The sequence below is a fragment of the Acidovorax lacteus genome (genome assembly GCF_039540375.1).
Lineage (GTDB): Bacteria > Pseudomonadota > Gammaproteobacteria > Burkholderiales > Burkholderiaceae_C > Acidovorax_G > Acidovorax_G lacteus.
The window spans coordinates 170559-217224 of sequence record NZ_BAABEX010000013.1 but is presented as its reverse complement, the minus strand read 5'-3'; the positions used below and the strand labels follow the sequence as shown (position 1 = coordinate 217224).

Genomic DNA, 46666 nt, shown 5'->3' with positions numbered 1-46666 from the left:
CAGCGCCCGATAAGGCGCCACCACGGTTTCGACCGAGCGCAGCACCAGGGTTTCCACCTCGCCGCCCAGACTGGGCTGCTGCACCACCCGTGCCAGCAAACTGCCCTCTGGGGTGCTCATCTCCTGCACCGCATCGGCCTGACGCCCGACCGCGCCCAGCAGCTGTGCAGGCAGCGTCGAAACCGGCACCGCCCAAGGCTGCTCGGCCGTTCGCACGCGCAGCGCCACATGCACGCCAAGCAACTGGCGCATTTCGTCGGCCAGCCGCTGGTCCACAGGAAATCCCATCAGCACCCAGCCGATGACCACCGGCGCACGCATGGGCACCATCACAAACTGGTAGGGCAGCCCCGATATCACGACCATCTCGCTGGCTTGCGGCGCTGCTGCCAGCCGTGCGGCAAGCGGCGCCGCCAGGGCACGGAAGGCCGCCTCGTCCAGCTGAACGCTGACCGCCTGCAACGCCAGCTGCGTGTCGAGCACTGCGGTAACGGCAGCGCCAATGCGACTGCCGTGGTTCTCGAGAACCGACTGTATGGTTTCGCGGTCGTCCGAATTGATGGCTGAACGAAAGCCGTAGTCCGCTGCAAGCAAGGCCGAGCTTTGCCGGAGCTGCTCGGCGTTCTGTGCCAGCAACCGTTTCCACACGTTCTCATCGATGTCCAGCTCGCGCGCGATCTGGGTTCGGGCATTGCGCTCAATAGAGGCCCGCACCACGGTGAAGCCTGCGGCCTGCACGAGCAGCAGCAGCAGCAGCGAAATCCCGATCAGACGCAGAATCAGGCTGCGCTGGACAAGACGCCACATCAAGGCGCGAGCCCCGCCATGCGCACGACCGCCTTCACGTCACCAGAGGGAGGCACCACCAGGCTCTGCTCCTGCGCAGGCGCCCCCACTGGAAGCCGGGCGTGCCAGCTGCGCAGCTTGTAGGTGCCAGGCGAAACACCTGTCAGGGATGCTTGACCACTGGCAGACGACTGGCCCAAGTAGGGCGTGTCGACTACCACCACCCAGCCGACCATCTGGTCATGGATGTTGCATCCCAGTACCACCACGCCAGGTTGATCAAAGACCACCGGGTTGGCCGGGCGTCCGGTGTAGAGCTTGAGTTCGAATTTCTTCGCAGGCGAAAAGGAGTAGACGTGGTGGCGAATGGAGTCCCGGTTGGGAAACTGCACCTCAGTGCCGACCGTGATCGCAAGCACACCCGGGAGGAACTGGCGCTTTTCTTGCGCAATCTCTTGCGCCGGCATGGGCCGCACCAGCTTGCGCGCATCGGACGACTCGAGAAACACCACGGCATCCGACAGGGGCTTTCCCGTGGCATCCGCCACCTCAACCGTGACGGTGCCAGCGAACGCCGACGTCCCAGCCCAGGCCGCCAATGCCGCGAGCCAACGCTTACGCCCCCGGGGACCTCGTTTCGGAAGCCCCTCGGACACATCGGGCTCGGCATGCTGCGTGGCTGGGCCGCATCGCCCCCAAGTTGTAGTGTTTTGTGTCGCCATATGGGCTCCTCTTACCGGATGGGCGTGTGGTTTTATACCGCAAGCGCCGCCTCTGGGATGCAGGAAGTCTGGTCATCGTGCCGCCTTGTGACGGTGCAAGCTGTCGCGGCCACGCAAAAGCCCCAAGCACGATGAGAAATATTTGGTAACAATAGGTCATGTGACCTGTGCATGACCCCATGGCAAAGCCACATGCCGCACCAAGGCGTTTGTCCCTACACTGCCCCAGCGATTGCGCAGACCAGCGGCTTATGAGAGAGCAGTACGGCCCGATTCTTGCAGCACACGCCTGTCCATATTTCCAGAGGAACGCCCATGGCCCTCACCGCAGCACTGCATTCGATGTCGATCTCCACCCGCCTGCGCCTGGGCTTTGGCTGCATGCTGGTCTTGCTCATGGCGGTGGCCGCGGTCGGGCTAGTGGCCAACAACCGGGTGCAAGCCCAGATGCAGGAAATCGCTGTACAGGGTGCCGCGAAAGCCAAGCTGGTCAACCAGATGTTGGAAACGGTCAGCGCCATGGGGCTACAGGGCCGCTCTGCGGCGATGCTCAACGACATTGACTCCAAGCAGGCACGGGTGCAGATCGAGGCTGTCGGCAAGACGCTGCAGCAGTACGCTCAACAGGAAACAGCCCTGGCCGACCTCCTGTCACGCGGTGAGGCGACGGCAGCGCAAACACAGCTGTTCAGCGAGATCCAGGCGTTGGCCCGCAAAACACGCCCCGAGCTGGAAACGGCCATCAAGGCCGCAGACGACGGAGACACGGTCAGCGCGACCCTCGCACTGATGACCCGGGTAGCGCCCATTGAGGCATCGTGGCGTGGCAAGCTTTCTGAACTGATCGACCTGCAGAACAGTCTCAACGCAGAGGCAGTGGCCAGCGCCGAGCGTACCCAGTCGCGGGCCCGGTGGACCAGCGGGACGCTGGTGGCTTTGGCCTTGGGCCTGGGCATGCTGATTGCCTGGCGCATCACCGCCAGCATCACGCAGCCAATCGGCCGCGCCGTGGTGGTGGCCGAGCGCATCGCGCGCGGCGACCTGACGTCACAGATTGAGGTGCGCATTCACGACGAGACAGGGCGCCTGCTCGACGCCATTGCCGCCATGCAGGAACGGCTGCGCTCGTTGGTGGGTGAGATCAGCGAAACGTCCGACTCGATCCTGGTGGCCAGCTCTGAGGTGGCGTCTGGCAACTTCGACCTGAGCCAGCGAACCGAGACCACCTCGCACAACCTGCAGGGTGCGGCTTCGGCGCTGGCCGACCTCACCAGCACCGTGGTGCAGAGCGCCGAATCCGCGCAACAGGCCAATCGGTTGGCTGCCAGCGCCTCGCAGGCCGCGACGCGCGGCGGTGAAGTGGTGCACCAGGTGGTGCAGACCATGGACACCATCAGCGGCAGCTCGCGCAAGATCGCTGACATCATCGGCGTGATCGACGGAATCGCTTTCCAGACCAACATTCTCGCGCTCAACGCGGCTGTTGAAGCGGCCCGCGCGGGCGAACAAGGACGTGGTTTTGCAGTCGTGGCGGGCGAGGTGCGCAACCTGGCCGGTCGAGCCGCCACCGCCGCACGCGAGATCAAGGCACTGATCCAGGCCAGCGTGGAGCAGGTCGAACAAGGCGGAACGCTGGTACAGCATGCCGGCAAGACCATCGAGGACCTGGTAGGTTCGGTGCGCCACGTGTCTCAGATCATGGGCGAAATCACGGCGGCTACGCAGGAACAAAGCCAGCGCATTGGCGAGGTCAGTCGCTCGGTGAACACGCTGGAAGAGATGACCCAACAGAATGCCGCACTGGTGGAAGAAGGCGCTGCCGCGGCAGAGAGCCTGAAAGACCAAGCAGGTCGGCTCACGCAGATCGTGGGGAACTTCAGACTGACCCGAAATCACGAAGACGACCGCGACTGGACGCCACCAGACACACAGGCGCCATCGCCTGCCGTGTCGGCCGCCATGGCGCCCCGAGCCCTGGGCAGCGCTCCTCGCGCCCTGCCCCGCTCCTGACCCACCTACGCCAGGGCGGCTTCAGGCCGCCTGCGACGGCAGTTGCAGCCGGGCCAGTTGAAAGCCGCTCGATCGCAATGCAGCAAGATCAAGCACTCTCAGCCCTCCATATTCCACGCGGATGGCGCCCTGCTCTTGAAGCGCTGCCAGCGCTTCGTTCACCCGCTGCCGGGACAGCCCCACCAAATAGGCCAGCTCCTGCTGTGTAATGCGCAGCACCTCACCCACGCCAGGATAGAGCACAGGGTTGAACAGCGCCGCCAGACTGCGAGCGACCCGCACATCCGGATTGCCCAGGCGGTCGATCTCTCGGGCTGCGATGAACTGTCCCAGGCGCTCGTTGAGCTGATTCATCACGAAGCGGTTGAATCCGAGCGAGTGATCGAGCAGCCAGTGGAATGTGTCAATGGGCAAACCGGCTACGACACTCCTGCGCAAGGCCTGAATGTTGTAGCGATAGGGCTCGCGCTTGAGCGCCGTGCCTTCGCCAAACCAGCCTCCGGGAGGAACACCGGTGAAGGTCATGGTCTGGCCTTGGGCGTTGTCACTGCTCATCTTGAGCAAGCCCTCCACCACCCCGAACCAATACGTCACGGAGCGCCCTACGCGGCACACATAGTCGCCGGCCAGCGCATCTCCGACCACCAGCGAGGCCAAGGCCCGCTCGCGCTCGACAGGCTGTAACAGCGGTAGCCAAGGAATGCCCTGCAATTCCTCGACAGAGGGAGGACGGCGGCGCTGGTGCAAGGAGAGATCCTGGGTCATGGCGCGTGACCTTATCGCCGCCCGCGAAGGGCGCCGATGCGGGAATACCACGATTCCAATTGTCGGCGCAAAGACAGATTGCTTCCATTTCTCGCCGGAAGATGCGACCCGACAGAGCGATCACGCTCGCGCATCGGAGACCGTGTCATGCCTTTTCAACGCCCGCCCTCGTACCGATCCACCGAACACAGCCTGCCGTCCCAACAAGCCTTGGTATCGCGCCGCAGGGTGCTGACGGCTGGCGCGGCATTGCCCCTGTGGGCGGCGGGACGCGCAATCGCACAGGACGCCCCGCTGCGCATCGGTCAGTCGATCGCGCTCACAGGCCCGCTGGCCGACCTGGGCACGGCCATGCACCTGGGCGCCAAGGCGGCATTTGCCGCGCTGAATGCACGCGCGGGTGTCTACGGGCGTCCGATCGAGCTGGTCACGCTCGATGACGCCTACGAAGTGCCCAAGGCCGTGGCGAACGTCGACCGCCTGATGGCAGACAAGGACATCTTTGCGCTATTCAACTGCATGGGCACCCCCATGATCGCGGCCATGCTGCCCAAGGTACTGGACAGCGGATTGCCGTTCTTCGCGCCCTTTACCGGCGCGCTGGTCAGCCGTGTGCCCAACGCGCGCAATGTATTCAACATCCGAGCCAGCTACCCAGACGAAGCCGAAAAGATCGTGCAGCACTTGGACACCATCGGCACACGCCGCATCGGCATCGTCTACCAAAACAATGCCTTCGGCAAAGAGGTGTTCACCGCCGCGCAGCAATTGATGGCGCGCCTGAAATTGCCAGAAGCCACGACCGCAACGGTCGAGAGCGACGCATCCGACGCCGCAGCCGCAGCCAGCCGGCTGGCCAGCGCCGACCCTGAGGCCGTGATCGTGGGGCTCGCTGGCAAACCCACCCTCGACTTTGTGAGAGCCTTTCGGGCGCAACGTCGCGGGGTCACGCTCTACGCGCTTTCGGTGATGGGCACCCAAGCGACGGTGAAGGCGCTCGGAGCAGACGCCACCGGCATGGCGATCTCGCAGGTCGTGCCCCTGCCCACCAATGCGGTGACTCCGGTCGTGCGCGAGTTCCAGCAGGCCTGGAAGGCCCTGGGCACCAACGTGGAGGCCTCCCACCTCGCACTTGAGGGCTACATCAACGCGCGGGTCTTCGCCGAAGCCCTGCAACGAGCAGGCCGCAACCCTAGCCGCTCCGCATTCATTGATGCCACATGGAGCCTGCGCAAGTGGGACCTTGGCGGCTTCGAAATCCAGGCCACCACGCCAGAGCGCAACGCTTCACGCTTTGTGGAACTCACGCTCGTCGGGCGTGAGGGGCGATTCCTGCGCTAACGCGGCTTACACACCGCTTGCACGTACCCACACGACAGCACAGGGTTTTACCTGACGAGGACTAACCCGGAAATTGTCGTCGCAAAGACAGATCGACGTCAAAGTCACCCCTAGCATTCAATGAACGCGTGGCTGGTATGCCGCGTGCCGGGCTGCCACCCGATTGTCCCTCTCACTTCACTAGGAACCGGAATGAAGACCACGTTCCCGCAACTGCTGCTCAAGCACGCTGCCGAGCGCCCGACCGCGGCAGCCTTGCGCGAAAAAGAATATGGCATCTGGCAGACACATACCTGGGCCGAACTGGCGCTGCTCGTCGAGCACGTAGCCGCGGGCCTTCACCAGGCCGGCCTGAAGCGGCATGAGCACATGGTCGTGATCGGTGCGAACCGCCCGCGCCTGTACGCCACCATGCTCGCCGCACAGGCCTTGGGGGCCATTCCCGTTCCGCTGTACCAAGATGCCGTAGCAGCCGAATGCATCTTCCCGCTCAACAACGCAGAGGTGCGCTTTTGCCTGGTGGAAGACCAGGAGCAAGTGGACAAAATGCTCGAAATCCGCGAGCAATGCCCGCAGGTCTCGAATATCTACTTTGATGACCCGCGTGGACTGCGCAACTACAACGAACAGGGACTTGCGTCCTTGGACGCGCTCATCGCAAACGGACAGGCCTTCGTCCGCCAGCATCCCCAGTGGTTCCGAGACGAGGTGGGCAAGGCAGCCCCTGGCGATGTGGCGGCCATGTTCTTCACGTCTGGCACTACAGGCAATCCCAAAGGCGTGGTGCATACCCATGCCACGCTGCTAGACCGGGCGGCAGCAGGGGCCGAGTTCGACCGCTTGACCAGCGGCGAAGAAGTGCTTGCCTATCTGCCGCCGGCATGGATCGGCCAGAACATCTTCTCGTACGCACAGTGGCTGGCATGTGGCTATGTCGTGAACTGCCCCGAATCGGCCAGCACGGTCACTATCGACCTCAAGGAGGTGGGCCCCACCTACTACTTTGCGCCACCACGGGTTTTCGAAGGCCTGCTGACCAGCGTGATGATTCGAATGGAAGACGCAGGTCTGCTCAAACGCAAGATGTTCCATGCCTGCATGGCCGTGGCACGGCGGGTGGGCCCGGCGCTGATGGATGGTCAGTCGGTGGGTCTTCTAGACCGCATGAAGTACGCGCTGGGAGACCTGCTGGTGTATGGCCCGCTGCGCAACACCCTCGGGTTCTCACGGGTGCGCGTGGCCTACACGGCAGGCGAGGCCATCGGTCCCGATCTGTTCACGTTCTACCGCTCCATCGGCATCAACCTCAAGCAGCTCTACGGCTCCACCGAAACCGCGGTGTTCGTATGCCTGCAGCCTGATCACGAAGCACGCGCCGATACGGTGGGCGTGCCTTGCAAGGGTGTGGAGATCAAGCTCGCCGACAACGGCGAGATCCTGGTCAAGTCGCCCGGGCTGCTCAAGGAGTATTACAAGAACCCCAAGGCCACGGCAGAGGTGCTCACCGCCGATGGCTGGTATCACACCAGCGATGCTGGCTTCCTGGATGCACACGGACACCTCAAGATCATCGACCGCGTGAAAGACGTAGGCCGACTCAAGGGAGGCGCCAACGATGGTGCGATGTTCGCTCCGAAGTACGTGGAGAACAAGCTGAAGTTCTTCCCGCACATCAAGGAAGCGGTGGCCCTGGGCGATGGCCGTGACCGCGTGTGCGTGATGCTCAACATCGACTTCGACGCAGTGGGCAACTGGGCCGAGCGCCGCAACCTGCCCTATGCCGGTTACACCGACCTGGCCGGAAAGCCTGAGGTCTACGAACTCATCCGCGACTGCGTGGAGAAGGTCAATGCCGACCTTGCAGCGGACGCGATGCTCGCTGGCAGCCAGATCCATCGCTTCCTGGTGCTGCACAAGGAGTTGGATGCCGACGACGGCGAACTCACGCGCACCAACAAGGTCCGCCGAGGCTTCATTGCTGAAAAGTATGGCGTGCTCGTCGAGGCCTTGTACGCAGGCCGCAGCGAGCAGTACATCGAGACACAGGTCAAGTTCGAGGACGGCCGCACTGGCAGCGTGAGCGCCACGCTGAAGCTGTCGGACGCCAAGACCTTCGCGCCGGTGCAGAACGCCGCCTGACCACCCCCGGGGACCCGCATCCATGACCTCCAAGAAGATCGGTGACGTCATCCTCGACGTCAAGAACATCAGCCTCAGGTTCGGCGGCGTCAAGGCGCTCACCGACATCAGCTTCAACGTTCGCGAGCACGAGATCCGCGCGATCATCGGCCCCAATGGCGCAGGCAAGAGTTCCATGCTCAACTGCATCAACGGCGTGTACACGCCGTCTGAAGGCTCGATCATGTTCCGTGGCAAGACCTTTGCACACATGAACTCGCGCCAGGTGGCCGAGATGGGCGTGGCGCGCACCTTCCAGAACCTGGCGCTGTTCAAGGGCATGAGCGTGATCGACAACATCATGACCGGCCGCAACCTCAAGATCAAAAGCAACCTGTTCCTGCAGGCGCTTCGCTGGGGGCCGGCAGAACGGGAAGAGATCGCGCACCGCGAAAAAGTCGAACGCATCATCGACTTCCTTGAAATCCAGGCCTTCCGCAAGACGCCTGTGGGCCAGTTGCCCTACGGTCTTCAAAAGCGTGTGGACCTCGGCCGGGCGCTGGCCATGGAGCCGCAGGTGCTGCTGCTGGACGAGCCGATGGCGGGCATGAACGTCGAAGAAAAGCAGGACATGTGCCGCTTCATCCTCGACGTGAACGACGAGTTCGGCACCACCATCGTGCTGATCGAGCACGACATGGGCGTGGTGATGGACATCTCCGATCGCGTCGTGGTGCTCGACTACGGCAAGAAGATCGGCGACGGCACCCCCGACGAGGTGCGCAGCAATGAAGACGTGATCCGGGCCTACCTGGGCACCTCGCACTGACCGCACGGAGAACCCCATGGCATTCTTTCTCGAAACCCTCATCGGCGGCCTCATGGCGGGCATGCTGTATTCGCTGGTCGCGCTGGGCTTTGTGCTGATTTACAAGGCTTCTGGCGTGTTCAACTTCGCCCAGGGCGCGATGGTGCTGTTCGCGGCTCTGGCCATGGCCCGCTTCGCCGAATGGGTGCCAGGTTGGATCGGCATCGACAACAAGATCGTCGCCAACCTGATCGCATTCGTGCTGGCCGGGGCCGTGATGTTTGTCGTGGCCTGGCTGATTGAGCGGCTGGTGCTGCGCCATCTGGTGAACCAGGAAGGCGCCACGCTGCTCATGGCCACGCTGGGCATCACCTACTTCCTCGAAGGTGTGGGCCAGACGATCTTCGGCAGCGACATCTACAAGATCGACATCGGTATGCCCAAGGATCCGATGTTCGCGTTCGAGAACGTCTTTCAGGGCGGCATCCTGATCAACAAGGAAGACGTGATCGCCGCCGCGATTGCCGCCACGCTGGTGGTGGCCCTGTCCATCTTCTTCCAGAAGACCAGCACCGGCCGCGCGCTGCGCGCCGTGGCCGACGACCACCAGGCGGCCCAGTCCATCGGGATCCCGCTCAACCGCATCTGGGTCATCGTTTGGTGCGTGGCGGGTGTCGTGGCGTTGGTGGCCGGGATGATCTGGGGCAGCAAGCTGGGGGTGCAGTTCTCACTGGCCACGGTGGCGCTGCGGGCACTGCCGGTGGTCATTCTGGGTGGTCTGACCTCGGTACCCGGCGCCATCATCGGCGGACTGATCATCGGCGTGGGCGAAAAGCTCTCCGAGGTGTACCTCGGCCCCTACGTCGGCGGTGGCATTGAAATCTGGTTTGCCTACGCACTGGCGCTGGTGTTCCTGCTGTTCAGACCCCAAGGTCTCTTCGGGGAAAAGATCATCGATCGCGTCTAACGCAGAACAAGAACACAGGAGACTTTCATGATCTACCGCGAAAACGGCCAGTTCAAGACCAGCTACCGGGCCGACCAGCAGATCTTTCCGATCGCACAGGACCGCATCGCCATTGCGCTGCTGCTGGCCGTGGCGTTCATCGCTGTGCCCATGCTGGCCAGCGACTACCTCTTCCGCGCCATCCTGATCCCGCTGGTGATCATGTCGCTGGCAGCCCTCGGAGTGAACATCCTCGTGGGCTACTGCGGCCAGATCTCGCTGGGCTCGGGCGCCTTCATGGCTGTCGGCGCATACGGGGCCTACAACTTCTTCGTGCGCCTGGATGGCTTGCCCCTGATTCCTGCTTTGCTGCTGGGTGGGCTGTGCGCCACGTTCTTCGGCATCCTGTTCGGGTTGCCCAGCCTGCGCGTCAAGGGGCTGTACCTGGCCGTGGCCACACTGGCCGCACAGTTCTTCGCCGACTGGATGTTTCTGCGCATCAAGTGGTTCACGCTGGACACGCCATCGGGGTCGGTCTCGGTTGCCAACCTGCAGGTGTTTGGTCTGCCGATCGACACCGCCACCAGCAAGTATCTGTTCTGCTTGTCCGTGCTGGTGGTGATGGCTCTGCTGGCCAAGAACCTGGTGCGCGGCGCGATCGGCCGTGAGTGGATGGCCATCCGCGACATGGACGTGGCCGCGTCAGTGATCGGCATTCGCCCCATGTACGCCAAGCTCAGCGCGTTTGCCGTGAGCTCCTTCATCATCGGTGTGGCAGGCGCGCTCTGGGCCTTCGTGTACCTGGGCTCCTGGGAGCCGGGCGCGTTCTCGGTGGACATGTCCTTCCGCCTGCTGTTCATGGTGATCATCGGCGGACTGGGCTCCATCATGGGCAGCTTCTTTGGCGCTGCGTTCATCGTGGTGCTGCCGATTGCGCTCAACCAGTTCCTGCCGGCGCTGGCCGGGCTGTTCGGCCTGACCATCTCCACGGCCGCCATCGTGCACGCCGAATTCATGATCTTTGGCGCGCTGATCGTGTGGTTCCTGATTGTTGAGCCGCATGGCCTTGCCAAGCTCTGGTCCATCGCCAAGCAGAAGCTGCGCCTGTGGCCCTTCCCGCACTGATTCCCTCCACACGCGCACACCCCGCGATACCCACAGAGGCTTGCTCGCTTACACCGATGCGCTGCGCACCGTTTGTACGTTGAATGAAAAGCCCAAAGCCCCTCACGCTTCAACTTTTAACCCACCGGAGACAACCATGAAGCTTCGCAATGTTGTGATCGCCGTGGCCGCCCTGGCCGCCGGCATGTCCGTGCTGTCCACCAGCGCCCACGCCCAGGCCAAGGAGCAGTACATCCCCGTGCTGTCCTACCGCACCGGGCCATTCGCGCCCAACGGTGCGCCCTGGGCCAATGGCTTCGTGGACTACCTCAAGCTCGTCAACGCCCGCGGCGGCATCAACGGCGTGAAGCTGTCGTTCGAAGAGTGCGAAACCGGCTACGACACGGCCCGCAGCGTGGAGTGCTACGAGCGCCTGAAGGGCAAGGGTGCGTCTTTCGTGCAGCCGCTGTCCACGGGCGCTACATTCGCCATTACCGAAAAGGCCCCGGCCGACAAGATTCCGGTGGTGACCATCGGTTACGGCCGTTCGGAAAGCGCCGACGGCTCGGTGTTCAAGTGGAACTTCCCGATCGCCGGCACCTACTGGGTGGCCAGCGACGTGATCATCCAGGCCATTGCCAAGAAGGAAGGCGGCCTGGACAAGCTCAAGGGCAAGAAGATCGCCCTGATCTACCACGACAGCCCGTTTGGCAAGGAGCCGATCCCGCTGCTGCAGGAACGCTCGAAGATGCACGGCTTTGACCTGCAGATGCTGCCCGTCACGTCGCCCGGTGTGGAGCAGAAGGCGACCTGGCTGCAGATTCGCCAAGCGCGCCCCGACTACGTGGTGCTGTGGGGCTGGGGCGTGATGAACTCCACCGCCATCAAGGAAGCCCAGGCCACCGGCTACCCGCGCGAGAAGATGTACGGCGTGTGGTGGGCCGGCGCAGAGCCCGATGTGAAGGATGTGGCCGATGGCGCCAAGGGCTACAACGCCGTGACCATGCAGCACGGTGCCGAGCCGCAGTCGAAGGTGGTCAAGGACATTCTGGCCATGGTGCACGACAAGGGCCAGGGCACGGGTCCGAAGGACGAAGTGGGCCAAGTGCTCTACATGCGCGGCGCCATGAGCGCCATGCTGGGCGTTGAAGGCATCCGCGCAGCACAAGAGCGCTTTGGCAAGGGCAAGGTCATGACCGGCGAGCAGGTGCGCTGGGGCCTGGAGAACCTGAACCTCACGCAACCCAAGCTGGATGCGCTGGGCTTCGCAGGTGTGATGCGCCCGATCAGCACCTCGTGCACCGACCACATGGGCGCCGCCTGGGCCCGTATCCACACCTGGGACGGCAAGGGCTGGAAGTTCACCTCCGACTGGCTGCAGGCCGACGAGCAGATCATCAAGCCGCTCGTGAAGGCCACCGCGGCCAAGTACGCCGCCGAGAAGAAGCTCACGCCGCGCACGCCGGAAGACTGCCAGTCGTGATTCGGTACATCCCCCTGAGGCGCTGACGCGCCTTCCCCCTTCTCTCGAATCGCTGCGCGATTCGGGAAGGGGGACGCCACCGGTGCGGCGGGGCGGCCCTTGCACGGTGGCCCAGGCATTGGGCGGCGACCGTATCAACGGCCGGTGACGAAGCGGTTGCTCCATTTTTGTGAGCAGCCGCCAATCCAAAGAGTTGCCTCTGCAGCAACTTTTTGGATTGGCACAGCGAAGGCAACACCATGGACTCTCAAAAAATCGTTCTGAACGTCAACGGCATCGAGGTCATCTACAACCACGTGATCCTCGTGCTCAAGGGTGTCTCGCTGCAGGTGCCCGAGGGCGGCATCGTCGCCATCCTGGGCGGCAACGGCGCGGGCAAGACGACCACGCTGCGGGCGGTGTCCAACCTGCTCAAGGGCGAACGTGGCGAAGTCACCAAGGGCAGCATTGAGCTGCGCGGCGAGCGCATTGAAAACCTCTCCCCCGCCGACCTGGTGAAGCGCGGGGTGGTGCAGGTGATGGAAGGACGCCACTGCTTCGCCCACCTGACCATTGAAGAGAACCTGATGACCGGCTCCTACACGCGCAGCGACAAGGGGGAGATCGCGGCCAATCTGGAGAAGGTCTACAACTACTTTCCGCGCCTCAAGACGCGCCGCACCAGCCAGGCGGCCTACACCTCGGGCGGCGAGCAGCAGATGTGCGCCATCGGCCGCGCGCTCATGGCCAACCCCAGCATGGTGCTGCTCGACGAGCCCTCGATGGGCCTGGCGCCCCAGATCGTCGAGGAGGTGTTCAACATCGTGAAAGACCTCAACACCAAGGAGAAGGTCACCTTCCTGCTGGCCGAGCAGAACACCAACATGGCCTTGAAGTACGCCGACTACGGCTACATCATGGAAAGCGGTCGCATCGTGATGGACGGCGCGGCTTCGGACCTGGCCAGCAACGAGGACGTCAAGGAGTTCTACCTCGGTATGGGCGGCAGCGAGCGCAAGAGCTTCCGCGACGTCAAGAGCTACAAGCGCCGCAAGCGCTGGCTGGCCTGAGATGGCCAGCGCGCGCATCGAGCGCACCGCGCACCGTCTCTCCTGAACCCACCGCCTGGCCGCCCGTTCGTACGGGCGCCCCGGGCCCACTCCATCCGACAACCGCAGAGGAACCCCGGGCATGACCACGTTCTACGACGACCTGGAAACGCGCAGCCCCGACCAGCGTGAAGCCGAACTCCTGGCAGCCCTACCCGCCCAGGTGGCGCACGCCCGCGCGGCGTCTCCGGCATTTGCCGAAATCCTCGCCAGCGTGGACCCGACCGCGGTCAGCAGCCGCGAGGCCCTGGCACGCCTGCCCGTCACCCGCAAGTACGAACTGCTGGAGCGGCAGCAGGCCCACCGCGCGACCAGCCCCTTCGGCGGCTTCAGCGCCATTGGATTCGGCGCCGCGATGCCTCGCGTGTTCGCCAGCCCGGGCACGATCTACGAGCCCGAGGGAACGCGCCGCGATTACTGGCGCATGGCCCGTGCCATCTATGCGGCGGGCTTCCGGCCGGGGGAGCTGATCCACAACAGCTTTTCCTACCACTTCGTGCCCGCTGGCTCGATGATGGAAACCGGAGCGCATGCCATCGGCTGCTCGGTGTTCCCCGGCGGCACGGGCCAAAGCGAGCAGCAGGTACAGGCCATGGCCGAACTGCGGCCCGCGGGCTACATCGGCACCCCCAGCTTCCTCAAGATCCTGGTGGAAAAGGCGGCCGAACTCGGCGTGGCCCTGCCCAGCCTGACCAAGGCGCTGGTCTCGGGCGAGGCCTTTCCGCCATCGCTGCGCGACTGGTTTGCCGAGCGCGGCATCGCGGGCTACCAGTGCTATGCAACGGCCGATCTGGGGCTGATCGCCTACGAAACCAGCGCCCGCGAAGGCCTGGTGCTGGACGAGGGCGTGATCGTCGAGATCGTCCGCCCGGGCACCGGCGACCCGGTGCCCGAGGGGGAAGTGGGCGAACTCGTGGTGACCACGCTGAACCGCGACTACCCGCTGATCCGCTTTGGCACGGGCGACCTGTCGGCCGTGCTGCCGGGCACCTGCCCCACCGGCCGCAGCAACACCCGCATCAAGGGCTGGATGGGCCGGGCCGACCAGACCACCAAGGTGCGCGGCATGTTTGTGCACCCGGGCCAGGTGGCCACGATTGCGCGGCGCTTTCCGCAGGTGCTGCGGGCCCGCCTGGTGGTGAGCGGCGAGATGGCCAATGACCAGATGGTGCTGCGCGTCGAAACCCGCGAAACCGCCGAAGGCCTGGCGCTGCAAATCGCCGATGCGATCCGCGATGTGACCAAACTGCGCGGCGAGGTGGAGATGGTCCTGCCCGGCACGCTGCCCAACGACGGCAAGGTGATCGAGGACGCGCGCAGCTACCGCTGATTGCGCAGCCGCCACAGACCGTGGCACCCCACTGACAACGCCCCTCCGCGGGGCGTTTTACCTGGAAAAGGCACGGCCGGAGGGTGCAGGGACTTACCCTAGGTTTGCTATTATTTTCATAGCTGCTTGTGCTTGCTTGATAAGCACGAGCAAGGCAAACCATTAAAACCACCTTGTCCGTATTGCTACGTAATACCCGCAATGCACCCCCCACCCCCCGTGGCTATCATGGCCCGACTTTTACAGGAGCTTCTCCCATGAAAACACTGCTGAAACTCGGAACCGTTGCGGCCGCGGTCGCTTTCTCTCTGGGCGCACAGGCCGCCGAGGAATTCCCGGCCAAGGACAAGACGATCACCATCGTCGTGCCCTTCGCCGCAGGCGGCCCGACCGACCGCGTGGCACGCGACCTGGCCGAAGCCCTGCGCAAGCCTCTGGGCGCAACCGTGGTGGTGGACAACACCGCGGGTGCCGGCAGTTCCATCGGTGCGGCCCGCGTGGCCCGTGCAGCACCCGATGGCTACACCATCCTGCTGAACCACATCGCCATGTCGACGATGCCGGCCCTCTACCGCAAGCTGGCCTTCAGCGTGCCCAATGATTTCGAGTACCTGGGCATGATCAACGACGTGCCGATGACGCTGATCGGTCGCCCCACGCTGCCGGCCAACAACTACAAGGAGCTGGTGACCTGGATCAACCAGAACAAGGGCAAAATCAATCTGGGCAATGCGGGCCTGGGTGCCGCGTCGCACCTGTGCGGCCTGATGTTCCAGTCGGCCCTGCAGGTGGACATGACGGCTGTTCCGTACAAGGGCACAGCGCCTGCCATCACCGACCTGATTGGCGGCCAGATCGACCTGCTGTGTGACCAGACCACCAACACCACGCCGCAGATCGAAGGCAAGAAGGTCAAGGCCTTCGCCGTGACCACGCCCAAGCGCCTGACCACGCCGGCCCTCAAGGATCTGCCCACGCTGGCCGAATCGGGCCTCAAGGACTTCAACGTGAGCATCTGGCATGGCCTGTACGCGCCCAAGGGCACGCCCGCAGCTGTGGTCACCAAGATCAACGAAGCCCTGAAGGTCGCTCTGAAGGACCCCGAGTTCATCAAGAAGCAGGAAGGCCTGGGTGCGGTGGTGATCACCGACAAGCGCGTCGAGCCCGCAGAGCACAAGAAGTTTGTGCAGGCCGAAATCGACAAGTGGGGCGCCGTCATCAAGGCCGCTGGCCAGTACGCCGACTGAGCTAGGAACACCCCCCTGAGGCGCTGCGCGCCTTCCCCCCGCTCTCGCAACGCTACGCGTTGCGGGCAAGGGGACGCAGCCAGCGCGGCGGGGCGGCCCTTGCGCGGCTGCCTGCGCTGGGCGCGGCCCCCTTGAAGAAGCTCCGCCAAAGATGACGCCGCTGTACCCACCGGGTGCAGCGGCTTTTTCGTTGTTGGGGTTATCCATCTGCAGCGATCGGCGCGGGGCGCGTAGAACGGGGCGACGCACCCAACGACGAAAGGACCTTTGCATGAAGCCGTTTCCCCGCAGTCGCCGCGCCGCGCTCGCTGCCCTGGCCTTGTCGGCCCTGATTCCTGCCGCGCATGCGCAGCAGACCGGCACTTGGCCCAGCAAACCCGTGCGCATCGTGGTGCCCTTTGCCCCCGGTGGCACCACCGACATCCTGGCGCGCGCGACGGCGCCCGAGCTCAGCCGCGTGTTCGGCCAGAGCTTTGTGGTGGAAAACCGCGCGGGCGCTGGTGGCAACGTGGGCGCCGAGCTGGTGGCCAAGGCCGCGCCCGACGGCTACACGCTGCTGATGGGCACCGTGGGCACGCATGGCATCAACCGCGCGCTGTACCCCCGCCTGCCCTACGACCCGATCAAGGACTTTGCTCCCATCACGCTGGTGGCCGCTGTGCCCAATGTGATGGTGGTCAATGCCGATAAAGCGCGCAGCCTGGGCATCGCTAATGTGGCCGACTTCATCCGGGTGGCCAAGGCACAGCCCGGGCGCTTGAACATGGCCTCCAGCGGCAATGGCACGTCCATCCACCTGGCCGGCGAGTTGTTCAAGAGCATGACCGGCACTTACATGGTCCACATGCCCTACCGCGGCTCGGCCCCGGCGCTCATGGACATGGTGGGTGGCAATGCCGACGTGATGTTCGACAACCTGCCCTCGGCGCTGCCGCAGATCAAGTCGGGCAAGCTGGTGGCTCTAGCCGTGACCAGCGCCCAGCGATCGGCCGCACTGCCCGATGTGCCCACCATCGAACAGGCCGGGGGCCCGGGCCTCAAGGGCTACGAAGCCAGTTCGTGGTTCGGTCTGCTGGCCCCGGCTGGCACCCCTGCAGACATCGTGCTGCGCATCCAGCAGGAATCGGCCAAGGCACTGGCCACGCCGGCCCTGCGCGAGCGGTTGGAGGCCCAGGGCGCACTGCCGGGCGGCAACACCCCGGCCGAATTTGCGCGGCACATTGAGGCCGAACACCGCAAATGGGCCGAAGTGGTCAAAGTGTCGGGCGCGAAAGTGGACTGATCACACGCCCCAGACCACGTCGTACCCCTCAGCGGCGCTGCGCCGCAACAGGTCGATGAAGGGCACCACGCGCTGTCGCAGATGCACGGCATCGACCGGCTCGGTCTCGACCTCGTCAGCGTCTTCCTGGGCGGCGTCGGCCGCTTGCTGGGCACGACGCGCTTCTTCGGCGGCAACGGCCGACTCCAGCGCCGCGATCGCTTCGGGAATCTGTGCCACGGTCACGATGCCAGTCGCGCCGGGCGTCTTGCCAATGATTTCAAGAATTTGCCGACCCTGCGGCTCCAGCATGATGAGATCGGCGACGGCGCGGGATTTGAACTTGTAGAGCATGGCGCTTCCTGAGGTGTGACGGACCGCCGGCATCACGCATTCGTAGCGAATGAGGAGCCCGGCTGATCCATCAAGCTTAGCGCGCCACAGCCGACGCCTCGGCCGCGCCGTGCGCAATGCGCCGTGCCTGCCAGGCCCGCACCACCTGGGGGCCGTACAGAATGCACGCCAACGCTGCGGCAATCAGTGGCAGCGCCAGATACACCCAGCCCGTCAGCACCTCACCGCCCAGGGCCACACCCACCACCAGGGCCACAGCTGGGTTCACAAACGAATAGCTGCCCGCCACGGCTGCGCTGGTGTTCTGCAACAGCCACAGGTAGCTGTTGAGTGCGATCAGCGTGCCAAACACCAGCAGGTAGCCCCATGCCAGCCAGGCTCGCGGCTCCACCTGGCCCAACAGCGCCACGGGCTCGCGCCACAGTGCCACCAGCACGGCCAGCACGCCGCCCACCAGCCACTGCGCCCCGGCCGCCATGGCAGGCGCAGGCAAATCCATGCGCCGCGAGGCGTAGGAGCCCACGCTCCAGCACAGCGGTGCGGCAAAGGCCAGCAGGGCCCCCATCCATGTGGCAGAAAAGTCGCCCTCCAGCGACAGCAACAAGGCCCCCATCACGCCCAGCACCACGCCCAGCCAGCCTGTGCGTGGCACCCGCTCGCCGCCCCAGTGCGTCCACAGCGCCAGCCACATGGGCATGGTGGTCACCACGGTGGCCATCAGCCCCGACCCAATGCCCATCTTCTGCGCCATGCTGATCAGGTTCATGGCCAGAAACACCATGAGCCCGCCCACCACGGCCGCATTGCGCCACTGCCGCAGCGTGGGCAAGGCCTGGCCCTGCGCCAGCGCCAGGCCCACCATCACCAGCCCGGCGAGCACGAAGCGCAGACCATTCATCCACCAGGGCGGCATGCTGTGAAGCACTACGCTGGTCGCAAAATAGGTGGTGCCCCAGACGACATACACCAGCAGCAGCGCGGCCGCGAGCTTCCAACGCGGCGCGGCATGGGTTGGCTTTTGAACAAACATCGGCGTATCCTCCATCCAGCCGAATAAAAATCGGCCATCGACATTGAAACCGAATTTTCACCAGAATCAGGCACCAATGCAAGCAAATATCCAGCTTGACGACACAGACGCCAGAATTATTTCGGCGCTCAGCCGTGATGGCCGACGGTCTTATGCCGAGGTCGGGGCAGAAGTGGGTTTATCCACCGCTGCCGTGCACGAACGGGTGCGCAAACTGGTCGAGCGCGGTGTGATTGAGCGCTTCTCGATTGCCGTGGCTCCCGAGCGGGTCGGCCTACAGTTCGTGGCCTTTGTCGCCATCCGCAACGACGGCGGCATCCACTGCCGTGACGTGGCGCCACGGCTCAAGGCCATGCCCCAGGTGGTGGAGCTGCACAGCGTCGCCGGCGAATACGACTTTCTGGCCAAGGTACGCACCACCCATGCGCGCGCCCTGGAAGACATCCTGTACGAGATCAAATCGATTGCGGGCGTGGCCCGCACCACCAGCACCGTGGTGCTCAACACCGAATTCGAGGACCGCCCGCTCGACCTGAGCTGGATCGGGTGCGACAAGCCTGCGGCCTGAGCGGCCTCAGCCGCCACGTTCCCTATCGACTCCCACCGCCTGCCCCGCACACCCCCATGGCACGCATCACGATCTATCACAACCCGCGCTGCGGCACCTCGCGCAACACCCTGGCCCTGATCCGCAACAGCGGTGAGGAACCAGCGGTTATCGAATATCTCAAGACCCCACCCGACCGGGCCACCCTCATGGCGCTGATCGACGCCATGGGTCGGCCGGTGATCGAGGCGGTGCGCACCAAGGAGGCGCTCTTCCAGGAATTGGGCCTGGATGCGCCCGGCGTCACCGACGCGCAGCTCATCAACGCCATGCTCGCCCACCCCATCCTGATCAACCGGCCCATCGTGACAACGCCCCTGGGCACCCGACTGTGCAGACCGTCCGAGCAGGTGCTCGACCTGCTGCCTGCGCCACAACGCGCAGCCTTTGCCAAGGAAGACGGCCAGCCCGTCGTCGATGCCCAAGGGCGTCGTGTCGGTGCCAACTGAGCATCCCCATGCGCAAGCGCATCCCCCTCTGGCGGGCCGCCGCACTGCTGTGCGGCGGCCTGGTGCTGTCGGGGTGCAGCGGCACCATGGGCGCGGCGGGCTACTACTGGCAGTCGGTGCAAGGGCACCTGCAGATCATGGAGGCCGCCCGGCCGCTGGACGACTGGATCGCCCGGCCCGACATCAGCCCGGCGCTGCGGGCGCGACTGGCGCTCGCCCAGCGCGCACGCCACTTTGCCAGCCAGGAACTCAGACTGCCCGACAACCCCAGCTACCGCCGCTATGCCGACCTGCAACGGACCGCAGCGGTCTGGAACGTCGTGGCCGCGCCACCGCTGGCGCTCACGCTGCACACCTGGTGCTTTCCGGTCACCGGGTGCATTGGCTACCGCGGCTACTTCTCTGAGGCCGATGCACAAGCCGAAGCCGCGCGCCTGCAGCGCGAGGGGCTGGAAGTCGAGGTGTACGGAGTGCCCGCCTACTCGACGCTGGGCTACATGAACTGGCTGGGCGGGGACCCGCTGCTGTCCACCTTCATCGGCTGGCCCGAAGGCGACTTTGTGCGCCTGCTGTTTCATGAGCTTGCGCACCAGGTGGTGTACGCCCAGGGCGACACGCCCTTCAACGAATCGTTTGCCACCGCGGTCGAACGCCTGGGCGTGCAGCGCTGGCTGGACACCCAGGCCAGCCCCGAAACGCGCGCCGCCCATGCGGCCAGCGAGGCGCGGCGGGAAGCCTGGCGACAGCTCACCCGCCGCACACGCACAGCGCTGGCGGAGGTGTATGCCGACCACGCGCAAGGCCGTGTGGACGACACCACCGCGCGCGAGCGCAAGCACAGCGTCATGGCCCGTTTCCGGGCGGACTACGCAGCCCTGCGCACGCAGTGGCTGAACACCCCGGGCACGGCTGTCACCCCAGCGCTGCTGGGCGCTTACGACCGCTGGGTCGCAGCGGCCAACAACGCGAGCTTTGCCGCCCAGGGTGCCTACAACGACTGGGTGCCCGCGTTCGTGGCACTGCATGCGCAGCACCGCGGCGACTGGGCTGCGTTTTATGATGCCGTACGACAACTCGCCCGCCAGCCGCAGGCGCAGCGCCACGAGGCCCTGCGCGCGCTGATGCCCGACAAGGAGACCCCCGGTGCCTGACATCCACATCCATCGCGACCACCACCTCGGCTTTGCCAAGGCCCGCAAGATTGCCTTCACCTGGGCCGAGCAGGCTGAGCAGAAGTTCGACATGGAATGCGAGTACGAAGAAGGCGACCACGAGGACACGCTGCACTTCAGCCGTACCGGGGTCAAAGGCACACTGCTGGTGGATGCCCACCGCTTTGAAATGCACGCGCAGCTTGGCTTTCTGCTGGGTGCGTTCAAAGACCGCATTGAAGCCGAGATCAGCGAGCAGCTCGACGCCCTGCTGGGCCCAGCCGAAGCCAAGGCGCAGGCGGCCCACCATGCGCACGCTGCCCATGCCCCGGCGGCGCCGCGCAAAGCTGCCGCCAAACCGGCTGCCGACGCCACCCCGGCCCGCAAACCCAGCGCCCGCAGCAAGCCCGCCAAAGGCTGAGTCCGACGGCTGCGCACGCGCGGCCCCGCACGGCACAGCCCTCCCCAGGAGCCGCCATGACCGCCCTCACTGCCGAGCACGGCGTGCTCGACGCCCTGGCCCACGGCCGCTACAGCTGCCGCGCCTTCCGCCCCGACCCCGTGCCGCGCGAGCAACTGGAGGCCGTGTTCCGCACCGCGCAGCGCGCGGCTTCCTGGTGCAACGCTCAGCCCTGGCAGGTGACGGTGGCCAGCGGCGAGACGCTCGCGCGCCTGCGCGCAGCCCTGGCCGAGCGCCTGGTCGACCCTGCGCCCCCGCAGCCCGACCTGCCCTGGCCCGCGGCCTACGAGGGTGTGTACCAGCAGCGCCGGCGCGAATGCGGCCTGGGCCTGTACGACGCCGTGGGCATCGCCCGCGGCGACCGCGAGGCCTCTGCACGGCAGGCGGCCCTCAACTACACCATGTTCGGCGCGCCGCATGTGGCCGTGATCACGAGCGATGCCGCCTTGGGCGTGTACGGCGCGGTGGACTGCGGCGCCTTCGTATCGCAGTGCCTGCTGGCTGCGCATAGCCTGGGGCTGGGCAGCATCGCGCAGGCGGCCCTGGCCGCTTACCCCGAGGTGCTGCGCAGCGTGCTCGACCTGCCGTCCGGGCGGCCCGTGGTATGCGCCCTCTCGCTGGGCTGGCCCGATCTGGACCACCCGGCCAACCGCTTTCGCACCGGCCGCGCTGCGCTGGACGAAGCCGTGCAGTGGCGCGACTGAGCCCGCGCCCACGGCGGCAGCGCGCAGGCGCAAAACCCTGCCGCCGCAAGGCCTGCGGGCTCTGCCTACACTGCGGCGCTCAGTGGCCTGCAGACCGCATGCCATGTACGCATGCCTTGTAGATTGTCATGACCGCCTTGAATGTGCTGGGCGCACCGCTGGTGCCCTGTTCGTACGACCCGCTCACGGGTTTTTTCCGCGACGGCTGCTGCAACACCAGTGCCGAAGACCACGGCACGCATGTGATCTGCGCCAAGGTCACGCAGGCCTTCCTCGACTATTCGGTGGCGCAGGGCAATGACCTGGTCACGCCGCGGCCCGAGTACCGGTTTCGCGGGCTGAAGCCCGGAGACCGCTGGTGCCTGTGCGCACTGCGCTGGAAGCAGGCGCTGGAGGCCGGTGTGGCACCGCCTGTGGTGCTGGCCAGCTGCCACGCCAAGGCGCTGGAATACGTGACGCTCGCCCAGCTGCAGGCCCACGCGCTCTGAGGCCCAGCTGGTGGGCCAGGCGTGGCATCATGGCCCGCGCCCGATTCACTCTCGCCCCACCACCATGCGCCCAGCCGACACCACCGCCCGCCCCTCTGTGGATGTGCTCATCAGCGAGGTCGGCCCGCGCGACGGCCTGCAGTCGGTGCAGGCCCACATGCCCACCGCGCTCAAGTGCGCCTGGATCGACGCCCTGGCCACCAGCGGCCTGCGCGAGATCGAGGTGGGCTCCTTCGTGCCACCCCGCCTGCTGCCGCAGATGGCCGACGCGGCCCAGGTGGTGCGCCATGCGGTGGCCCGGCACCCGGGCATCACCGTAATGGCCCTGGTGCCCAACCTGCGCGGGGCCGAGGCGGCGCTGGCAGCGGGTACGCCCAAACTCACACTGCCGGTGTCGGCCAGCCCGGCGCATTCGCTGGCCAACGTGCGCAAAACGCCCGCCGCCATGGTCGACGAGGTGCGCGCCGTGGTGGCGATGTGCCGCGACACCGCCCCGGACACGGTGGTGGAGGTGGGCCTGTCCACCGCGTTTGGCTGCACGCTGCAGGGCCCGGTGCCGGAGGACGACGTGATCGCCCTGGCCGTGGCCTGCGCCGAAGCGGGGGTGCACGAGGTGGGCCTGTCGGACACCACGGGCATGGCCCAGCCCGCGCAGGTGCGGCGCCTGTTCCGGCGGCTGCAGCAGGAGCTGGGCCCGCGCGCCGGGGCCGCCCACCTGCACAACACGCGCGGCCTGGGCCTGGCCAACTGCCTGGCCGCCTACGACGTGGGAGTGCGCACCTTCGACAGTTCGCTCGCCGGTCTCGGCGGCTGCCCCTACGCGCCCGGCGCATCGGGCAACGTGGTCACCGAAGACCTGGTGTACCTGTTCGAATCGATGGGCGTGCGCACCGGCGTGGACTGGCAGGCACTGGTGGCCGCACGCGAGGTGTTGGCCCAGGGCCTGCCCGGCGAGCCGCTGTACGGCATGAGCCCACTGGCCGGGCTGCCCAAGGGCTGGGCACCAGCCGCGTGAAAGCACGCCCCCCAAAAGCGCAAAGCCCCGGCAGCCGGGGCTTTGCAGAGGCGGGCGGGCTGGGCCCGCAGGCGCCTGATCAGCTCAGCGACTGGATCAGGTCGATGTACTGCTGCTTGGCCTCGTCGGCCGACGTGCCCTTGAGCTTTTCCCAGGCGTCCCACTTGGCGCGGCCCACCATGTCGGAGAAGCTGGGCTTCTTCTCGCTGTTGTCGCCTGCGGTGGCCTGCTTGTACAGCGCATAGATCTTGAGCAGCGTGGCGTTGTCGGGACGCTCGCTGAGGTTCTTGGAGTTGGCCACGGCGGCTTCGAAGGTGGCGTTCAGGTCAGACATGCAAGGTCTCCTAGAGGGGCGTGTCGGGGTGGGGTAACAACGGTGTCCGCAGGCTGCGGTCGCGTTGTATCTTACGGTGGCCACAACAAGCGCGGTGCGCCGTGGCGTAGAGGCGCCCCCCCAAAAAACACAACCGGTTGACGTCTGATGGTGACCCGCATTCCCGCCCCCTCCCATACCCCGCCCCAGGCCGCTGCGCCCGCTCCTGGCGGGCTGCCACAGGCCCAGGGCCTGCTCGACGCGCCGGTGCGCGCTGCACGCAGCGCGGTGCGGGCCGTGCCCAAACCTGTGCGCCGCGCGGCCACGGGCATGCTGGGCCTGTCGGGCGACCGCATGAGCAAGGTGGACACCGCCTGGCTGCGCATGGACAACGCGCACAACCTGATGATGATCAACGGGGTGTGGACGCTGTCGCCCGGCATCACCTGGGAGGTGCTGGCCGAGCGCGTACAGGCGCGGCTGCTGCAGTACCCGCGCTTTCGCCAGCGCGTGGTGGAAGACGCGGCCGGTGCCACCTGGGTCGAAGACCGGCATTTCGACATCCACGCCCACCTGCTGCGCGAAACCCTGCCCCGCAAGCGCGGCCAGAGCATGCAAAAGGCGCTGCAGGACCGCGTGGGCCAGCTCGCCATGGAGCCGCTCGACCCCAAGCGGCCGCTGTGGCAGATGCACCTGATCGAAGACTTCGTGGGCGATGACGGGCAGCCGGGCAGCGCGCTCATCGTGCGCATCCACCACTGCATTGCCGACGGCATTGCGCTGATCTCGGTGACCATGTCGCTGGTCGATGGTGGCTCCGAGCCGCCCAAGCGCCGCCGCCGCTCCCCGGCGTCGGCCGAAGACTGGATCGCCGATGCGCTGATCCGCCCGTTCACCGGCTTTACCGTCAAAGCACTGGACATGGCAGGCGACAGCGCCGTCAAATCGCTGCACCTGCTGCGCGAGCCGGAAAAGGCGATGCAGCACGCCATGCTGGGCGGCCTGCACGGCACCGCCGATGCGGCCCGCGTGGCCTACCAGATCCTGAACGACGCCGCCGCCCTGGCGCTGATGCCCGACGACTCGCCCACGCGCCTGAAGGGCACGCCCGGGCACGCCAAGCGCGTGGCCTGGTGCCCGCCGCTGCCGCTCGATGAGGTCAAAGCCATCGGACGTGCGCTCAACTGCTCCATCAACGACGTGCTGCTGTCGTGCGTGGCCGGGGCCATTGGCGGCTATCTGCGCCGCCAGGGCGACGACCCGAGCGGCCAGGAGATCCGGGCGATGATCCCGGTGAACCTGCGACCGATGGAAGAAGCCTGGAAGCTCGGCAACCGCTTCGGCCTGGTGCCACTGGTGCTGCCGATCGGCATGGAAAACCCGGTGGAGCGCGTGTACGAAGTGCGCAAACGCATGCGCGCGCTCAAGGGCAGCACGCAGCCGCTGCTGGCCTTTGCCATGCTGTCGGTGGCGGGGCTGCTGATCAAGCCCGCGCAAGAAGCGCTGCTCAATCTGTTTGCGCGCAAGACCACAGCGGTGATGACCAACGTGCCCGGGCCCAGCCAGCCGCTGTCGCTGTGCGGCTCGCGCGTCACGCAGTGCATGTTCTGGGTGCCGCAGTCGGGGCCCATCGGGCTGGGCGTGTCGATCCTGAGCTACGGCGGGGGCGTGCAGTTCGGCGTGATCAGCGACACCACGCTGTGCCCCGAGCCGCAGCAGATCATCGACGCCTTCGCGCCCGAGTTTGCGCAGCTCTCGCTGCTCACGCTGATGCTGCCCTGGGGCGAGGAGCAGGGACAGACCTGAAGACCCTGCACCGGCTTTGCTATCAAAATATGAGCTGCTCGTGCTTGATTAATAAGCACGAGCAGCCAATTTGACCTTCACCCACCGAAGCGCTGACCGCACTCAGCCGGCCTTGCCCGCCAGCCCGTCCACGGCCTGCAACATCGACTCGCGCGCCTGGCGCACGATCTGCGCCTTCCACTCGGGCGTGTCGGTGTAGAAGGCGTCGAGCATCTGCTGCTTGATCTGCGCCGCCAGCGCGGCCGGGGCCTCGGGGTGCAGTTGCAGCCACTGCTCGGCGCGCAGCGCGTTCATCACGTCCAGCACCGGCACCGTGCCGTACTCCATCGCAATGCCGGTGTACTCGGCCTGCGGGCATTCGTCGTAGATGGCGGTCCACATGAGCCCCGTGAGGAAGGCCGAGGTGGACGAGCCGTCGTAGATCGAGGTGACCGGCGTGGCCCCACCGCCCGCCCACCAGGCGCGCGCCCGGGCCACGGCCACGTCGTCGTCGCCCCCGGCATAGATGCGTTCGCCGTGGCCGCTCGGGCCCAGGCCGGTGTGCAGGTCGATCCAGGCGATGGAGCGCGCGCGCTGGCCGTGCTCGCGCAACACCTGGCGCAGCGTGACGTTGCTCCAGGTCGGGGCGGTGCCGCCAAAGAATAGGCCGTCGGCAAACTCATGCTGCCCGCGCGAGATGGCGGCCTGCCAGGCGGCTTCGCCGCGCTCGGCGATGAAGCGGTTGACCGCGGCCACGTTGTCCTCGCCCGGCGGCCAAGTGGCGGGCAGCAGCAGCGGCTGCACCTCGCGGTAGGCCTCGTTCACGGGCAGCGGGCGGCTGAAGTCCTGGAAGTTGCGGTTCAGGTCCACGTTTTCGTGCGTCACGCGGCGGATGTGCGAGAAGCCGTAGGGGTTGAGCGCGTGGATGTAGAGCACCGCCACGCCGTGGTCCCGCGCATGCGTGCGCCAGGCGCTGTCGCGCAGCGCGGCCACCTGCACGCCGCTGCCGCAGTAGCCCTCGGCCCCGTGGCAGGCGCTGCTCACGATCAGCAGGCGCTCAGCATCGGCCGCGCCTTCGCGCACCACGTCCATGGCCAGCTCTTCGCCGTCACGCCCGGGCAGCGGGTGGCGGTGCGACTGCACGGCCAGGCCTGCGGCCGCGGCGGCCTCCAGAAAGCGGCTGCGCGCCTGGGCATAGGACGAAGAGAACGCGGTGTCGAGGTCGGACATGGGGGGAGCGGTGTGAAAGGGAAGGAATGCGGCCACGCCTTGTGGGCGGGCCGCGGGGGCGAAGTGTGCGTCTGATGGTTCGACGGTACGGCGTGCAGCGCGCGCTGCCCCGCCGTGCCCGCCCGTGTGTCAGGCCACGGCGCGCGGCGTGGCCAGCCAGCGCTCGGCCAGGCGCACCCAGTAGGTGGCCCCGAGCGGAATCAGGTCGTCGTTGAAGTCGTAGCTCGGGTTGTGCAGCGTGCAGGGGCCGCCGCCATGGCCCATCTCGCGGTGCGCGCCGTCGCCGTTGGCAATGAAGCAGTACGCGCCCGGCTTGGCCTGCAGCATGAAGGCGAAGTCTTCCGCGCCCATGGTGGGCTCCTGCACCAGCACGTTGGACTCGCCCACGATCTCAGCCATCACCTGGCGTGCAAATTCGGCCTCGGGGGCCGAGTTCACGGTGGGCGGGTAGTTGCGCACGAACTCGAATTCGCAGCTCGCCTCGTGCGCCGCGCAGGTGTGCTCGGCGATCTGGCGCATGCGCTGCTCGATCAGGTCGAGCACCTCCAGCGTGAAGGTGCGCACCGTGCCTTGCAGCTCGCAGCTGTCGGGCACCACGTTGGTGGCTTCGCCTGCGTGGATCATGGTCACCGAGATCACGCCCGCGTCCACCGGCTTCTTGTTGCGGCTGATGATGGTCTGGAAGGCCTGCACCATCTGGCAGGCAATCGGCACGGGGTCGATACCGTTGTGCGGCAGCGCGGCGTGGCTGCCTTTGCCGCGGATCACGATCTTGAACTCGTTGCTCGACGCCATCACCGGGCCGGGGCTCACGGCAAACTGGCCAGCCGCCATGCCGGGCCAGTTGTGCATGCCGAACACTGCCTCGACCGGGAACTGCTCGAACAGGCCATCCTTGATCATCTCGCGCGCGCCACCGCCGCCCTCTTCGGCCGGCTGAAAGATCAGGTACACCGTGCCGTCGAACTGCCGGTGTTTGGCAAAGTGCTGGGCCGCGGCCAGCAGCATGGCCGTGTGGCCATCGTGGCCACAGGCGTGCATCTTGCCCTGGTGCTTGCTGGCGTGGGCAAAGGTGTTGAACTCCTGCATGGGCAGCGCGTCCATGTCGGCGCGCAGGCCTATCGCACGGCCCGAGGCCCCGCCATCGCGCCCATGCACGATGCCCACCACGCCGGTGGTGCCCATGCCGCGGTGGATCGGGATGCCCCATTCGGTGAGCTTGGCGGCCACCAGATCGGCGGTGCGCACTTCCTCAAAGCACAGTTCGGGGTGCGCGTGGATGTCGCGTCGCACGGCGGCAATGCCCGCCGCCTGGGTGACGATGGAATCGATCAGCTTCATGGTATGTTCCCTTACGATCTGCCAGTCTAGCGGCGGCCACGCCATGTTGCCAGCACCCGCGCGATGCCCCTGCACACGGCCAGCCCCGCCCCTCTCCTCCGCACAGCGAAAAGCGCCTGCCCATGCTCTCTGCCCACGCCCTTGAACTGGCCCAGACCCTGGTGCGCATGAACACCGTGAGCCAGAACTCCAACCTGGAACTCATTCACTTCGTGCGCGACCACCTCGCCCGGCTGGGCGTGACCAGCCGCATCACCTACAACGCCGACCGCAGCAAGGCCAACCTGTTTGCCACGCTGGGCGAAGGCAAGCCCGCCGGCGTGATCCTGTCGGGCCACACCGACACCGTGCCCTGGGACGGCCAGGACTGGCAGCACGACCCGCTGGGCGGCACCGTGGCCGACGGGCGGCTGTATGGGCGCGGCAGCGCCGACATGAAGGGCTTCATCGCCCTGGCGCTGGCCCAGGCCGAGGCGTTTTTGAACGCCGACGCGCCGTTCGCGCTGCACTACGCCTTCAGCTTCGACGAAGAGGTGGGCTGCTTCGGCGTGCGCGAGCTGATTGCCGACCTGCGCGACGCAGGCATCCGCCCGCTGGCCTGCATCGTGGGCGAGCCCACGAACATGGTGCCCGCCATCGCGCACAAGGGGGTGTACCGCTACAAGTGCTGCGTGCGCGGCAAAGAGGCGCATTCCTCGCTCACGCCGCACTCGGTCAACGCCATCGAGATGGCAGCGCGTGTGGTGGGCCGCGTGCGCGACATGGCCGAGCGCTTTGAACGCGAGGAGCCTCGCTTTGAAGGCTTTGACGTGCCGTTTTCCACGGCGAGCGTCGGGCAGTTCCACGGCGGCATTGCCGACAACGTGGTGCCGCGCGACGCCGAGTTCCGCTACGAATTCCGCGACCTGCCCACGGCCGATGCGGCCGCCATGCAGGCCGAGGTGGTGCAGTACGCACGCTCGCTGGAGCCGGGCATGCAGCGGGTGGCCGCAGGCACAGGGTTCCGTTTCGACACGATCTGTGAGATCCCGAGCTTTCTCGGCAGCGCCGAAGCCCCAGTCACGCGCCTGGCGCAACGCCTGGCGGGTGAAGCCGGTACCACGCTCGTGGCCTTCGGTACCGAGGCTGGGCTGTTCAAGCAGGCGGGCATCCCCACGGTGGTGTGTGGCCCGGGCAGCATCCAGCAGGCCCACCAGCCCGACGAATACGTGAGCCTGGAGCAGCTTGCCCGTTGCGAGGCCTTTCTGCGCGGCCTGGCCGCGAGCCGAGAGATCGGCTGAAGCCCGAGGCCGCGCGGGCAGCGCAGTGCACGCGCCCACCAGAGCCTCTCAGGTGCGCACGCGCCCGTCGCCCGTGAGCATCGACATTTCGACGAACTTGGACGCCGCGTGGTCGGTGGCGCTGAAGGACACGGGGAACCCGGCGATCACCTGCGTGCCCAAGGATTCCGTGCCTGCAATGAAGTTCTCGCGCGTCAGCTTGCCCGCAGCCAGCGTCTGGCGCAGCCCTTCGGCGAACACCCGGGCCGCAAGGTAGCCTTCCATACTTGAGTAGTTGGCCTGCACCTTGTCCCCGCCCTTCTTGATGGCGTCGAGAAACTCCCGGGTGATGGGACGCGAGGGTTGGTAGGGCGAAGGCACGACCTGTGACACGACCACACCAGCACCGTCCTTGCCCAGCTCGTCGGCCAAGGCCTGCGTGCCCACAAACGACACGTTGTAGAAGGTGCCGCCAAACCCCGCCTTGCGCGCCGCGCGCACGTAGGCTGCGGCCGCACCATAAGCCGTGATCTGTACCACCGCGTCGGGACTGGCGGCGTTGATCTTCTGCACTGCGGCGGCCACGTCGGTGGAGTTGCGCTCCACCGTGGCCGTGGCCACTGGGGCCAGCTTCTGGGCACTGAGCGCGCGGGTCACGCCGTCAAGCCCCGTCTTGCCGTAGGCATCGTTCTGGTAGAAGACCGCGATCTTCTTGAGCCCGAGGTTCGTGAGCTGGCGCACGATGAGCGCGGTTTCGTCAAAGTACGACGCACGCACATGGAAGATCAGCCGGTTGAAGGGCTGGCGCAGCGCCTCGGCGCCGGTGAAGGGCGCAAAGAACAGCACCTTGGCCTGCGTGAACAGCGGCAGCGCCGCCAGGCTTGTGGGCGTGCCGATGTAGCCGAACAGCGCAAACACGTCGTCGGCGATGAGCTTGCGCGTGTTCTCGGCGCAGCGGTCGGGCTCGTAGCCGTCATCCAGGGTGCGGATCTCGATCAGGCGCTTGTTCACGCCACCCTGCGCATTGAGTTGGTCGAAAAACAGCTTGGCGCCCTGGTGGAACTGGATGCCCAGTTGCGCGGCCGGGCCGCTGAAAGGGGCGGATTGCCCGAGGACGATGCGCCCCTCGCTCTGGGCACGCACCCAGGGTGCCGCCCCCAAAGCCAGTGCCCCCATTCCAAGCGCCAGTTGCCGGCGCTGCCAACCGTGGTGGTTCATGGTGAAATCTCGTGGTGTGATGCTGAAGCCGCTGTGGCGCAGCGCAGGCACAAGCCCGTGGCACCACAGCCAGGCCGGGCTGCTGCACTGCGTTGGCACAGCGCACCCAAGGCCTTTGGCCAGTGTACCGACCCGCCCACCCGATGACCACGCCCACCCCCACCGCCCAAGCACCCGAGTCTGCCGCCCACACCGTGCGCGGCGCCTGTCCCCACGACTGCCCGGACACCTGCGCACTGCTGACCACCGTGCAGGACGGCCGCGCCGTACGCGTGCAGGGCAACCCGGCGCACGCGCACACCGACGGCGTGCTCTGCGCCAAGGTGAGCAAATACACCGAACGCACCTACCACCCCGAGCGCATCCTCACCCCCCTCAAGCGCAGCGGGCCCAAGGGCAGCGGCCAGTTCACGCCCGTGGGCTGGGACGAAGCGCTGGCCGACATCGCGGCCCGCCTGGGCGCGATCGCGGCGCGCAACCCCGAGGCCATCGTGCCCTACAGCTACGCGGGCACCATGGGCCTGGTGCAGGGCGAAAGCATGGAGCGCCGCTTCTTCCACCGACTGGGCGCATCGCTACTGGACCGCACCATCTGCGCATCGGCCGGCGCCGAGGCGCTGGTGCAGACGCTGGGTGGCAAGATGGGCATGAAGGTCGAGTTTTTTGCAGAGTCCCAGCTGATCCTGATCTGGGGCAGCAACTCGATCGGCAGCAACCTGCACTTCTGGCGCTATGCGCAGCAGGCCAAGCGCAACGGCGCTCGGCTGGTGTGCATCGACCCGCGCAAGAGCGAGACGGCCGACAAATGCCACGAACACATCGCCTTGCGCCCAGGCACCGATGCGGCGCTGGCCTTGGCGCTGATGCACGAGCTGATCGTGCACGACTGGCTGGATCAGGACTACATTGCCCGCCACACCCAGGGGTGGGAGGCGCTGCGCGCACGCGCGCTCCAGTGGCCGCCCGAACGCGCGGCCGAGGTCTGCGGCGTGCCGGTGGAACAGATCCGCCAGCTTGCCCAGGCCTGGGGCACCACCAAGCCCGCCGCCATCCGCCTGAACTACGGCATGCAGCGCGTGCGCGGCGGCGGCAACGCGGTGCGCGCCGTGGCCTGCCTGCCGGCGCTCACCGGGGCCTGGCGCCACCGCGCCGGCGGCATGCTGCTGTCGAGTTCGGGGCAGTTCCCCGTCGATCGCGCGGCGCTGCAGCGCCCCGACCTGCTGGGCGCGCGGCGGCCGCGCACCATCAACATGTCCACCATCGGGGATGCGCTGCTGGCCCCCGCCTCGGACCGCTTCGGCCCACGCATCGAAGCGCTGGTGGTCTACAACAGCAACCCGGTGGCCGTGGCGCCGGAATCGGGCAAGGTGGTGCAGGGCTTTGCGCGGGAGGACCTGTTCACCGTGGTGCTCGAGCACTTCCAGACCGACACCGCCGACTACGCCGACTACATCCTGCCCGCCACCACGCAACTGGAGCACTGGGACATCCACCTGAGCTACGGGCACACCGACGTGCTGCTCAACCGCCCGGCCATCGCCCCGCTGGGCCAGGCGCGCAGCAATGCGCAGATCTTCCGCGACCTGGCCGCCTGCATGGGGCTGGCCGACCCCTGCTTTGCCGACAGCGACGAAGCCCTGTGCCGCCAGGCCTTTGGCGCGGCGGTGGACTACGCGCTGCTCGAATCGCAAGGCTTTGCCACGCTGACCGGGCCCGACGCGCCGTTTGCCGAAGGCGGCTTTCCCACGCCCAGCGGCAAGTGCGAATTTTTCAGCGACCGCCTGGCCGCGCAAGGACAGGATGGCCTGCCCGACCACCTGCCCAACCACGAGCTGCAGGGCACGGATGCCCGCTACCCGTTGGCCATGATCTCGCCGCCGGCGCGCAACTTCCTCAACTCCACCTTTGTGAACGTGCAGAGCCTGCGCGCCATCGAAGGCCGGCCGCTGCTGGAGATGCACCCCACCGACGCAGCCGCACGCGGCATTGTCGACGGGGGTGTGGTGCGCGTGTTCAACGACCGCGGCACCTACCGCTGCCATGTGGCCGTGACCGAACGCGCCCGGCCCGGCGTGGTCAACGGCCTCGGCATCTGGTGGCGCAAGATGGGGCTGGACGGCACCAACGTGAACGAACTCACCAGCCAGGCCCTGACCGACCTGGGCCGCGCGCCCACCTTCTACGACTGCCTGGTGGAAGTGGCTGCGGAACCCGCCACCACCGCGCACACAGCCACGGCCTGAGCCGTACCACCACCGTGGCGCAGCCTCCCACAACGCCGTCCGCCACGACGCTGGAGCTGCTGCCCGCCGAGTCGGCACCGCCCGCAACGCGGGTGTGCCCGGCGTGCAGCCATCCACGGCGGGACAGCGATGGAGCGCCGGCGTGGCAATGCCCGCGTTGCGGTGTGGCCTACGACGCCGTACGACCCACAGCCGCGCCCCCAGCCGACCCTCGCCACGGGGTTTCGCCGCCGTCACCGGCACCGCGCGCACGACTGGGCATCTGGCCCGTGCTGGCGCTGCTGGTGGCATCAGCCGTGGGGGTGATCGTCTGGACGTCCCAGTCCCGACAGCACCGCACCGCAGAGACCCAGTCACGCCAGCAAGCCGACGCACAGGCGCAGGCCGTGGCCGACGCTCGCGCCGAACTGGCACGCCGCGAGCGGGTGGATGCGCTGCATCAGCGCTGGCTGCGCGGCGATGGCGCCGCTGTCTTGGGGGAAGCCCGCACACAGGCCAACGCAGGCGATACCCGCGCGCGGGTATTGCTGGGGCAGATGCTGCTGCGCGGCGGCGCGGGCGTGCCGCGCGACCGGGTTGCGGGGCTGGCGGCGCTGGAACAAGCGGCGCAGCAGGGCTCGGTACTGGCCATGCTGGTGCTCGGACATGCCTACGGCACCGGCATTGCGAGCGCAGGCCCACGCCCTGAGGCGCAGCCCGAGCAGGCCGAACACTGGTACGCGCGCGCCGCGCGCACAGGCGACGCACGCGGCCTGTACGCGCTGGGCCAGTTGTACGCGGCTGCGCCCCCTGCGCTGGGCCCGCGGCCGCTGGCGGCGCATGTGGCGCTGGACCTGGCCGCACGCCGCATGGAGGCCGAAGCCACCACCGGAACCATGGAACGCGACCCCCTGTGGACGGGTGATGGCAGCGCCACCCTGGCGCGCTACGCCCTGCAACGGGTGGCGCAGCAGCTCAGCCCTGCCGAGCGCGAACAGGCCCGGCAAACCGCCGACGCCTGGCGTGCCGGTCTTCCATTGCCGCGCTGAGCGACCCGGGCCCCGGCGCGCTCAGCGCCGGCGCATCCAGACCACGAGCGCCAGAAACACCACGCCGATAAGCAGCGGAACGGCCGCGCCAAAGCCCTGCAGCCACGATGTCGGCCGCATGCCCGACCAGACCTCCAGCGTCACCCCGTCCATGCGCAGATTCTGCAGGGCCATGAACTCGACGATGGGCTCAACGCGGCGGTCTTCCTTGAAGCTGGTCGGCGGCGACACGCCCACGAGTTCAACCACCTGTCCGGCCTTCACGTTCTGCTGCGTGAGCTCGGGCAGCAGCATGCCGCGCGCCGCGCCATCGGGCAGGCCCCAGGCGGTTTGCCAGCGCGAGGCCACCGGCCCGTCGGCCAGCGCCACACCGCGCACCCGCACCACCAGGGTGTAGGGGTTGCGCGCCGTGGGTGCGTCCAGCGCCGGGGCCACCCAGCGCTCGGTGTCGGCCAGCATGCCAACGTTGTTGCGCCCCTCGCGCAGGTTCTTTTCGTGCAGTCGCAGAAACTTGGCCAGCGCGGCGGCCGGCACCTCGTGGCGTTGCTCCATCACTTTGCCGTAGCGCTCGGGGTCTGCCGCGCCGGCAGACGGCCCCGCCAACAGCAGTGCCAGCACAGCGCCGCCGCTGGCAATTAAGCGGTACAGCCCGACCCGGGCTGCCAACACGTACGACATGGTGTCCCTCCCTCAGCACCGGCTCGAAGGGCCAGCGTGGCCGCCATTGTGGCGGCATGGGCCGGGTCGCCTGCCAGCCTAGGGCCACACGCGTGCCCAGAACACCAGCACCTCCCGGGCCAGAGTGTCCTGGTAGGCCCCACGGTCAAACCCCGGCGGGTCGGCGGCCACGTCGCCCGAATCGGATGGCAGGCTGTGCTGCGGCACCGCCATGAAGGCGAAGTGCCCAGCACCGGGCACGGTGCTCGCTTGTGACCCCGGCACGTGCGCAGCGACATGCCCGCCGTGGTAGCGGGCGGTAAGCACAGCGTCGTGCTCGGCCATCAAGATACGCACCGGCACCCGTACGGCGGCCAGGCTTTCCGGCGTGAGCACCACGGCCATGGGCGCGAGCGCCACCACGGCGCGGATGCGCGGGTCGGCGGCCGATACCCGGTCGCCGTCCTGGGGCTGCGCCACACGGTCCTGCCCCTGCGGCGTACCGCCCATGGCCGTGCGGGCCAATGCGCAAAAGCCCGGGTCGTCGTGCGCGCTGGCGCAGTGGCGGCGCGCGCGGTCGGGCTCGGCCTGGGCGCCGGCCAGGGCCAGCACCGTGTAGCCGCCGGCCGAGTGGCCCACGGCCCCGACCCGCTGGGCCGGAATGCGCGCGCCCCATTCAGGGTGTGCGAGCAGTGCGTCCAGCACCTGGCTGACCTGGCGCGGCCGCTCGCTGAAGTAGCGGCCCGAGGTCATCAGCGAACGGTCCTGCCAGTGGTCGCCCGGGTGCCGCAGCGCGGCCACCAGGTAGCCCGCTGCTGCCAGGCGCGTGGCCAGGCTGTGGTGCCCGAGCGCGTCGCCCCCGGTGCCGTGCGACAGCAGCAGCAGGCCACGCAGCGGCGCAGCCGACGCGGGCGCGCCCGGCGCCACCACCGGCAGCCAGGGCCCCATCGGGATCGCGCGGGCGGCCGTGGCCGTGGGGTAGAACAACAGCACCTCGATGGACTCGGTGGCCGTGGGCACCGCCAGGCGGCGCAGGCCGGCATGCTGGGCGGCTGCGGGCGATACAGCGCCCAGCGAGGCAGCCAGCGCAGCCAGCGCCACCGCCAGCCAGCGCGACCAGGCCCGCAAGGGCATCGGAAGAAGAAGGGTGCGCACACCCCAGGAGCCAAACGTCACAGCGCGCCTTTCGCACAACACCGCCACGGCAGCGGTGCGGCGCACTGTAGGCCGCGCCGTGGCAAGGCCCTAGCGCGGTGCGACGAAATGCGCCTGGCCGGCGCGAAGCGGCCGCAACAGAGCGCGAATGGAGCGAAAACGGCGGGCGGCCAGGGGGCGCCAAAGCCCCCCGCCCTGCGCAACAGCGCTGCCGCCCATGGCCCCTGGCGGCGGATCAGAGCGCCGCTTCGAGCACGCGGCGGCTGACTTCGGGCGTCACGTCGCGGTGCTCGGAGAGCTGCACCATGCCGTGCGCTTCGAGCTGCGCCACCAGCGGGCCGACCGCGTCGGCCCCCAGCCCGTAGCCCGACAGGCGCGTGGGCACGCCCATGCGCTCGAAGAAGTCGCGCGTGCGCTCGATGGCGGCGGTGATGCGCTCGTCCTCGCTGCCCTGGGTGATGCCCCAGACGCGCTCACCGTACTGCAGCAGCTTGTCTTTCTTCTGCGCGCGGCGCTCGTGCAGCATGGCGGGCAGCACGATGGCCAGCGTGCGCGCATGGTCGATGCCGTGCGCGGCCGTGAGTTCGTGGCCGATCATGTGGGTGGACCAGTCCTGCGGCACCCCGGCGCCGATCAGGCCGTTGAGCGCCATGGTGGCGGCCCACATCAGGTTGGCACGGTCGTCGTACACCGGCTCGGGGGCTGTGAGCAGGCGCGGGCCCACTTCAATCAGCGTCTGCAGAATGCCCTCGGCAAACCGGTCTTGCACGCGGGCGTCCACGGGGTAGGTCAGGTACTGCTCGACGGTGTGCACGAACGCATCGACCACGCCGTTGGCCAGTTGCTGCGGCGGCAAGGTGTAGGTCTTGGTCGGGTCGAGCACCGAAAAGCGCGGGTAGCAGTGCACGCTGCTGAAGGCCAGCTTGGCGCCCTGGCCGCGGTGGGTGATGACCGAGCCGTTGTTCATCTCGGAGCCCGTGGCGGGCAGCGTGAGCACCGCGCCAAACGGCAGCGCTGCCGTGATGTTGCGCCCGCGCTTGAGCAGGATGCTCCACGGGTCGCCCTCGAAGCGCACAGCCGCGGCAATGAACTTGGCCGCGTCGATCACCGAGCCGCCGCCCACGGCGAGCAGAAAGTCAAACCCGCCCTCGCGCGCCTGCTCCACGGCCTTCATCGAGGTTTCGTAGCTCGGGTTGGGCTCGATGCCGCTGAAGGTGGCGTGGTGGCGCTCGCCCAGGGCGGCGCGCACTTCGCCCAGGGTGCCGGTTTTCTCGGCGCTGCTGCCGCCCACCAGGATCAGTACGCGCGCCTGGGCGGGCACGAGCTTGGCCAGATCGGCAATGCGGCCCTTGCCAAAGGCGATGTGGGTGGGGTTGTGGAAGTCAAAGTTCAGCATGGGACAGTCTCCATCGCAGGCACCCCCGGGCGCCCGAAGCCTGCAAGCCTAGCGGCTTTGCCCCGGCCGCGCCGACCTGCAGGTGACAGCCCGGACGGCACGGCAGGGCTCCCCACGGCATTTGCTATCAAATATATAGCTGCTCGTGCTTGATTGATAAGCACGAGCAGCCGATTTCGACCTGAATGCGGAAGCCCCACCCGCGGGGCCTACTCGCCCCCGGGCGCGACAATCGTCTGGTCGATGGCCCCGAACACGCTCTGCCCGTCGCGGCCCTTCATCTCGATGCGGATGGTGTCGCCATAGCGCATGTAGTCGGTGCTGGGCTGGCCGTCCTGCAGGGTTTCCATGCAACGCTTCTCGGCAATGCAACCATAGCCCTTGGGCCAGTCGAGGCGGCCCTTGTGCTCCACGGGCGGGTTGCTCACGGTGCCGCTGCCCACGATGGAGCCCGCGCGCACATGGCGCGTGGTGGCCAGGTGGGCGATCAACTGGCCGAAGTGGAAGTGCATGTCGGGCCCGGCGTCGCACAGGCCCACGCGGCGGCCGTTCCAGGTGGACTGCAGCGTCAGGTGCACGCGGCCGTGCTGCCAGGCGTCGCCCAGCTCGTCCGGCGTCACGGCCACGGGGCTGAAAGCGGTGGCGGGCTTGCTCTGCACAAAGCCGAAGCCCTTGGCCAGCTCGGCGGGGATCAGGTTGCGCAGGCTCACGTCGTTGGCCAGCATCACCAGGCGGATGCCGTCGAGCGCCTGCTCGGGCGAGGCGCCCATGCGCACGTCGCCCGTGATGACGGCGATCTCGGCCTCGAAGTCGATGCCCATGGCCTCGCTGGGCACCACCACGTCGTCGCAGGGGCCGAGAAAATCGTCGCTCGCGCCCTGGTAGATCAGCGGATCGGTGCGCAGGTTCTCGGGCACTTCGGCCCCGCGCGCCTTGCGCACCAGCTCCACGTGGTTGAGGTAGGCCGAGCCATCGGCCCACTGGTAAGCGCGGGGCAGCGGGGCCATGCAACGGGCCGGGTCGAACGGGAACGCATGGCGCGCGCGACCGGCATTGAGCTGCTCGTACAGATCCTGCAACTGCGGCGCGAGGAAGTTCCAGTCGTCCAGCACCTGCTGCAGGCGGTGGGCGATGCCGGTCGCATAATGCGCGGTGCTCAGATCACGGGAGACGACGACGAGCTGGCCGTCGCGCGAGCCGTCTTTGTACGTGGCGAGTTTCATGGGGTGGCAGCGTCCGCAGTGGCCGGGGCATCGGTGCCCCGCATTGACATCGGTCGGGTGCTTGCGCCCCGCCCAGGACCGCGGATTCTATTGACTACAGACAGCGCATGGCCAAGGAACGTGCAGGCATTCAATCGGTGGAAGTCGGCTACGCCCTGCTGGAAGGGCTGGCCCGCGCGCGCGGGCCGCAGATGCTCAAGGATCTGGCGGCCTCGGCCGGCATGAGCCCGGCCAAGGCCCACCGCTACCTGGTGAGCTTTCAGCGCCTGGGCCTGGTGATGCAGGACCACCGCAACGCCCGGTACGACCTCGGCCCCGCCGCGCTCAAGCTGGGCCTGGCATCGCTGGCGCGTATCGACGCCATGCGCCTGGCGCGCGACCGGCTGCCCGCACTGATGGACCAGATCGGCCACACCCTGGCGCTGGCCGTGTGGGGCAACCACGGGCCCACCATCGTGCACTGGGAAGAGTCACCCCAGGCCGTGACCGCCAACCTGCGCCTGGGCGACGTCATGCCGCTGCTCTCGTCGGCCACAGGGCGCTGCTTTGCCGCCTACATGGCGCCCGAGGTGGTGGCACCGCTCATCGAACAGGAGCTGGCCCAGGCCCGCAAGGCCCGCCGCGCCGATCTGCCCGGCAGCCCGGCCGAGGTGCAGGCGCTGCTGGCCGAAGTGCGCACCCGCGGCGCAGCGCGCGTGGTCGACACCCTGCTGCCCGGCATCGTCGCGTTTTGCGCGCCGGTGTTCGACTTCGACGGACACCTCGTGATCGGTCTGACCACGCTGGGTTCGGTGGCCACCTTCGACCCCGAATGGGACGGCGCGGTGGACAGCGCATTGCGCGCCGCTGCGGCCCAGCTGTCGCGCGACCTGGGCGCGGGCAGCGCCTGACGGAGGCCGCCGCATGCCCCGACGCGCCGGCCCGCCGCTGGTCGGCATCACGCTGGCCGTGGTCGCCGCACACGCCCTGGTGCTGGGCGGGCTGCTGCAGAGCGCACACTGGCAGCCCGGGGCGGCGCCCCCAGCACCCGTGGTGATCGAGGCGCTCCTGACAGCGCCTCCAGCCCCCGTGCCTGAAGCAACGCCTGTCACAGCGGCGGCTGCGCCCGCCGCGCCCACACGGCCCCCACGCCCGGCCCCCAGCGTCTCACCCCGAGCGCAGCCGCCAGCCCCCGACCCGGCACCCAGTCCAGAGCCCGCCCAGGCAACATCGCCTGCCGCCGTGGCCCCCACGGCAGTGATGCCTGCCACCGATGCCGCAGCCGAACCGCCGTCGATGCCGGCCAGCGCGGCGGCTTCACCCCCGGCCGTGCCAGTCGCCACGGCCAGCGCCAGCACCGTGGCCGCAGCCGCGCCCGATGCCGAAGGCGAGGAGTCGGGTGCCGAGTCGGCCGACATCCCGCTCAACGCCGGGGTGTGGATGCGCACGCCCGGCGGTGCCGACGAAGTGGCCGCCCCCGGTATGGCCGCGCGGGTGCCCGCCCCCACCCGCCTGGCGTTTGACGTACAGGGCCAGGCCAAGCGCCTGCAATACAGCGCGCGCGCCGAATTGCTGTGGCAGCACGACGGCCAGCGCTACACCGCGCGCCAGCAGATCAGTGCGTTTCTGCTCGGCTCGCGCATTCAGCAAAGCACGGGCCGCATTGCGCCCGAAGGCCTGCAGCCCGAGCGCTTTGCCGACCGCCGCCGCAGCGAACAGGCCGCGCACTTCGACAGCGCCCAGGGGCGGGTCACCTTCAGCGCCAACACCCCGGCGCTGCAGGTGGGCGCCGGTGCGCAAGACCGGCTCAGCGTGTTCTTGCAGCTGGGCGCCTGGATTGCGGCCGACCCGCCCCGCTTTGCGCCGGGCACGCAGATCACGCTGACCACCGTGAGCGCGCGGTCCGCCGACCGCTGGACCTTCACCGTCGAAGGCGAAGAGACGCTGCAGGTGGGCGGCAGCCCCCTGCCCGCACTGCGCCTGCAGCGCCTGCCCCGCAAGGAATACGACCAGAAAGCCGAGCTGTGGCTGGCCCCGTCGCTGGGTTACCTGCCGGTGCGTATCCGCCTCACGCAAGCCAACGGCGACTTTGCCGACCTGCTGCTGCGCAGCCATTCCACGCCCTAGGCGGCCGCTGCGGCGGCGGCACTGTGGCGCCCGCGCCGCGAAAGCCTGGCCCTGCACAGGGTCAGGACCGCCCGACCGCCCACAGGTCCGGATTCATGAAATACTGGGGTTGCCAGCCCCGGAAACGTCCGGCCTTGAAGTCCGCGGCTTGGCGGCCATCTATGGGCTCAACGGGGCTGTTTCGGCCCCAGGGGAATTGCCATGCAAATGCTCTACGACTCTGAATCCTTTGTGGTGGTCCACATGTCGCCGGATGCCGTGGAAACCTCGGGCATCGTCCTCAACGACGGCGCAGAGCCGCGGCCCCAGCTCGTGCGCCACGGCTTTGAAATCGTGGACAAGCGCTCGGGCAAAGAGGTGTACCTGGACGGCTCCTGGGCCGAAATGTTCCAGGAACAGATCCGCGCCTGGCAGCGTGACACGCCCACGCAGGAAGAAGTGGAAGACGCGCTCGATCGCTACGCGGGGCTGGCGCAACATCCGGTGGTGGTGCATTAGACAGATACACCCCCCTGAGCCGCTGCGCGGCTTCCCCCCGCTCTCGCGGCGCTGCGCTTGCGGGCAGGGGGACGACATCCTCGCTGCGGGGCGGCCCTTGCTCGATGTCTCTGGCCTCTGGCCGCGCCGGTCTCGGTCGCTGTGACGAAACCCTTTCTCTGAGCCGCTGCGCGGCTTCCCCCCGCTCTCGCAGGGCTGCGCCCTGCGGGCAGGGGGACGACATCCTCGCTGCGGGGCGGCCCTTGCTCGATGTCTCTGGCCTCTGGCCGCGCCGGTCTCGGTCGCTGTGACGAAACTGTCTCTCTGAGCCGCTGCTCGGCTTGATCGTGTCGCAGTCTCTTACAGTCGCTTCGACTGCGTTCCCGCATCGCACAGTTCGCAGGCGAGCGCTCAGTAACAGGCCGCGTTGGGCCAGGCAGCCGTCACGCGGGCGGCATCACCTCGCGCCCATACAAGCGCCGGTACAAGGGCTCTACCAGCACCAGCACGGCCACCAGGCGGCAGACCTGGAAAGCGGTGACCACGGGCACGCCCAGCTGCAGCACCTTGGCGGTGATCGCCATCTCGGCAATGCCGCCGGGCGATGTGCCGAGCAGCAGCGTGACCCACGGCAAGCCCGTGCCCCAGGCCAGCAGCGCAGCAAAGCCGGCGCACAGCAGCATCAGCACCACCGTGCCCAGCGCCACCGCACCCAGCCAGCGCGGCGCGGCGCGCAAGAAGCCCGCGCGAAAGCGCACGCCCAGGCTCACCCCGATCACCAGTTGCGCCGCATTCACCAGCACCTGCGGCAGGGCCGACAGCGTCTGCCCGGTGGCCGTGAGCAGCATGGACACGACAAACGCCCCCATGAACCAGGGGTTGGCGCGGCCCAGGCGCTCCATCAGCAGTGCGCCCGCGCCAGTGAGTGCCGCCAGCATCGCCAGGCCGGCCAGGTCCACCTCGCGTGCGGCGGGCGGCAGCAGATCCACGCCGCGCAGGCCGCTCCACTGCAGCGCAAACGGAATGCTCACGGTGACGATCAGCAGGCGCAGGCTGTGGCTGGCGGCCACCAGGTCGGCGCGGGCGTTTTCGCGTTCGGAGATCAGCGTCATCTCCGACGCCGCGCCGATGGCCCCGGAAAAATAGCTCGTGGGCCGCATCATCGAGGGCGGCACGCCATGCAGGCGCGGCGCGTGCACCCGGTACAGCCACAGGCCGAACAGCCAGCCCAGCACCAAGGCCCAGGCAATGCCCAGCACGATGGCCCACCACAGGCTGCCCACCAGCGCCGTCACCTGGGGCGTGAAATACAGGCCCAGCGCAGTGCCGATCGTCCACTGCCCCGCATTGCGCAGGGGGCCCGCACTTTCGGTGGGCCCTCCGGCCATCGACACCAGCGAGGTGGCCAGCAGTGGCCCGATCATCCAGGGCAGCGGCGTGTGCAGTGCCACGCAGACTTCGGCCGCCGCCCAGGCCAGCAGCAGGGTGGCCACGGTGCGGGCCAGAAACGGAAAGCGCGAACGGATCTCAAAAAGCACACCGCAGTATCGCGCGCTGTGCGGGCGCGCTGGCGGCAGGTCCCTTGCCCAGCGGGCATGGCGGCCATCGCCGGGGGGCAGTGCAGAGGGGTGGATTGCAGCGGCAAAGGCAGTTCCGCAGGCGCGCCACGGCTCCGCAGGGCGGCGTGGGGCCCAAAAATGCACCACCCAAAGTGGCTTCTCGTGCTTATCCAGGATCGCTGAGTTGCTATTAAAAACTGAGCACCTGGCAACCATTCAGCTCCAGCCGGTGCCGCCGCCTCACCCCCGCCGCCGCCCCGCCATCTCCTGCCCCATGGCGGCCAGCGCTTGGGCGTCCAGTTGCGCCAGCGCCGCCGGGTAGGCCGTGCCCTCTTCGGCGGCGATATGCGCGCCGTAGCGCTGGGCGAAGCGGTCGAACAGGGCCGCGTGCTCGGGGCTGAAGGCCTGCAGGGCGCCGTCGGCCAGCGCGGCCAGGGGCACGCGGGCGGCGGCCCAGTCGGCGGCCATGGCGCGGTGGTCGGCTTGCAGGCGCTGCACCAGCGCAGCCACGGCCGGGGGGCCGGTGCGCAGCAGCAGGGGGAAGACGTGGCGCTCTTCGTCGTCGTGGTGCAGCGGGGCGGCAATGTCGAAGTAGCGCAACACGTCGCGCGCGGCCTGGCGGGCGTCGGCGTCGGCCCCATGGGTGGCCACGTGGGTGCGCAGGCGCTGCAGCAGGGCCAGGGTGCGCTCAACGCGTTCGTGGCAGGCTTCGAGCATGGCCATGGGTTCGTCAAAGCCCACGGCCGGGGCGCCAAAGCCCGGCAGCGCGCGGCCTGGGGCGGGCGCGGCGCTCATCCGCACGCGCCCAGCTGGCCGCACTGGGTGCAGTAGTCGCAGCCATCTTTGCGGATGACGGCGTGCGCGCCGCATTCGCTGCACTTCTTGCCCGCCATGGCGGTGGGCAGGGGCAGCGGTGCGGCATCGGGCTCGTCGAGCGGCAGCGCCTGCTGCACTGGGTCGGCCTTGCGGCGCTCCAGGATGTTCTGGATGGCGTAGGCCATGGCGGCCACTTCGGAGTCGTGCCACATGGGCACGAGGGTGCCGTCGTCCTTGCGGTGCGTGCCCAGGCGCACGGGGCCGCGGTCCCAGGCGACCTTGCGCATGTCGGACAGCGCCCGCTCCAGAAAACCGCCGCGCGCGGCCAGCGACAGCAGCCGCATGCTGGAGGTGATCCACTGCTGCGATTCGCCGCTTTGCCCCACGGGCATGAAGAACTCGATGGCCCGGTCCACCGTGTGATGGCCCACGCCCGTGGGCACGGGCAGGAAGGACACGATCAGGTACAGGGTCTTGCGGCCGTCCTGCGTCCAGTATTCGACCTTTTCGGCCACGGCCGAGAGTCCGCCTTTGGGGCGGCTTTCGATCACGGTGCGCATCGGATCGGGTGGCACGGCGGGCGCGGCCACCGGGGCCGGAGCGGGCGCGGCAGCGGGTGCCGGGGTCACGGGCGCTTCGAGCACCGAGCCCAGGATGGCGTTGGGCCGGTAGGTGGCCAGGCCCTTGAGCCGTGCGCGCCAGGCCTGCAGGTACAGATCCTTGAAGTCGCCATACGGGTAGTCGGCCGGAATGTTCACGGTCTTGGAAATGGCCGTGTCCACAAAGGGCTGCACGGCTTCCATCATGGCAATGTGCTCCTGCGCCGACATGGCCAGGGCCGACACGAAGTATTCGGGCAGATGCTCCACGTTGCCGCCCAGTTCGCGGTACAGGCGCCAGGCGTGGTCTTCGACTGCGTATTCGCTGGTGCTGCCGTCGGCCTCGCGCTTCTTGCGCTTGTACATCCACGAAAACGGCGGCTCGATACCGTTGGAGGCATTGTCGGCAAAGGCCAGGCTCACGGTGCCCGTGGGCGCAATCGACAGCAGGTGGCTGTTGCGGATGCCGTGCGCGCGGATGCGGGCCTGCAGCTCGGCCGGCAGGCGGCTGGCAAAGGTGCCCGGGGCCAGGTAGCCCGCCGCGTCAAAGCGCGGGAAGGCGCCCTTCTCGCGCGCCAGTTCCACCGACGCCGCATAGGCCGCGTTGCGCAGGCGCTCGGCAATGCGCGCGGCCATGGCGCGGCCTTCGTCGCGGTCGTAGCGCAGCGTGAGCATGGCCAGCGCATTGCCCATGCCGGTAAAGCCCACGCCGATGCGCCGCTTGGCCATGGCCTCATCGCGCTGCTGCACCAGAGGCCAGTAGGTCACGTCGAGCACGTTGTCGAGCGCGCGCACCTGCACGGCCACGGCCTGCTCGAACGCGTCGAAGTCGAACGCGGGCACGCCGCCAAAGCCGAACGGGTTGCGCACGAAGCGCGTAAGGATGATGGGGCCGAGGTCGCAGCAGCCGTAGGACGGCAGCGGCTGCTCGCCGCAGGGGTTGGTGGCGGCGATCTGCTCGCAGTAGTGCAGGTTGTTGTCTTCGTTGATGCGCCCCAGGAACAGGATGCCGGGCTCGGCGAAGTCGTAGGCCGACTTCATGATGGTGTCCCACAGCGCGCGGGCCTGCACGGTGGCGTACACCCACAGGCCATCGGCGCGCTGGTGCGCGCCTTGCGCCAGCAGCGCCGCGCCGGGGCGGGCCTGGTGCACCAGCTCCCAGGCCTGGTCGTCCTGCACGGCGGCCATGAAATCGTCCGTCACGCCCACCGACACGTTGAAGTTGTTCCAGCGGCCCGGCGTGCGCTTGGCGGTGATGAACTCCTGCACGTCCGGATGGTCGATGCGCAGCACGCCCATCTGCGCGCCGCGGCGCGACCCCGCGCTTTCGACCGTGGCGCAGGACTGATCGAACACGTTGATGTAACTGCACGGGCCCGAGGCCATGGAAGCCGTGGCCTTGACCTCGGCCCCCCGCGGGCGGATGCGCGAAAAGTCATATCCCACGCCGCCGCCGCGGCGCATGGTTTCGGCGGCCTCACGCAGCGCTTCATAGATGCCGGGAAAGCCTTCTTCGTCCACGCCCTGGATACAGTCGCCCACAGGTTGCACGAAGCAGTTGATGAGCGTGGCCTGCAGGTCGGTGCCCGCGGCGCTCATGATGCGGCCCGCGCCGATGGCCCCGGCGCGCAGGTTCTCGAGAAAACGCGCCTCCCAGTGCGCGCGCTGCTCGGGGGCTTCGACCGACGCGAGCGCACGTGCCACGCGGGTGTAGAGCGCCTCGACCGATGCCTCGCCCGGTTTGAGGTACTTCTCGCGCAGCACATCCAGGCTGATGGGTTGCAGCGGCAGGGCGGTGGAGAGGGAGGGGTCGGATGCGCGCTTCATGGTCTGGAAATTAAATGCCGGCCACAGCCCGGCTGGGGGCGAAAGACACAAGGATTTACATCTGGCCGCCGGGCGGTGGCAGGCCCGCACCGCCACTGCCGATGGCGGGGTGCCGGGGCAGTGTAGGCGCCGCCGGCCGTAGGGGATTGACCGGGCGCAAAAGCCAGCGCTGGCGGCAGGCCCGTACCATGCGGCATGCCCATCGCTGCCCCACGTTCTGATCACCGCCGCTCGCTCTCGCCCACGGCCCGGCCGCTCGCGGGCACCCGGCCCTGGCACTTACCGGTGGCGCACCTGGCGCGTGCGCTGGCCGTGGCTGCCGCCCTGGGGGTGCTGGCTGGCTGCGCCATTCAAGGCAGCGCGACACTGCCCGCCGCCGAAGCCCCCATCGCCCTGGCCGATTGGCCGATCCGCGTGGCCGCCTTGCCCGCCGTGCCGGTGCTGCTGCTCGGTGAGCAGCACGACGCGCCCGAACACCAGCAGTTGCAGCGCGAAGCCGTACAGGCCCTGGCCGCCCGAGGCCGCCTGGCCGCACTGGTGATGGAAATGGCCGAACGCGGCCACAGCACCGCCGGCCTGCCGCGCACCGCCACGGCCACCGAAGTGCAGGCCGCCCTGCGCTGGCAGGACACCGCCTGGCCCTGGGCCGCCTACGGCCCGGTGGTGATGGCCGCGGTGCAGGCCGGGGTGCCAGTGCTGGGCGGCAACCTGCCGCGCAGCCAGATGCGCGCCGCCATGCAGAACACCGCCTGGGACGCGCACCTGCCGCCCGCGGCGCTGGCGCAGCAGCACACCGCCATCCGCGACGGCCACTGCGGCCTGCTGCCCGAGGCGCAGATCGGCCCCATGGCGCGCATCCAGATCGCGCGGGACGCGGCGATGGCCCAGACGGCACACGAGGCGCTGCAGCCCGGGCGCACCGTGGTGCTGGTGGCGGGCAACGGCCATGTGCTGCGCCGCCTGGGCGTGCCCACGCACTGGCCCACGGACTTCAAGTCGAAAGTGGTTGCAGCCCAGCAGGGACAAGCACAAGCCGCTATCAAAACAGAAGCCGACTGGGTGGTACTGACGCCTGCATTGCCACCGCGCGATGCTTGCGCCGAGCTGCGCGAACGCTGGCAGGCCCCGGCCCGCCCAGCCCCTGGCTGACGCCGCTGCAGGCCCTTG

The 46666-nt window shown here is 67.9% G+C and carries 42 protein-coding genes; 26 read left to right on the top strand and 16 right to left on the bottom strand.

All coding sequences use genetic code 11. The features are described 5' to 3' along the window. Together ABD866_RS10345 and ABD866_RS10340 are read right to left on the bottom strand one after the other, a co-directional pair. Window positions 1–807 (bottom strand): cache domain-containing protein (locus tag ABD866_RS10345; RefSeq protein WP_345064282.1); only part of this gene is annotated, 807 nt, incomplete at its 3' end. Next, complete coding sequence (locus ABD866_RS10340) at window positions 807–1298, bottom strand: methylamine utilization protein (RefSeq protein WP_425549574.1); 492 nt, start codon at window positions 1296–1298, stop codon at window positions 807–809. The genes ABD866_RS10340 and ABD866_RS10345, both read right to left, overlap by 1 nt. A 525-nt stretch (window positions 1299–1823) precedes the next feature. Here ABD866_RS10340 and ABD866_RS10335 point away from each other — a divergent pair. Continuing rightward, a complete protein-coding gene (locus ABD866_RS10335) occupies window positions 1824–3518 on the top strand; it encodes a methyl-accepting chemotaxis protein (protein WP_345064275.1) in 1695 nt (564 codons plus the stop codon). A 21-nt stretch (window positions 3519–3539) separates the two neighbouring features. Here the strand turns inward: ABD866_RS10335 and ABD866_RS10330 are convergent, their stop codons facing one another. After that, complete coding sequence (locus tag ABD866_RS10330; protein WP_345064272.1) at window positions 3540–4283, bottom strand: Crp/Fnr family transcriptional regulator; 744 nt, start codon at window positions 4281–4283, stop codon at window positions 3540–3542. A 36-nt stretch (window positions 4284–4319) separates the two neighbouring features. Between ABD866_RS10330 and ABD866_RS10325 the strand changes: the two genes are divergently transcribed. The 10 genes from ABD866_RS10325 (at window position 4320) to ABD866_RS10280 (ending at window position 17030) form a co-directional block, all read left to right on the top strand. After that, a complete protein-coding gene (locus ABD866_RS10325; protein ID WP_345064269.1) occupies window positions 4320–5624 on the top strand; it encodes an ABC transporter substrate-binding protein in 1305 nt (434 codons plus the stop codon). 192 nt (window positions 5625–5816) lie between these two features. Continuing rightward, window positions 5817–7763 carry an AMP-dependent synthetase/ligase gene (locus ABD866_RS10320; protein ID WP_345064266.1) on the top strand — a complete coding sequence of 649 codons (1947 nt, stop codon included), beginning with the start codon at window positions 5817–5819 and terminating at the stop codon, window positions 7761–7763. A 22-nt stretch (window positions 7764–7785) separates the two neighbouring features. Further along, a complete protein-coding gene (locus tag ABD866_RS10315) occupies window positions 7786–8571 on the top strand; it encodes an ABC transporter ATP-binding protein (protein ID WP_345064263.1) in 786 nt (261 codons plus the stop codon). 16 nt (window positions 8572–8587) lie between these two features. Continuing rightward, a complete protein-coding gene (locus ABD866_RS10310) occupies window positions 8588–9517 on the top strand; it encodes a branched-chain amino acid ABC transporter permease (protein ID WP_345064260.1) in 930 nt (309 codons plus the stop codon). Window positions 9518–9544: 27 nt separating this feature from the next. Continuing rightward, entirely contained in the window at window positions 9545–10621 is a 1077-nt protein-coding gene (locus tag ABD866_RS10305; protein WP_345064257.1) for a branched-chain amino acid ABC transporter permease, read from the top strand. A 136-nt stretch (window positions 10622–10757) separates the two neighbouring features. Next, a complete protein-coding gene (locus tag ABD866_RS10300; RefSeq protein WP_345064254.1) occupies window positions 10758–12083 on the top strand; it encodes an ABC transporter substrate-binding protein in 1326 nt (441 codons plus the stop codon). Window positions 12084–12322: 239 nt separating this feature from the next. Continuing rightward, window positions 12323–13132: an ABC transporter ATP-binding protein gene (locus ABD866_RS10295; protein WP_345064251.1), complete on the top strand. Its 810-nt coding sequence runs from the start codon at window positions 12323–12325 to the stop codon at window positions 13130–13132. 121 nt (window positions 13133–13253) lie between these two features. Beyond that, entirely contained in the window at window positions 13254–14501 is a 1248-nt protein-coding gene (locus ABD866_RS10290; RefSeq protein ID WP_345064248.1) for a phenylacetate--CoA ligase family protein, read from the top strand. A gap of 257 nt (window positions 14502–14758) precedes the next feature. Beyond that, window positions 14759–15748, top strand: a complete 990-nt coding sequence (locus ABD866_RS10285) for a tripartite tricarboxylate transporter substrate-binding protein (RefSeq protein ID WP_345064245.1) — start codon at window positions 14759–14761, stop codon at window positions 15746–15748. 271 nt (window positions 15749–16019) lie between these two features. After that, window positions 16020–17030, top strand: a complete 1011-nt coding sequence (locus ABD866_RS10280) for a Bug family tripartite tricarboxylate transporter substrate binding protein (protein ID WP_345064242.1) — start codon at window positions 16020–16022, stop codon at window positions 17028–17030. On the opposite strand, the gene ABD866_RS10275 is transcribed toward ABD866_RS10280, so the two are convergent. Then, entirely contained in the window at window positions 17031–17363 is a 333-nt protein-coding gene (locus tag ABD866_RS10275; protein ID WP_345064239.1) for a DUF1840 domain-containing protein, read from the bottom strand. Window positions 17364–17439: 76 nt separating this feature from the next. Next, window positions 17440–18393, bottom strand: a complete 954-nt coding sequence (locus ABD866_RS10270) for an EamA family transporter (RefSeq protein ID WP_345064236.1) — start codon at window positions 18391–18393, stop codon at window positions 17440–17442. A 76-nt stretch (window positions 18394–18469) separates the two neighbouring features. Here ABD866_RS10270 and ABD866_RS10265 point away from each other — a divergent pair, with 76 nt between their 5' ends. The 7 genes from ABD866_RS10265 (at window position 18470) to ABD866_RS10235 (ending at window position 23267) form a co-directional block, all read left to right on the top strand. Further along, window positions 18470–18961, top strand: coding sequence for an Lrp/AsnC family transcriptional regulator (locus ABD866_RS10265; RefSeq protein WP_345064233.1), 492 nt, complete (start codon window positions 18470–18472; stop codon window positions 18959–18961). Between the two features lie 56 nt (window positions 18962–19017). Continuing rightward, window positions 19018–19449, top strand: coding sequence for an arsenate reductase (glutaredoxin) (arsC, locus tag ABD866_RS10260; protein WP_345064230.1), 432 nt, complete (start codon window positions 19018–19020; stop codon window positions 19447–19449). Between the two features lie 8 nt (window positions 19450–19457). Next, window positions 19458–20600: an aminopeptidase gene (locus tag ABD866_RS10255; RefSeq protein ID WP_345064227.1), complete on the top strand. Its 1143-nt coding sequence runs from the start codon at window positions 19458–19460 to the stop codon at window positions 20598–20600. Beyond that, the gene (locus ABD866_RS10250) at window positions 20593–21021 is read left to right on the top strand and encodes a polyhydroxyalkanoic acid system family protein (protein ID WP_345064224.1); all 429 of its coding nucleotides are present in this window, start codon (window positions 20593–20595) and stop codon (window positions 21019–21021) included. Before ABD866_RS10255 ends, ABD866_RS10250 begins: the two co-directional genes overlap by 8 nt. A gap of 56 nt (window positions 21022–21077) precedes the next feature. Continuing rightward, complete coding sequence (locus ABD866_RS10245) at window positions 21078–21764, top strand: nitroreductase (protein WP_345064221.1); 687 nt, start codon at window positions 21078–21080, stop codon at window positions 21762–21764. A 128-nt stretch (window positions 21765–21892) separates the two neighbouring features. After that, the gene (locus ABD866_RS10240) at window positions 21893–22252 is read left to right on the top strand and encodes a DUF2237 family protein (protein WP_345064218.1); all 360 of its coding nucleotides are present in this window, start codon (window positions 21893–21895) and stop codon (window positions 22250–22252) included. A gap of 64 nt (window positions 22253–22316) precedes the next feature. Further along, window positions 22317–23267, top strand: coding sequence for a hydroxymethylglutaryl-CoA lyase (locus ABD866_RS10235; RefSeq protein WP_345064215.1), 951 nt, complete (start codon window positions 22317–22319; stop codon window positions 23265–23267). 79 nt (window positions 23268–23346) lie between these two features. On the opposite strand, the gene ABD866_RS10230 is transcribed toward ABD866_RS10235, so the two are convergent. Next, complete coding sequence (locus tag ABD866_RS10230; protein ID WP_345064213.1) at window positions 23347–23601, bottom strand: acyl-CoA-binding protein; 255 nt, start codon at window positions 23599–23601, stop codon at window positions 23347–23349. A 147-nt stretch (window positions 23602–23748) separates the two neighbouring features. On the opposite strand from ABD866_RS10230, the gene ABD866_RS10225 reads away from it, so the two are divergent. Further along, a complete protein-coding gene (locus ABD866_RS10225) occupies window positions 23749–25386 on the top strand; it encodes a wax ester/triacylglycerol synthase family O-acyltransferase (protein ID WP_425549573.1) in 1638 nt (545 codons plus the stop codon). 102 nt (window positions 25387–25488) lie between these two features. Here the strand turns inward: ABD866_RS10225 and ABD866_RS10220 are convergent, their stop codons facing one another. Then, window positions 25489–26595 carry a M14 family metallopeptidase gene (locus ABD866_RS10220; RefSeq protein WP_345064209.1) on the bottom strand — a complete coding sequence of 369 codons (1107 nt, stop codon included), beginning with the start codon at window positions 26593–26595 and terminating at the stop codon, window positions 25489–25491. A 129-nt stretch (window positions 26596–26724) separates the two neighbouring features. Continuing rightward, window positions 26725–27936 carry a M20 aminoacylase family protein gene (locus ABD866_RS10215; RefSeq protein WP_345064206.1) on the bottom strand — a complete coding sequence of 404 codons (1212 nt, stop codon included), beginning with the start codon at window positions 27934–27936 and terminating at the stop codon, window positions 26725–26727. Window positions 27937–28058: 122 nt separating this feature from the next. Between ABD866_RS10215 and argE the strand changes: the two genes are divergently transcribed. Continuing rightward, window positions 28059–29216 carry an acetylornithine deacetylase gene (gene argE / locus ABD866_RS10210; protein ID WP_345064203.1) on the top strand — a complete coding sequence of 386 codons (1158 nt, stop codon included), beginning with the start codon at window positions 28059–28061 and terminating at the stop codon, window positions 29214–29216. Between the two features lie 48 nt (window positions 29217–29264). Here the strand turns inward: argE and ABD866_RS10205 are convergent, their stop codons facing one another. Then, window positions 29265–30413 (bottom strand): ABC transporter substrate-binding protein, encoded by a 1149-nt coding sequence (locus tag ABD866_RS10205; RefSeq protein WP_345064200.1) that lies wholly within the window; start codon window positions 30411–30413, stop codon window positions 29265–29267. Between the two features lie 143 nt (window positions 30414–30556). Between ABD866_RS10205 and ABD866_RS10200 the strand changes: the two genes are divergently transcribed. Continuing rightward, window positions 30557–32656: a molybdopterin-containing oxidoreductase family protein gene (locus ABD866_RS10200; RefSeq protein ID WP_345064195.1), complete on the top strand. Its 2100-nt coding sequence runs from the start codon at window positions 30557–30559 to the stop codon at window positions 32654–32656. A gap of 14 nt (window positions 32657–32670) precedes the next feature. Next, window positions 32671–33684, top strand: coding sequence for a tetratricopeptide repeat protein (locus ABD866_RS10195; protein WP_345064193.1), 1014 nt, complete (start codon window positions 32671–32673; stop codon window positions 33682–33684). Between the two features lie 21 nt (window positions 33685–33705). Here the strand turns inward: ABD866_RS10195 and ABD866_RS10190 are convergent, their stop codons facing one another. From ABD866_RS10190 to ABD866_RS10175, 4 genes are all read right to left on the bottom strand, one after another. Continuing rightward, window positions 33706–34362 carry a hypothetical protein gene (locus ABD866_RS10190; RefSeq protein ID WP_345064190.1) on the bottom strand — a complete coding sequence of 219 codons (657 nt, stop codon included), beginning with the start codon at window positions 34360–34362 and terminating at the stop codon, window positions 33706–33708. 78 nt (window positions 34363–34440) lie between these two features. Continuing rightward, entirely contained in the window at window positions 34441–35475 is a 1035-nt protein-coding gene (locus tag ABD866_RS10185; RefSeq protein ID WP_345064187.1) for an alpha/beta hydrolase family protein, read from the bottom strand. Between the two features lie 256 nt (window positions 35476–35731). Further along, entirely contained in the window at window positions 35732–36892 is a 1161-nt protein-coding gene (locus tag ABD866_RS10180) for an iron-containing alcohol dehydrogenase (protein WP_345064184.1), read from the bottom strand. Between the two features lie 209 nt (window positions 36893–37101). Then, window positions 37102–38115: a fumarylacetoacetate hydrolase family protein gene (locus ABD866_RS10175; RefSeq protein WP_345064181.1), complete on the bottom strand. Its 1014-nt coding sequence runs from the start codon at window positions 38113–38115 to the stop codon at window positions 37102–37104. A gap of 107 nt (window positions 38116–38222) precedes the next feature. Here ABD866_RS10175 and ABD866_RS10170 point away from each other — a divergent pair, with 107 nt between their 5' ends. The 3 genes from ABD866_RS10170 (at window position 38223) to ABD866_RS10160 (ending at window position 40719) form a co-directional block, all read left to right on the top strand. Beyond that, a complete protein-coding gene (locus ABD866_RS10170; protein WP_345064177.1) occupies window positions 38223–39005 on the top strand; it encodes an IclR family transcriptional regulator in 783 nt (260 codons plus the stop codon). 13 nt (window positions 39006–39018) lie between these two features. Then, window positions 39019–40221: a DUF3108 domain-containing protein gene (locus ABD866_RS10165; protein ID WP_345064174.1), complete on the top strand. Its 1203-nt coding sequence runs from the start codon at window positions 39019–39021 to the stop codon at window positions 40219–40221. A gap of 201 nt (window positions 40222–40422) precedes the next feature. Next, the gene (locus tag ABD866_RS10160; protein ID WP_345064172.1) at window positions 40423–40719 is read left to right on the top strand and encodes a BTH_I0359 family protein; all 297 of its coding nucleotides are present in this window, start codon (window positions 40423–40425) and stop codon (window positions 40717–40719) included. 422 nt (window positions 40720–41141) lie between these two features. Here ABD866_RS10160 and ABD866_RS10155 read toward each other — a convergent pair whose 3' ends face one another. From ABD866_RS10155 to ABD866_RS10145, 3 genes are all read right to left on the bottom strand, one after another. Continuing rightward, entirely contained in the window at window positions 41142–42236 is a 1095-nt protein-coding gene (locus ABD866_RS10155) for an AbrB family transcriptional regulator (RefSeq protein WP_345064169.1), read from the bottom strand. Window positions 42237–42497: 261 nt separating this feature from the next. Then, window positions 42498–43052: a hemerythrin domain-containing protein gene (locus tag ABD866_RS10150; RefSeq protein ID WP_345064166.1), complete on the bottom strand. Its 555-nt coding sequence runs from the start codon at window positions 43050–43052 to the stop codon at window positions 42498–42500. Beyond that, window positions 43049–45499, bottom strand: a complete 2451-nt coding sequence (locus tag ABD866_RS10145) for an adenosylcobalamin-dependent ribonucleoside-diphosphate reductase (RefSeq protein ID WP_345064161.1) — start codon at window positions 45497–45499, stop codon at window positions 43049–43051. Before ABD866_RS10145 ends, ABD866_RS10150 begins: the two co-directional genes overlap by 4 nt. 195 nt (window positions 45500–45694) lie before the next feature. On the opposite strand from ABD866_RS10145, the gene ABD866_RS10140 reads away from it, so the two are divergent. Further along, entirely contained in the window at window positions 45695–46648 is a 954-nt protein-coding gene (locus ABD866_RS10140) for a ChaN family lipoprotein (protein WP_345064158.1), read from the top strand. The last annotated feature ends 18 nt before the right edge of the window (window positions 46649–46666 follow it).

What these genes read in the sequence shown, in the direction of transcription:
- ABD866_RS10335 (WP_345064275.1), top strand. Translation starts at nt 1,824, where the DNA reads ATGGCCCTCACCGCAGCACTGCATTCGATGTCGATCTCCACCCGCCTG.
- ABD866_RS10330 (WP_345064272.1), bottom strand. Translation starts at nt 4,283, where the DNA reads ATGACCCAGGATCTCTCCTTGCACCAGCGCCGCCGTCCTCCCTCTGTC.
- ABD866_RS10325 (WP_345064269.1), top strand. Translation starts at nt 4,320, where the DNA reads ATGCGGGAATACCACGATTCCAATTGTCGGCGCAAAGACAGATTGCTT.
- ABD866_RS10320 (WP_345064266.1), top strand. Translation starts at nt 5,817, where the DNA reads ATGAAGACCACGTTCCCGCAACTGCTGCTCAAGCACGCTGCCGAGCGC.
- ABD866_RS10315 (WP_345064263.1), top strand. Translation starts at nt 7,786, where the DNA reads ATGACCTCCAAGAAGATCGGTGACGTCATCCTCGACGTCAAGAACATC.
- ABD866_RS10310 (WP_345064260.1), top strand. Translation starts at nt 8,588, where the DNA reads ATGGCATTCTTTCTCGAAACCCTCATCGGCGGCCTCATGGCGGGCATG.
- ABD866_RS10305 (WP_345064257.1), top strand. Translation starts at nt 9,545, where the DNA reads ATGATCTACCGCGAAAACGGCCAGTTCAAGACCAGCTACCGGGCCGAC.
- ABD866_RS10300 (WP_345064254.1), top strand. Translation starts at nt 10,758, where the DNA reads ATGAAGCTTCGCAATGTTGTGATCGCCGTGGCCGCCCTGGCCGCCGGC.
- ABD866_RS10295 (WP_345064251.1), top strand. Translation starts at nt 12,323, where the DNA reads ATGGACTCTCAAAAAATCGTTCTGAACGTCAACGGCATCGAGGTCATC.
- ABD866_RS10290 (WP_345064248.1), top strand. Translation starts at nt 13,254, where the DNA reads ATGACCACGTTCTACGACGACCTGGAAACGCGCAGCCCCGACCAGCGT.
- ABD866_RS10285 (WP_345064245.1), top strand. Translation starts at nt 14,759, where the DNA reads ATGAAAACACTGCTGAAACTCGGAACCGTTGCGGCCGCGGTCGCTTTC.
- ABD866_RS10280 (WP_345064242.1), top strand. Translation starts at nt 16,020, where the DNA reads ATGAAGCCGTTTCCCCGCAGTCGCCGCGCCGCGCTCGCTGCCCTGGCC.
- ABD866_RS10275 (WP_345064239.1), bottom strand. Translation starts at nt 17,363, where the DNA reads ATGCTCTACAAGTTCAAATCCCGCGCCGTCGCCGATCTCATCATGCTG.
- ABD866_RS10270 (WP_345064236.1), bottom strand. Translation starts at nt 18,393, where the DNA reads ATGTTTGTTCAAAAGCCAACCCATGCCGCGCCGCGTTGGAAGCTCGCG.
- ABD866_RS10265 (WP_345064233.1), top strand. Translation starts at nt 18,470, where the DNA reads ATGCAAGCAAATATCCAGCTTGACGACACAGACGCCAGAATTATTTCG.
- arsC (WP_345064230.1), top strand. Translation starts at nt 19,018, where the DNA reads ATGGCACGCATCACGATCTATCACAACCCGCGCTGCGGCACCTCGCGC.
- ABD866_RS10255 (WP_345064227.1), top strand. Translation starts at nt 19,458, where the DNA reads ATGCGCAAGCGCATCCCCCTCTGGCGGGCCGCCGCACTGCTGTGCGGC.
- ABD866_RS10245 (WP_345064221.1), top strand. Translation starts at nt 21,078, where the DNA reads ATGACCGCCCTCACTGCCGAGCACGGCGTGCTCGACGCCCTGGCCCAC.
- ABD866_RS10240 (WP_345064218.1), top strand. Translation starts at nt 21,893, where the DNA reads ATGACCGCCTTGAATGTGCTGGGCGCACCGCTGGTGCCCTGTTCGTAC.
- ABD866_RS10235 (WP_345064215.1), top strand. Translation starts at nt 22,317, where the DNA reads ATGCGCCCAGCCGACACCACCGCCCGCCCCTCTGTGGATGTGCTCATC.
- ABD866_RS10230 (WP_345064213.1), bottom strand. Translation starts at nt 23,601, where the DNA reads ATGTCTGACCTGAACGCCACCTTCGAAGCCGCCGTGGCCAACTCCAAG.
- ABD866_RS10225 (WP_425549573.1), top strand. Translation starts at nt 23,749, where the DNA reads ATGGTGACCCGCATTCCCGCCCCCTCCCATACCCCGCCCCAGGCCGCT.
- ABD866_RS10220 (WP_345064209.1), bottom strand. Translation starts at nt 26,595, where the DNA reads ATGTCCGACCTCGACACCGCGTTCTCTTCGTCCTATGCCCAGGCGCGC.
- ABD866_RS10215 (WP_345064206.1), bottom strand. Translation starts at nt 27,936, where the DNA reads ATGAAGCTGATCGATTCCATCGTCACCCAGGCGGCGGGCATTGCCGCC.
- argE (WP_345064203.1), top strand. Translation starts at nt 28,059, where the DNA reads ATGCTCTCTGCCCACGCCCTTGAACTGGCCCAGACCCTGGTGCGCATG.
- ABD866_RS10205 (WP_345064200.1), bottom strand. Translation starts at nt 30,413, where the DNA reads ATGAACCACCACGGTTGGCAGCGCCGGCAACTGGCGCTTGGAATGGGG.
- ABD866_RS10200 (WP_345064195.1), top strand. Translation starts at nt 30,557, where the DNA reads ATGACCACGCCCACCCCCACCGCCCAAGCACCCGAGTCTGCCGCCCAC.
- ABD866_RS10190 (WP_345064190.1), bottom strand. Translation starts at nt 34,362, where the DNA reads ATGTCGTACGTGTTGGCAGCCCGGGTCGGGCTGTACCGCTTAATTGCC.
- ABD866_RS10185 (WP_345064187.1), bottom strand. Translation starts at nt 35,475, where the DNA reads ATGCCCTTGCGGGCCTGGTCGCGCTGGCTGGCGGTGGCGCTGGCTGCG.
- ABD866_RS10180 (WP_345064184.1), bottom strand. Translation starts at nt 36,892, where the DNA reads ATGCTGAACTTTGACTTCCACAACCCCACCCACATCGCCTTTGGCAAG.
- ABD866_RS10175 (WP_345064181.1), bottom strand. Translation starts at nt 38,115, where the DNA reads ATGAAACTCGCCACGTACAAAGACGGCTCGCGCGACGGCCAGCTCGTC.
- ABD866_RS10170 (WP_345064177.1), top strand. Translation starts at nt 38,223, where the DNA reads ATGGCCAAGGAACGTGCAGGCATTCAATCGGTGGAAGTCGGCTACGCC.
- ABD866_RS10165 (WP_345064174.1), top strand. Translation starts at nt 39,019, where the DNA reads ATGCCCCGACGCGCCGGCCCGCCGCTGGTCGGCATCACGCTGGCCGTG.
- ABD866_RS10160 (WP_345064172.1), top strand. Translation starts at nt 40,423, where the DNA reads ATGCAAATGCTCTACGACTCTGAATCCTTTGTGGTGGTCCACATGTCG.
- ABD866_RS10150 (WP_345064166.1), bottom strand. Translation starts at nt 43,052, where the DNA reads ATGAGCGCCGCGCCCGCCCCAGGCCGCGCGCTGCCGGGCTTTGGCGCC.
- ABD866_RS10145 (WP_345064161.1), bottom strand. Translation starts at nt 45,499, where the DNA reads ATGAAGCGCGCATCCGACCCCTCCCTCTCCACCGCCCTGCCGCTGCAA.
- ABD866_RS10140 (WP_345064158.1), top strand. Translation starts at nt 45,695, where the DNA reads ATGCCCATCGCTGCCCCACGTTCTGATCACCGCCGCTCGCTCTCGCCC.